The sequence below is a fragment of the Niveispirillum sp. FG148 genome (assembly GCF_057809655.1).
This window is the reverse complement of the sequence record NZ_JBMDKJ010000039.1, coordinates 1-51,459: the sequence shown is the minus strand read 5'-3', so window position 1 is coordinate 51,459 and position 51,459 is coordinate 1. Positions and strand designations below refer to the sequence as shown.

General features: G+C 64.8%; 49 protein-coding genes. 24 read left to right on the top strand and 25 right to left on the bottom strand.

Going from position 1 to position 51,459, the window contains the following annotated elements:
• Nucleotides 1-193 precede the first annotated feature (193 nt).
• A complete protein-coding gene (locus ACODTW_RS25695) occupies nt 194-1,411 on the bottom strand; it encodes an NADP-dependent isocitrate dehydrogenase (RefSeq protein WP_488948994.1) in 1,218 nt (405 codons plus the stop codon).
• Nucleotides 1,412-1,571: 160 nt separating this feature from the next.
• Complete coding sequence (locus tag ACODTW_RS25690; protein WP_488948993.1) at nt 1,572-2,171, bottom strand: LOG family protein; 600 nt, start codon at nt 2,169-2,171, stop codon at nt 1,572-1,574.
• 251 nt (nt 2,172-2,422) lie between these two features.
• Between ACODTW_RS25690 and ACODTW_RS25685 the strand changes: the two genes are divergently transcribed.
• The 3 genes from ACODTW_RS25685 (at nt 2,423) to ACODTW_RS25675 (ending at nt 4,633) form a co-directional block, all read left to right on the top strand.
• A complete protein-coding gene (locus ACODTW_RS25685) occupies nt 2,423-2,890 on the top strand; it encodes a c-type cytochrome (protein ID WP_488948996.1) in 468 nt (155 codons plus the stop codon).
• Nucleotides 2,891-2,955: 65 nt separating this feature from the next.
• Entirely contained in the window at nt 2,956-3,609 is a 654-nt protein-coding gene (locus ACODTW_RS25680) for a cytochrome b/b6 domain-containing protein (protein ID WP_488948992.1), read from the top strand.
• 43 nt (nt 3,610-3,652) lie between these two features.
• Complete coding sequence (locus ACODTW_RS25675; RefSeq protein WP_488948991.1) at nt 3,653-4,633, top strand: LysM peptidoglycan-binding domain-containing protein; 981 nt, start codon at nt 3,653-3,655, stop codon at nt 4,631-4,633.
• Between the two features lie 137 nt (nt 4,634-4,770).
• Here the strand turns inward: ACODTW_RS25675 and ACODTW_RS25670 are convergent, their stop codons facing one another.
• From ACODTW_RS25670 to ACODTW_RS25660, 3 genes are all read right to left on the bottom strand, one after another.
• Nucleotides 4,771-7,110, bottom strand: coding sequence for a TonB-dependent receptor (locus tag ACODTW_RS25670; RefSeq protein ID WP_488948990.1), 2,340 nt, complete (start codon nt 7,108-7,110; stop codon nt 4,771-4,773).
• A 398-nt stretch (nt 7,111-7,508) separates the two neighbouring features.
• Nucleotides 7,509-8,597, bottom strand: a complete 1,089-nt coding sequence (locus ACODTW_RS25665; RefSeq protein WP_488948989.1) for a LacI family DNA-binding transcriptional regulator — start codon at nt 8,595-8,597, stop codon at nt 7,509-7,511.
• A 42-nt stretch (nt 8,598-8,639) separates the two neighbouring features.
• Entirely contained in the window at nt 8,640-9,983 is a 1,344-nt protein-coding gene (locus ACODTW_RS25660) for a GH1 family beta-glucosidase (protein ID WP_488948988.1), read from the bottom strand.
• A 238-nt stretch (nt 9,984-10,221) separates the two neighbouring features.
• Between ACODTW_RS25660 and ACODTW_RS25655 the strand changes: the two genes are divergently transcribed.
• From ACODTW_RS25655 to ACODTW_RS25635, 5 genes are read left to right on the top strand one after another with little or no spacing between them, the layout of a single operon-like run.
• On the top strand, nt 10,222-11,469 hold the full coding sequence (locus ACODTW_RS25655; RefSeq protein ID WP_488948987.1) for an ABC transporter substrate-binding protein: 1,248 nt from the start codon (nt 10,222-10,224) through the stop codon (nt 11,467-11,469).
• Nucleotides 11,470-11,509: 40 nt separating this feature from the next.
• On the top strand, nt 11,510-12,379 hold the full coding sequence (locus tag ACODTW_RS25650) for a carbohydrate ABC transporter permease (protein ID WP_488948986.1): 870 nt from the start codon (nt 11,510-11,512) through the stop codon (nt 12,377-12,379).
• Between the two features lie 3 nt (nt 12,380-12,382).
• Entirely contained in the window at nt 12,383-13,222 is an 840-nt protein-coding gene (locus tag ACODTW_RS25645; RefSeq protein WP_488948985.1) for a carbohydrate ABC transporter permease, read from the top strand.
• A gap of 5 nt (nt 13,223-13,227) precedes the next feature.
• Complete coding sequence (locus ACODTW_RS25640) at nt 13,228-14,316, top strand: ABC transporter ATP-binding protein (protein WP_488948984.1); 1,089 nt, start codon at nt 13,228-13,230, stop codon at nt 14,314-14,316.
• 11 nt (nt 14,317-14,327) lie between these two features.
• On the top strand, nt 14,328-14,834 hold the full coding sequence (locus ACODTW_RS25635; protein WP_488948983.1) for a gluconokinase: 507 nt from the start codon (nt 14,328-14,330) through the stop codon (nt 14,832-14,834).
• Here the strand turns inward: ACODTW_RS25635 and ACODTW_RS25630 are convergent.
• From ACODTW_RS25630 to ACODTW_RS25595, 8 genes are all read right to left on the bottom strand, one after another.
• Nucleotides 14,824-15,675: an alpha/beta hydrolase gene (locus ACODTW_RS25630; protein ID WP_488948982.1), complete on the bottom strand. Its 852-nt coding sequence runs from the start codon at nt 15,673-15,675 to the stop codon at nt 14,824-14,826. The two genes, ACODTW_RS25635 and ACODTW_RS25630, sit on opposite strands and share 11 nt — an antisense overlap.
• Before the next feature lie 77 nt (nt 15,676-15,752).
• Nucleotides 15,753-16,232 carry a Dps family protein gene (locus ACODTW_RS25625; protein WP_488948981.1) on the bottom strand — a complete coding sequence of 160 codons (480 nt, stop codon included), beginning with the start codon at nt 16,230-16,232 and terminating at the stop codon, nt 15,753-15,755.
• 293 nt (nt 16,233-16,525) lie between these two features.
• A complete protein-coding gene (locus ACODTW_RS25620; protein ID WP_488948980.1) occupies nt 16,526-17,161 on the bottom strand; it encodes an EF-hand domain-containing protein in 636 nt (211 codons plus the stop codon).
• A gap of 84 nt (nt 17,162-17,245) precedes the next feature.
• On the bottom strand, nt 17,246-18,001 hold the full coding sequence (locus ACODTW_RS25615; RefSeq protein ID WP_488948979.1) for a 5'-methylthioadenosine/adenosylhomocysteine nucleosidase: 756 nt from the start codon (nt 17,999-18,001) through the stop codon (nt 17,246-17,248).
• A 20-nt stretch (nt 18,002-18,021) separates the two neighbouring features.
• On the bottom strand, nt 18,022-18,453 hold the full coding sequence (locus ACODTW_RS25610; RefSeq protein WP_488948978.1) for a response regulator: 432 nt from the start codon (nt 18,451-18,453) through the stop codon (nt 18,022-18,024).
• A complete protein-coding gene (locus ACODTW_RS25605; RefSeq protein WP_488948977.1) occupies nt 18,450-21,122 on the bottom strand; it encodes a PAS domain-containing hybrid sensor histidine kinase/response regulator in 2,673 nt (890 codons plus the stop codon). The genes ACODTW_RS25610 and ACODTW_RS25605 overlap by 4 nt, the downstream gene beginning before the upstream one ends.
• Before the next feature lie 77 nt (nt 21,123-21,199).
• Entirely contained in the window at nt 21,200-22,546 is a 1,347-nt protein-coding gene (locus tag ACODTW_RS25600; protein ID WP_488948976.1) for a tetratricopeptide repeat protein, read from the bottom strand.
• The gene (locus ACODTW_RS25595; protein WP_488948975.1) at nt 22,540-22,899 is read right to left on the bottom strand and encodes a hypothetical protein; all 360 of its coding nucleotides are present in this window, start codon (nt 22,897-22,899) and stop codon (nt 22,540-22,542) included. The genes ACODTW_RS25600 and ACODTW_RS25595 overlap by 7 nt, the downstream gene beginning before the upstream one ends.
• Before the next feature lie 226 nt (nt 22,900-23,125).
• Between ACODTW_RS25595 and recA the strand changes: the two genes are divergently transcribed.
• The 4 genes from recA (at nt 23,126) to ACODTW_RS25575 (ending at nt 27,896) form a co-directional block, all read left to right on the top strand.
• Complete coding sequence (gene recA, locus ACODTW_RS25590) at nt 23,126-24,202, top strand: recombinase RecA (RefSeq protein WP_488948974.1); 1,077 nt, start codon at nt 23,126-23,128, stop codon at nt 24,200-24,202.
• A 418-nt stretch (nt 24,203-24,620) separates the two neighbouring features.
• Nucleotides 24,621-27,296, top strand: coding sequence for an alanine--tRNA ligase (gene alaS / locus ACODTW_RS25585; protein WP_488948973.1), 2,676 nt, complete (start codon nt 24,621-24,623; stop codon nt 27,294-27,296).
• A 130-nt stretch (nt 27,297-27,426) separates the two neighbouring features.
• Nucleotides 27,427-27,615: a DUF5397 family protein gene (locus ACODTW_RS25580; RefSeq protein WP_488948972.1), complete on the top strand. Its 189-nt coding sequence runs from the start codon at nt 27,427-27,429 to the stop codon at nt 27,613-27,615.
• Nucleotides 27,615-27,896: a virulence factor gene (locus ACODTW_RS25575; RefSeq protein ID WP_488948971.1), complete on the top strand. Its 282-nt coding sequence runs from the start codon at nt 27,615-27,617 to the stop codon at nt 27,894-27,896. The genes ACODTW_RS25580 and ACODTW_RS25575 overlap by 1 nt, the downstream gene beginning before the upstream one ends.
• A gap of 11 nt (nt 27,897-27,907) precedes the next feature.
• On the opposite strand, the gene ACODTW_RS25570 is transcribed toward ACODTW_RS25575, so the two are convergent.
• Nucleotides 27,908-28,081 carry a hypothetical protein gene (locus ACODTW_RS25570; RefSeq protein ID WP_488948970.1) on the bottom strand — a complete coding sequence of 58 codons (174 nt, stop codon included), beginning with the start codon at nt 28,079-28,081 and terminating at the stop codon, nt 27,908-27,910.
• A gap of 94 nt (nt 28,082-28,175) precedes the next feature.
• On the opposite strand from ACODTW_RS25570, the gene ACODTW_RS25565 reads away from it, so the two are divergent.
• Nucleotides 28,176-29,027, top strand: a complete 852-nt coding sequence (locus tag ACODTW_RS25565; protein ID WP_488948969.1) for an AAA family ATPase — start codon at nt 28,176-28,178, stop codon at nt 29,025-29,027.
• Between the two features lie 23 nt (nt 29,028-29,050).
• Here ACODTW_RS25565 and fliP read toward each other — a convergent pair whose 3' ends face one another.
• The 4 genes from fliP to ACODTW_RS25545 are packed head-to-tail and all read right to left on the bottom strand — an operon-like array spanning nt 29,051 to nt 30,793.
• Nucleotides 29,051-29,812, bottom strand: coding sequence for a flagellar type III secretion system pore protein FliP (gene fliP / locus ACODTW_RS25560; RefSeq protein WP_488948968.1), 762 nt, complete (start codon nt 29,810-29,812; stop codon nt 29,051-29,053).
• Nucleotides 29,809-30,141: a flagellar biosynthetic protein FliO gene (locus ACODTW_RS25555; RefSeq protein ID WP_488948967.1), complete on the bottom strand. Its 333-nt coding sequence runs from the start codon at nt 30,139-30,141 to the stop codon at nt 29,809-29,811. The genes fliP and ACODTW_RS25555 overlap by 4 nt, the downstream gene beginning before the upstream one ends.
• Nucleotides 30,141-30,488, bottom strand: coding sequence for a hypothetical protein (locus tag ACODTW_RS25550; RefSeq protein ID WP_488948966.1), 348 nt, complete (start codon nt 30,486-30,488; stop codon nt 30,141-30,143). The genes ACODTW_RS25555 and ACODTW_RS25550 overlap by 1 nt, the downstream gene beginning before the upstream one ends.
• On the bottom strand, nt 30,485-30,793 hold the full coding sequence (locus tag ACODTW_RS25545; protein WP_488948995.1) for an EscU/YscU/HrcU family type III secretion system export apparatus switch protein: 309 nt from the start codon (nt 30,791-30,793) through the stop codon (nt 30,485-30,487). Before ACODTW_RS25545 ends, ACODTW_RS25550 begins: the two co-directional genes overlap by 4 nt.
• 355 nt (nt 30,794-31,148) lie before the next feature.
• Between ACODTW_RS25545 and flgB the strand changes: the two genes are divergently transcribed.
• From flgB to ACODTW_RS25510, 7 genes are all read left to right on the top strand, one after another.
• Complete coding sequence (gene flgB, locus ACODTW_RS25540; RefSeq protein ID WP_488948965.1) at nt 31,149-31,553, top strand: flagellar basal body rod protein FlgB; 405 nt, start codon at nt 31,149-31,151, stop codon at nt 31,551-31,553.
• 31 nt (nt 31,554-31,584) lie between these two features.
• Nucleotides 31,585-31,998: a flagellar basal body rod protein FlgC gene (gene flgC / locus ACODTW_RS25535; RefSeq protein WP_488948964.1), complete on the top strand. Its 414-nt coding sequence runs from the start codon at nt 31,585-31,587 to the stop codon at nt 31,996-31,998.
• Nucleotides 31,999-32,029: 31 nt separating this feature from the next.
• Nucleotides 32,030-32,344, top strand: a complete 315-nt coding sequence (gene fliE / locus ACODTW_RS25530; protein ID WP_488948963.1) for a flagellar hook-basal body complex protein FliE — start codon at nt 32,030-32,032, stop codon at nt 32,342-32,344.
• A gap of 16 nt (nt 32,345-32,360) precedes the next feature.
• The gene (gene fliQ / locus ACODTW_RS25525; RefSeq protein ID WP_488948962.1) at nt 32,361-32,651 is read left to right on the top strand and encodes a flagellar biosynthesis protein FliQ; all 291 of its coding nucleotides are present in this window, start codon (nt 32,361-32,363) and stop codon (nt 32,649-32,651) included.
• On the top strand, nt 32,651-33,415 hold the full coding sequence (gene fliR, locus ACODTW_RS25520) for a flagellar biosynthetic protein FliR (protein WP_488948961.1): 765 nt from the start codon (nt 32,651-32,653) through the stop codon (nt 33,413-33,415). The genes fliQ and fliR overlap by 1 nt, the downstream gene beginning before the upstream one ends.
• A gap of 15 nt (nt 33,416-33,430) precedes the next feature.
• A complete protein-coding gene (gene flhB, locus ACODTW_RS25515) occupies nt 33,431-34,510 on the top strand; it encodes a flagellar biosynthesis protein FlhB (RefSeq protein ID WP_488948960.1) in 1,080 nt (359 codons plus the stop codon).
• 69 nt (nt 34,511-34,579) lie between these two features.
• A complete protein-coding gene (locus tag ACODTW_RS25510) occupies nt 34,580-36,757 on the top strand; it encodes an ATP-binding protein (RefSeq protein WP_488948959.1) in 2,178 nt (725 codons plus the stop codon).
• Between the two features lie 25 nt (nt 36,758-36,782).
• Here ACODTW_RS25510 and ACODTW_RS25505 read toward each other — a convergent pair whose 3' ends face one another.
• Nucleotides 36,783-38,438 carry a pectate lyase gene (locus ACODTW_RS25505; RefSeq protein WP_488948958.1) on the bottom strand — a complete coding sequence of 552 codons (1,656 nt, stop codon included), beginning with the start codon at nt 38,436-38,438 and terminating at the stop codon, nt 36,783-36,785.
• A 343-nt stretch (nt 38,439-38,781) separates the two neighbouring features.
• On the opposite strand from ACODTW_RS25505, the gene ACODTW_RS25500 reads away from it, so the two are divergent.
• On the top strand, nt 38,782-40,191 hold the full coding sequence (locus ACODTW_RS25500; protein WP_488948957.1) for a GGDEF domain-containing protein: 1,410 nt from the start codon (nt 38,782-38,784) through the stop codon (nt 40,189-40,191).
• On the opposite strand, the gene ACODTW_RS25495 is transcribed toward ACODTW_RS25500, so the two are convergent.
• Both ACODTW_RS25495 and ACODTW_RS25490 read right to left on the bottom strand, forming a co-directional pair.
• Nucleotides 40,181-42,358, bottom strand: coding sequence for a TonB-dependent siderophore receptor (locus ACODTW_RS25495; RefSeq protein WP_488948956.1), 2,178 nt, complete (start codon nt 42,356-42,358; stop codon nt 40,181-40,183). The two genes, ACODTW_RS25500 and ACODTW_RS25495, sit on opposite strands and share 11 nt — an antisense overlap.
• A 111-nt stretch (nt 42,359-42,469) precedes the next feature.
• Nucleotides 42,470-42,805 (bottom strand): DUF1491 family protein, encoded by a 336-nt coding sequence (locus ACODTW_RS25490; protein WP_488948955.1) that lies wholly within the window; start codon nt 42,803-42,805, stop codon nt 42,470-42,472.
• An 88-nt stretch (nt 42,806-42,893) separates the two neighbouring features.
• On the opposite strand from ACODTW_RS25490, the gene surE reads away from it, so the two are divergent.
• A complete protein-coding gene (gene surE, locus ACODTW_RS25485; RefSeq protein ID WP_488948954.1) occupies nt 42,894-43,658 on the top strand; it encodes a 5'/3'-nucleotidase SurE in 765 nt (254 codons plus the stop codon).
• A gap of 68 nt (nt 43,659-43,726) precedes the next feature.
• On the opposite strand, the gene ACODTW_RS25480 is transcribed toward surE, so the two are convergent.
• The 4 genes from ACODTW_RS25480 to ACODTW_RS25465 all read right to left on the bottom strand — a co-directional run bounded on the left by ACODTW_RS25480 (nt 43,727) and on the right by ACODTW_RS25465 (nt 50,617).
• Nucleotides 43,727-45,316, bottom strand: coding sequence for a peptide MFS transporter (locus ACODTW_RS25480; protein ID WP_488948953.1), 1,590 nt, complete (start codon nt 45,314-45,316; stop codon nt 43,727-43,729).
• Nucleotides 45,317-45,427: 111 nt separating this feature from the next.
• A complete protein-coding gene (locus tag ACODTW_RS25475) occupies nt 45,428-46,477 on the bottom strand; it encodes a patatin-like phospholipase family protein (protein WP_488948952.1) in 1,050 nt (349 codons plus the stop codon).
• Nucleotides 46,478-46,567: 90 nt separating this feature from the next.
• Nucleotides 46,568-47,350, bottom strand: a complete 783-nt coding sequence (locus ACODTW_RS25470; protein WP_488948951.1) for a 3-hydroxybutyrate dehydrogenase — start codon at nt 47,348-47,350, stop codon at nt 46,568-46,570.
• A gap of 87 nt (nt 47,351-47,437) precedes the next feature.
• A complete protein-coding gene (locus tag ACODTW_RS25465; RefSeq protein WP_488948950.1) occupies nt 47,438-50,617 on the bottom strand; it encodes an AsmA family protein in 3,180 nt (1,059 codons plus the stop codon).
• Nucleotides 50,618-50,698: 81 nt separating this feature from the next.
• Here ACODTW_RS25465 and ACODTW_RS25460 point away from each other — a divergent pair, with 81 nt between their 5' ends.
• A complete protein-coding gene (locus ACODTW_RS25460) occupies nt 50,699-50,872 on the top strand; it encodes a DUF4169 family protein (protein ID WP_488948949.1) in 174 nt (57 codons plus the stop codon).
• 47 nt (nt 50,873-50,919) lie between these two features.
• The gene (locus ACODTW_RS25455) at nt 50,920-51,429 is read left to right on the top strand and encodes a hypothetical protein (RefSeq protein WP_488948948.1); all 510 of its coding nucleotides are present in this window, start codon (nt 50,920-50,922) and stop codon (nt 51,427-51,429) included.
• The last annotated feature ends 30 nt before the right edge of the window (nt 51,430-51,459 follow it).

Here is a 51,459-nt window from a genome sequence, read left to right as displayed (position 1 = left end):
GCTCTATAAGAGGCGGGAATTTGCAGCTCCGTGGTCATCATAATTCCCAGTTATCCTGTATCGCATTGGATATGTCTGCATTATTGATTGAAATTTGGCATTATATCAACCCCAGTTTCTTATAAAAAATCCCCGGCCGCGTCGCCACGGCCGGGGATCATCGTCCTGAACTTGTATGTCTTGGCAGGCAGCCTTACTTGGCGCGGGCGGCCTGCAGGTTCTCGTCCAGCTTGGCCAGGAAGTCCTGGGTGGTCAGCCAGGGCTGGTCCGGGCCGATCAGAGTGGCCAGGTCCTTGGTCATGAAGCCGCTTTCGACCGTTTCCACGCAGACGCGTTCCAGGGTCTTGGCGAATTCCACCACTTCCGGCGTCTCGTCGAACTTGCCGCGATAGGTCAGACCCTGCGTCCAGGCGAAGATGCTGGCGATCGGGTTGGTGGAGGTGGGCTTGCCCTTCTGATGGTCACGATAGTGACGGGTCACGGTGCCGTGGGCGGCTTCCGCTTCCACCGTCTTGCCATCGGGGGTCATCAGGACGGACGTCATCAGGCCCAGCGAGCCGAAGCCCTGCGCCACCAGATCCGACTGCACGTCGCCGTCATAGTTCTTGGCGGCCCACAGGAAATTGCCCGACCATTTCAGGGCGGACGCCACCATGTCGTCGATCAGACGATGTTCATAGGTGATGCCGGCTGCCTTGAACTTGTCGGCGAATTCCGCCTCGAACACTTCCTGGAACAGGTCCTTGAAGCGGCCGTCATAGGCCTTCAGGATCGTGTTCTTGGTCGACAGATAGACCGGGTAATTGCGCAGCAGGCCGTAATTCATGCAGGCCCGGGCGAAACCGCGGATCGACTCGTCCACGTTGTACATGCCCATGGCAACGCCCGGCCCGTCGAAATCGAACACGGTATGGCGGATGTTGCTGGTGCCGTCCTTCGACGTGAAGGTGATGGACAGACGGCCGGCGCCAGGAATGATGAAGTCCGTGGCCTTGTACTGGTCACCAAAGGCGTGGCGGCCGATGACGATGGGCTGGGTCCAGCCCGGCACCAGGCGCGGCACGTTCTTGCAGATGATCGGTTCACGGAACACCGTGCCGCCCAGGATGTTGCGGATGGTGCCGTTGGGCGACTTCCACATCTGCTTCAGGTTGAATTCCTTCACCCGCGCTTCGTCGGGGGTGATGGTGGCGCACTTCACGCCCACGCCATACTGCTTGATGGCTTCGGCGCTCTCGACGGTCACCTTGTCGTCCGTGGCGTCGCGGTTTTCGACACCCAGATCGTAGTATTTCAGGTCCACGTCCAGATAAGGAAGGATCAGGCGGTCCTTGATGAACTGCCAGATCACGCGGGTCATTTCGTCGCCGTCGAGTTCCACGATCGGATTGACGACTTTGATCTTCGTCATGGGGGCGCTCTCCCAGGGGTGAGGGGTGCCGGGGGCGATCCAGCGGCCGGTCCGGCGGTGTCAATAAAGCCCAATCGCGCCGCTGTCGCAACCTGGGCCTTTGGCGCAATTTTCGTTCAAGCTGCGGGGCTGGCCTGCGACAATGGCAATGCCGGCACCGTTACATGCGATCGGTTCGAACCTTGTGGTGGGCCTCCGTCAGCTCGGCAAGCAGGGGGGCGATCTCGTCCACGCTGCGGACGACATGATACAGTTGATCGGCGGCACCGGGCAGGTTGGGCTTGCGCATGAATCCGGTCTCCGTCATGTGGTCCAGCAGGGCCAGCAGCGGGTCCCAGAAACCGTTGATATTGACGATGATCACCGGCTTGCCGTGCAGACGCAACTGGCGCCAGGTGATGATCTCGAACATCTCGTCCAGGGTGCCGATTCCGCCGGGCAGGATGACGAACGCGTCGGAGCGCTCCACCATCATCTGTTTGCGGGTATGCATGCTCTCCACGACGACCAGTTCGGTCAGGCCGGTATGGTCGACTTCGTAGCGCTTGATATGCTCGGGGATGATGCCGACCACCTTGGCGCCGTTCTTCAGCCCGGCATCGGCCACGATGCCCATCAGGCCCACGCGGCCACCGCCATAGACAATGTCATAACCCTTTTCCGCCAGCGTCGCGCCCGTGCGTCGCGCCGCCTCCTTGTAGATGTCGGAAACGAAGTCGGAGGAGCCGCAATAGACGCAGACGTTACGGATGGAGGACATGATGGGTGTGCTTTCCTGAACAGCGATCAACCGGTACCCCATGGCACCGGCTTGCAAATGGACCCCGACAGCGGGCACTCTGTCCCTCGTTTGCGACATGGCTGCGCCGTCGATCCCTTCGGCCCTACACTATCTGCCGGCCGGATACAAGCGCACCTACGGTCGTTCTACGCGCCCGCCCGAACCGGATCGGGGGCCGCTTCACCGCCCGGGCGGCTTTCCGCCCGGCAGCAAGACGGAGGAGTTGAGTGATGAAGCATCGTTATGGCGCCCTGCTGGCGGGCATGGTCGCCGTTGCCGGTCTGACTGGGTTCGTCTTCACGGCCCAGGCCCAGCAGGACCCATTGGCCGTTGTCGACGCCCGCAAGACCGAGTTGAAAAAGGCCGGCGGCGCCATGAAGGCGATCGGCGGCTTCCTGAAGGATGGCACCGGCACGGTTGCCGATGTGCAGGCGGCCGCCGCCACCATCCAGGCCGTGTCGAAGGCCTTCCCCAACTGGTGGCCGGCCGGCACCGCCGTGGGCGTGGGCAAGAGCGAGGCCAAGCCCGAGATCTGGACCAAGATGGACGATTTCAAGGCCAAGACCGTTGCCTTCCAGACGGAGGCTGGTGGTCTGGTGACGGCTGCCGCCAGCGGTGACAAGGCTGCCATCGGTGCGGCCCTGGGCAAGGTCGGCGGCACCTGCAAGGGTTGCCACGAGGTCTATCGCGAGGATTGATCGGTTGCGGCTTCCCGGGCATGCGTCCGGGAAGCCGCCTCTGTTCTCGTATTGGGGATCGTCTGATGCGCAAGATACTGGTCTGGGACCTGCCAACCCGTCTGTTCCACTGGCTGCTGGTGGCCGCCGTCGCCGGCGCCTGGATCAGCGGAGAGAAGGAGGCATTCGACTGGCACATGCGCTTTGGCTATCTGGCCCTTGCCCTGATTCTGTTCCGCATCGTCTGGGGCCTGGTCGGCAGCGAGACGGCGCGGTTCAAAAGCTTTCTGCGTGGTCCGAAGGATATCGCCCATCATGTGGCGGAGCTGCGCGCACCCGGCCGTCTGGCCCCGCATGTCGGGCATAATCCGCTGGGTGCCCTGGCCGTGGTCGGGCTGCTGACCCTGGTGGGCGTGCAGGCCGGTTCGGGCCTGTTCACCAGCGACGGGATTTTGGTGGACGGACCGCTGGTACCCCATGTCAGCGGCAAGGTCGCGGCGCTGGCGCGGACCATCCATCTGAATAATTTCAACATCCTGCTGGCCATTGTCGCGCTGCATGTCCTGGCCATCTTCGCCTATGCGGGGCTGAAGCGGCTGGATCTGGTGCGCCCCATGGTGACGGGCCGGCTGGCCGTCGGCGACGATGTGAAGGCACCGCGGATCGTTTCGCTTGTCCGGGCGTTGATTGTGGCGGCAATATCCGTGGCCGCCATCTGGGGTATGGTCAGCTTCGCCTGACATTTGCCCCGGAATGTTTCCCCGAAGAGATAGGGCGAAAAAGGTGAAGACACCTGTGAACCGCGCCATTCTGATCCCGCTGGCCGTGCTGGGCGTTGCCGTGATCGGAACCATTGCCTGGCAGCTTCAGTCCCCGTCAGCGGGCCCCACGGGCAAGCCCGCTGCCCAGGCGCCCGCGGCCCAGAAGACCAGCCTGCCGGCCTTTGACGTGGTGCGGGTGGAAGCCAATGGGTCGACCGTTATTGCTGGCCGTGCCGTGCCCGGCACGACGGTCAATATCCTGGAAGGTGACAAGGTCCTGGGCAGCGTGGTCGCTGATGCGCGCGGGGAATGGGTATTCATGCCGTCCAGCCCGCTGTCCCCCGGCGCGCGTGAACTGCGGCTGGAACAGGTGGCGCCAGGCGGCGCGGTGACCAAGGGTGAAAGCACGGTGGTGCTGGCCGTGCCGGAGCGTGACCGCGATCTGGCCGGACGGCGCGGCGACGGGGATGCGCTGGCCGTGCTGTCGGGCAGCGATGGCAGCCGCGTCCTGCAGGCGCCCCGCACCCTGGACCAGGGCGGCGCCCCGCGTCCGGCGGGAGAGGTCACGATCGACACGGTCGATTATGACCGCGGCGGCAAGGTGACCGTTGGTGGCCAGGCCAAGCCGGGGACCGAGGTGATGCTCTATCTGCAAAACAACCTGATCGGCCGTGGCAAGGTGGGGGAGGATGGCCGCTGGACCATCACCCCCGGTCGCGGACTGGAGGATGGGCAATATAGCCTGCGCGTCGATCAGGTCAGTCCCGACAGCAAGGTGGTCAGCCGGGCAGAGGTGAATTTCGACAAGAAGCCGATTCCCGAACAGGCCCTGTCCAACCGCGCCGTCGTCGTGGTCCCCGGCAACAACCTGTGGGCCATCGCGCGCCGCACCTATGGCGAAGGTGTCCGCTACACGGTCATTTTCGAGGCCAACCAGGGCCAGATCCGTGATCCCGACCTGATCTATCCTGGGCAGATATTCCTGGTGCCGGAAGGAAAGTAATCTCGCCGCTTCCTGGCCTATCCCCCCCGCGGGGGGGCAGGACCCAGATGCCCAAAAAAGGCGCCCGCCGACAGAAGTTGCCGGCGGGCGGAGGGGGACGCGTTCGGGAGCTGGAACACGTCCCTGGAAGGAAACCGTCAGAAGCGATAGGCGGCGCGTACGCCCCAGGTGCGTGGCGCGTCATAGAAGGCGCGGGCGACGCCGGCAAAGCCCGGTATGGTGCCGGTGGAAGCCGGCTGCTGGCCACGGATGTCGATATTGTTCTTCACCGCCTTGTCCTCCAAGTTCTGGACGAAGGCTTCCAGTTGCCAATTGGCGGGCGATTCATAGCGCAGCGACAGGTCGGTGCGGGTATAGGCGCCCTGGCGGTCGGTCGCGCGGTTGAAGTCGGTCAGGTACATTTTCGACTGATACTTGCTCTGCACCCGCGGCACGATGACGCCGCCATTGGGCAGGTCGAAGAAATGCTCATAGACCAGGGTGATGGCCAGTTCCGGCGCAAAGGGCAGCTTGTTGCCCTTCAGGTTGATGGCGCCGTTGGGGTTGCCGGCCGTGAAGATGTTGGTGTCGACCGTCTTGAAATCATCATATTCGGCGCTCAGCAGGGCCGCCGACATCTGCAGCCGGTCATTGGCGCCGACACGCCAGCTGGCTTCCGATTCCAGGCCATAGATGCTGGCCTTGGTGGCATTCACGGTGACCAACTGCTGGATGCCGTTGGCGCCGATGACGGTGTTGGCGCGCAGGATGTCCTTGTAGTCGGAATAGAAGGCGACATTGTTCAAGGTCAGATCGCCGCCCAGCAGGGTGGATTTCAGGCCCAGCTCGTAATTGGTGACATTCTCCGGGTCGGCAGCCGTGCCGCCATCCTGGATCACGCCTGACTTGAAGCCGGTATTGACCATGGCATAGGCCAGCAGATCGTCCGACAGGTCATATTCGCCACGCGCCATCCAGGTCACTTTGGACCAATGCTTGTCGGCGTCATTGCGGGCCGTCACCACGCACAGGCTGGGGATCTGGGATGTGGGAATGCCGATGACATTGATGCCGCCCGTGGCCGGGGTGGAATTGTTGCGGTTGCAGACATAGTTGCGACCGCCGACATCCTTCTTGCTGTCGCGGGTATAGCGCAGGCCGCCCGTCAGCCGCGCATCCTCGGTCAGGTGATAGGTTTCCTGCGTGAACAAAGCCCAGGAGGACAGGTCGCGGCCCGGCTGGATGAAGGTCTGGGCGTCGCGCCGGTCATTGGGATCGAACTGGCCGGGGATGGTGCCGGTATCGTCGCGGAAGTCGATATCAAAGCGGATATCATTGTCCTCCTGGTAGTAGAAGGCGCCCAGCAGCCAGTCGAGCTTTTCCGCCCCCACCGATTTGATCTGCAATTCGTGCTGGCTGCTGTCAAAGACGCCGCGTTCGAACCGCCGCTCCTCGGCAAAGGCGGGAGACACGGGCGGGCGGGGCAGGGCGCGCAGCGCCGGGTCCAGGGCGTAGCCGACATCATTGTCGTTCACATTCTGCCGCGTCATATGGGCCCAGCCGAACAGGTAGCTGACCTCCACACTTTCCAGCGGCTGGTAATCGGCACGCAGGCGCACCGTGTCATTCACCTGCTTCAGCACGCCGGGGCTGTCGATGACGGCCGATCGCCGCCAGGTGCCGGGCAGCGGGGTGACATTGACCGGCACCGTGCCCGCCCCCTGGTCGGAGAAGCGCTCGCCCGACACGAACAGCTTGAAATTCTCCGTCGGGGTCCACAGCGCGCTGACGCGGCCGGAATAGCGATCGGCATTGTCATATTTGTCCGCTCCCGGCGGCACCTTGGAACCGGGGGCGAAATCGATGAAGCCCTCCCGGTTCTCCACATAGCCGGCGGCGCGGATGGCCAGCGTGTCGGTGATGGGCGTGTTCAGGTGGCCCTTGACGCGGAACAGGCTGTAATTGCCCGCCGTCAGATCGATGGAGCCGGATGCCTTTTCCGCGTCCGGCTTGGCGGTGATGATATTGACGACGCCGGCATTGGAATTGCGGCCGAACAACGTACCTTGCGGCCCGCGCAGCACCTCCACCCGCTCCACATCATACAGCAGCGCCGTGGCGCCCTGCGGGCGCGGCGAATAGATGCCGTCGACATGGAAGGCCACGGCGGGGTCGCCCACTTCCGTCCGGTTGGTGGAGACGATGCCGCGGATGGCCACGTCCACGGCGGCCTGGTTGCTGCTCTGCCCGATCTGCAGACCCGGCACCATGGACACGATGCTTTTCAGGTCCGACACCTGTAACTGGTCCAGGGCTGCCTGGCTCAGGGCTGTCACCGCCAAAGGCGTATCCTGTAACGACACGGCGCGCTTTTCGGCGGTGACGATGATCTCTTCCAGCATGGCACTGGATGTCTGGGCGACGGCTGGTGCGGCGATGGCACCGGCCGCGGTGGCGGTCAGCAGGATTTTCCGGATGTTCTTCATCGTGATGGACATGGTTTCTCTCCTCCCTGTTCTCGGCAAAATTCTCCCCTGACCGGGCGGCGGTGCTGCCCGGCTGGGTCTGTTTTGGGTAATAATCAACCCTCCCCGGCAGGCGGATGGCGTGCCGGGGGGCATGGGGTGCGGTGATGAAACAGGCTTCAGGCGCGGGAATGGGTTTGGGAAGCGCCGCTCACCGCCTCCCCCGCGAAAGCGGGGGGCCAGGAGCCAAGCGCCCGACCGTTCCAGAACCTTGTCAATGCTGCGGCGACCATGCGCCCCCTTGGCCCCTGGACCCCCGCTTTCGCGGGGGAGGCAGGAAACTGCTAAGCGCAGCCCGTTTCCAAAGCCCCTAAATCGTCAGCTCTTTTCTGCCTTCATCTGTCGTCCTCTCTCCCTTGTCACCGGGTCTTTCACGACCCTTGTTCGGTGATTTGCTGGCTTTCCCGGGCGGCGGCCTGGGCGCGCAGGTCCATGCGGAACTGTTGCAGATCGTCGATGCGCTGATAGGGCAACACCGTTTGCAGGCTCTCCGCCGGCTCACCGCCCAGCAGCGCCAGCATGTGGCGGGCCAGTTCCTCGCCGTCGCGGCGCTGCGGCTGGTAATAGTAGGTCACGCCCTGTTCGAACGGCATGCGGAAGGGCATGCCGCCGAAACCGACGATGCGCAGCCCGTCGCGGGCCGGGTCCATGCCCTGTTCCAGGGCTGCTTCCATGGCGCCGAACATGGAGAGCTGGTTGGCGCACAGGATGGCGGTGACGCCGGGATCGCGTTGCAGCAGGTCGCGCACCGCCCCCTGGCTGGCCCAGACGGACAGGTTGGACGTGACCAGCAACGACCTGTCCCAGGGAATGCCCAGTTCGGCCAGCGCCCGTTGATATCCCCGCAGGCGGAACCCGGCATAGGTCAGGCCGCCCGTGGGATTGAACAGCGCGATGCGCCGATGTCCCTCTGCCGCCAGCCGGACCACGGCGTCATAGATCCCGCCTTCGTCATCATGGTCGACAAAGGCGTGGGGGCTATGCAGTTCCGTGCGGCCGAAGCTGACAAAGGGGAACTTGAATTCCAGGCAGAAGCGCGCGCGTTCATCCATGGGCGTGGTGCGGGAAAAGATGATCCCGTCGGCCAGCCGCTGCTGGAACACGCGGCGCACGGTCTCCAGCGGCGACTGGCTGGCCGTCTGGGCCAGCACGATCAGGTTGTAGCTGTCGCTTTCCAACGTGCGCGACACGCCCTCCACCTGGGCCAGGAAGCCGGCATCGCCATAATCCGCCACCTCGGGCGCGAAGAAGACCGAACATATCTTCATCGTCCGCCCGGTGCGCAGATAGACGCCGCCGGCATCGGGCAGATAGCCCAGTGTGGCCGCCGCCTGCTTCACGCGCGCCACCGTGTCCGGCTTGACCTCCGGCCCGTCCTTCAGCGCCCGGGACACGGTCGTGATCGACAGGCCCAGATGCTCGGCAAGGGTTTTCAGGTTGGTGCGCTGGCTTGGCTGCATGGCGGTCGGCTCTTCGGGTTCACCTGTGGCGGTTGCGTGAGATTAAGGGTTCTCGGGCGGCGGCGGCACCTCATTCTCGTGCATCACCCGCCGCATGAAGTCGAAGGAGGCCTTGGGCGTGCGCTTCAGGGTGCGGTAATCGACATGCACCAGCCCGAAGCGCTTGGCATAGCCGTGCGCCCATTCGAAATTGTCCAGCAGCGACCAGGGCATATAGCCCTGGACATTGGCCCCGGCGGCGATGGCGCGGTGCATGCCGGCCAGATAATCGCGGTAATAGGCGATGCGGTCCTGGTCATCGATGCGCCCGTCGGGGCCGGGAATGTCCAGGAAGGCGGCCCCGTTCTCCGTCACGAAGACGGGCGGGTTGCCATAGTCGCGGCGCAACCCCTCCAGGATCTCCTGGAAGGCGTTGCCATCGATGCCCCAGTTCATCTCTGTCCGGCGCAGATATTTGGGCGGCTCCACGATGCGGAACGGCCAGGCCGTGCCCTCGGCCGGGGACAGATATGTCGGGAAATAATGGTTCACCCCCTGGTAATCCACGGGCTGATGGATCTCCGCCATGTCGCCCGCCTGGATATGCGGGGCAAACCTTTCCAGCATGCTGTCGGGATAGCGGCCCAGATGGACGGGGCCCAGGAAGACGCCGTTCCACTTATCCTCGAACAGCGGCACCAGATGCTGGTCGCGTTCGGCGTACTGGGGCAGGGGGCGGCCCTTGTGCACGGGCAGCACGAAGCCCACGGGCACGCCCGGCGCCAGGCTGCGCACCACGCTGACGGCCCGCCCATGGGCCAGGTTCAGATGGTGTGCCACGCGCACGGCGGCGCGCGGGTCGGTCAATCCGGGGGCATGGCGCCCCTCCTCATTCCCGACCCAGGCGCAGACGGATGGTTCGTTGAAGGTGACCCAGGTGCGGGCCCGGTCGCCCAGCCGCTGCACCATCAGGGCCGCATAATCGGCAAACCATGAGGCACTGTCGCGGTTGACCCAGCCGCCCCGGTCCTGCAACGACTGAGGCAGGTCCCAATGGTAAAGGCAGGGCCAGGGTTCCAGCCCCCGTTCCAGCATGCCATCCACCAGCCGGTCATAGAAATCCAGACCCTTCTGGTTGGTCGCTCCGGTCCCTTCCGGCAGCACCCGGCCCCACATGATGGAAAACCGGTACTGCTGCGCGCCCAAGGTGCGGATCAGGTCCAGGTCATCGGCCCAGCGATGGTAATGGTCGCAGGCCACGGTACCGGTGTCGCCATTGGCCACCTTACCTGGATTGGCGCAATAGCTGTCCCAGATGCTGGGCCCGCGCCCGTCATCGGGCGCCCCGCCTTCGATCTGATAGCTGGAGGTGGAGACACCCCACCTGAACCCGTCGGGAAAACGCATCGTCGCCGTCACTTGTTGCCTGTCGGAAAAAGGGCTCAGCCGGAAACTCCCTGCGACGCCATCGGTGCGCGCAGGGGAATTGTCCGGCATTGGTGGCCGTTCATGAGAAAAATCGTAACGTTTCGAAAAATACCTGTCCAGGGTGAATCTTGGCCTAAACGCATTTTTCCGCGTTTGACATTCCCTGGTTCCTGCCCATACTGCACACAAATCGAAACGTTTTGGATTGTGCGGCGCGATGAAGGTCACGCTCAAATCATGCTGCGCTGCGGCGGGGCTTCTGGCGGTTTCCTGGCTGGCCCTGGAAAGCGCTGCGGCAGAGGCGCCGGCGCTGGAGGTGATGCACTGGCTGACCTCCGGCGGGGAATCCGCATCGCTGGCCGTGGTGCGCGACGCCTACCGCGCCCAGGGCGGGGTCTGGCGTGATGCGCCGGTGCCGGGTGGGTCGTCGGCCCGCGCCGCTGCCGTCAATCGCATCCTGGGCGGCAACCCGCCGCCGGTCTTCCTTTTCTCCCTGGGCTCACAACTGACCGAACTGTCGGCGCATGGGCTGGTCGCGCCCGTGCCGGGGGCGGATGCCGAATGGGACCTTGTGCTGCCGCCCCTGCTGGCCCGCGCGGCGAAATATCAGGGCCGCTATCGGGCGGCACCGCTGAACATCCATGGCGAGAACTGGATGTTCTACAATGCGGCCCTGCTGCAACAGGCCGGGCTGTCCGTGCCGGCGACCTGGGCGGAATTCCTGGATGCGGCCAAGCGGCTGAAGGCGATGGGCAAGACCCCCATCGCGCTGGGCGGCCAGCCCTGGCAGGAACGCCTGCTGTTCAACGCCGTCCTACTGGGCGTCGGCGGGCGCGATTTCTACCGCCGCGTCTACGAGGCGATGGACCCAGCCGCGCTGGAGTCCGACACGATGCTGTCGGCCTTCCGCACCTATGCCAGTCTGCGCCCCTTCGTCGATGAAGGCAGCCCCGGTCGGCGTTGGAACCAGGCGACGGCCATGCTGATGCGCGGCGATGCGGCCTTTCAGTTCATGGGCGACTGGGCCAAGGGCGATATCAGGGCGGCGGGGATGGAGCCGGGGGTGCAGATCGGCTGCGCCCTGGCGCCGGCCCCGGACCCCGCCTACATCATGGTGGTGGACGCCTTCGCCTTCTCCCAGCCGCGCGACGCTGCCATCGCCGACGCGCAGACGCGCTTCGTGTCGGTGATGATGGACCGCGACGTGCAGGCTCGTCTGAACCAGGCCAAGGGCTCCATCCCTGTGCGCACCGACCTGCCCGATGACGGGTTCGATGTCTGCGCGAAACAGGCCATGGCCCTGATCCGCGACCCGCAAACCAACCTCGCCTCCACCGGTATGGGCCTGTCGGGCGGCATGGCGGGGGCGGTGGATGACGCCATTTCGCAATTCTGGAACGACCCGCGCCTGACCCCGGAAGAGGGACAGGCATTGCTGCGCAAATCCATCCTGGCCTTCCGCTGACCCGGACCGCCAGCAACAATAACGACAAAGGGAGGACGGGATGAAGCCATCGCAACGGGCACCCACCATCGCCCTGCTGCCAGCGGGGCTGATCACCTTCGTCTGCTTCTATCTGTTCATCGCCTGGACCTTCGCCATTTCCCTGACCGGCTCGCAATTGCTGCCCAACTGGGATTTCGTCGGGCTGCTTCAGTATGAACGGCTGTTCGCGTCGGCCCGATGGTGGACGGCGTTGGGCAATATGGCGATCTACGGCGCCCTGTTCATCACGGGCTGCCTGACCTTGGGCTATCTGCTGGCCATCCTGATCGACCGCGGCGTGCGGGCGGAGGGGTTGTACCGCACCATCTTCATGCTGCCGCTGTCCATGTCCTTTGTGGTCACGGGCATCATCTGGCAATGGATGCTGAATCCCGGCCTGGGCATTCAGCAGGCGGTGCGCGGCTTAGGCTGGGAGGAATTCGCCTTCAACTGGCTGGTCCGCGCCGACCGTTCCATCTACACCGTGGCGCTGGCCGGCATCTGGCAGCAATCGGGTCTGTGCATGGCCCTGTTCCTGGCTGGCCTGCGCGGCGTCGATCCCAATATCTGGAAGGCGGCGAAGGTCGATGGCATCCCCACCTGGCGGGTCTATGCTTCCATCGTCACGCCCATGCTGCGCCCGGTCTTCTTCACGGCCGGCATCCTGCTGTTCTCCCTGGTGGTGAAATCCTTCGATCTGGTGGTGGCGCTGACGGGCGGCGGTCCCGGCTTCTCGTCGGACCTGCCGGCGCGTTTCGTGATGGAGCATATTCTGAACCGGCAGGAACTGGGCCTGGGTGCTGCCGGCGCCTGCATGATGCTGGCCACCATCGCTTCCGTGGTCGGCCCCTATCTCTATGCCGAAATCCGGCAGAAGAAGGGGGGCTGAACCATGCGGCGTTTACCGCTTTACCTGATGCTGTCCATTGCGGCCCTGATGGTGCTGTTCCCGCTGCTGGTCATGCTGTCGACCTCCCTGAAGCCCCTAGCTGAGATCAACCAGGGCAGCCTGTTCGCGCTGCCGCAGGAACCGACGCTTGCCGCCTGGGCCCGGGCCTGGGGCGGGGCCTGCATCTCCGGGGATTGCCGGGGCCTGTCGGTCTGGTTCGGCAATTCCTTTGCCATCGTGCTGCCGGCTTTGTTCTGCTCCCTGGGTCTGGGGGCGCTGACGGGTTACGCGCTCAGCCTGCGTGCGGCCCGGTGGGTGGACATGCTGTTCGCAGCCCTGCTGATCGGCCTGTTCATCCCGCCACAGGTGACGCTTTACCCCATGATCGTGCTGGTGCGCGAACTGGGGCTGTTCGGCACGCTGGGCGGGCTGGTGTTTGCGCATACGGTCTGGGGCCTGGCCTTCGTCACGCTGCTGTTCCGCAATTTCTTCCTGTCGGTGCCGCGTGACCTGCTGAAGGCGGCGCGCATTGACGGGGCGGGGTTCCTGGCCACCTTCTGGTATGTGATGCTGCCCTTGTCGCTGCCGGTCTGCGCCGTCGCCCTGGTGCTGCAATTCACCTATATCTGGAACGATTTCATCCTGGGCCTGACCTTTGCGGGACCGGGGCGGCAGCCGGTGACCGTGGCGCTGAACGTGCTGGCCGGGTCGCAGTTCGGACCGCAGGAATACAATGTCAATATGGCGGCGACCATGATCGCCGCCCTGCCCACCATCCTGGTCTATCTCCTGTCCGGACGCCTGTTCGTGCGCGGGATCGCGGCCGGGGCCGTGAAGGGATGAACCCGATGCAACGCGTGCGCCTGCATGAAATCGCCAAGAGCTTCGGCTCCACCCTGATCCTGGAACAGATCGATCTGGATATCGAGCCGGGGGAATTCCTGGTCCTGCTGGGCCCGTCGGGCTGTGGCAAGTCCACGCTGCTGAACATCGTGGCCGGGCTGGAGGAACCGTCCGGCGGGCGCATCCATTTCGGCGACCGCGACGTGACGGCTTTGGAACCCGACGCGCGCGACATCGCCATGGTGTTCCAGTCCTATGCGCTGTACCCGACCATGTCGGTGCGCCGGAATATCGGTTTCGGGCTGAAGATGCGCGGCCTGGACCGCGCTGCGATCGAGGGCAAGGTGGCCGGCGTGGCCAAACTGCTGCAGATCGAACATCTGCTGGACCGCAAACCGTCGCAGCTTTCCGGCGGGCAGCAGCAGCGGGTGGCCATCGGCCGCGCCCTGGTGCGCGAACCGCAGGTCTTCCTGCTGGACGAGCCGCTGTCCAACCTGGATGCCAAGCTGCGCGCTGACATGCGCGTGGAACTGAAGCGTCTGCATGAACGGTCCCGCCGCACGACCCTGTATGTGACCCATGATCAGGTGGAGGCGATGACGCTGGCCAGCCGCATCGTGGTCATGAACAAGGGAAGGGTGCAGCAATGCGACCGGCCGGAAACGGTCTATGCCAGGCCGGCCAACCGCTTTGTAGCGGGCTTCGTCGGCGCGCCCACCATGAATTTCCTGGAAGGTGAACTGGCGCTGGTGGATGACCTGCCGGGGCTGCGGCTGGGGCAGATCGTCCTGCCGCTGCCGGGCCTGCCGGTGGGTGTCGGCCTGCGCGTGGGCATGTCGCTGGTCCTGGGCCTGCGGCCGGAACATCTGACCCTGGCCCCGGCGGGAGAGGCCGCGACCTGCCAGGGTCAGGTGCTGATGACGGAACCGACGGGCCCCGACACCTATGTGCTGATCCGGCTGGCGGGGCAGGAGGTGACGGCGCGCATGCCGCCCGGCGTGGCCCTGTCGGCCGGACAGACGGTCGGCCTGCGCCTGGATGGCGCATCGGCTAGCCTGTTTGAAACGGGTGAGGATGGAAGGCGGCTGAATTGACGGATGGAAAGATGGCAGGCGCCCCGCTGGTGCTGGTGATGGGCGTCAGCGGTTGCGGCAAATCCACCCTGGGGGCGGCGCTGGCCGATGCGCTGAGTGTCACCTTTCTGGAAGGGGACAGGCTGCATCCGCCGGACAATGTCGCCCGCATGCAGGCCGGCATTGCCCTGACCGATGCCGACCGCCAAGGCTGGCTGGCAGCCATCGCCGCCCTGATCCGGGATTCCGGCCGGACCGGGGCGGGGCTGGTGGTCGCCTGTTCCGCCCTGAAACGGCGCTACCGCGACATGCTGCGGGCGGACGGGGTGCCGTTGGTTGTCATCCATCTGCACGGGCCGCGTGCGCTTCTGGCCGACCGCATGGCGGCGCGGCCGGGCCATTTCATGCCGCTGTCGCTGCTGGACAGCCAGTTGGACACGCTGGAACCGCCGACGGGGGAACCGCTGACCCTGACGCTGGACCTGCAGCGGCCGATGCCGGACCTGCTGGCGGCCGCGCTGCGCTTCATCACGGCTTGACCATCAATGCCCGGCCGCCGGCCGGCTTCTGATCCAGCGTGGGCGCCGCCACCTCTCCCCCCAGGAAGCCCAGCAGGGCCCGGTCGCCTCCCGCCGCCACCAGCCTGTCTGCGGCCACGCCCTCGGGACGAAAACTGTGGGGAGCGGACGGCAGCAGCGCATCAATGCACCGTCCCAGGGCCACGGGCACGGCCCGGTCGGCCCCGGCATGCAGGATCAGGACGGGCGCCTGAATGTGCGGCAGAAACGATGTCAGCTCGAACCGGTGGCGCAGCAGACCGTGCAGCGGCAGCAGCGGAAAACGGGGGGACAGCAGGGCGGCCAGACTGGGGAAGGGCGCTTCCAGCACCAGCTTCGCCACCGACCGGTCCGCCGCCAGCCCGGCCGCCAGAAAGCAACCGGCCTCGGCCCCATACAGCACCAGCCTGCCGCCGGAAATCCCCCGCTGCACCAGGAAATCCGCCCAGGCACGGGCATCGGTCAGCAGACCGGCTTCCGTGGGCTGGCCCTGATTGCCGCCATAGCCGCGATAAAAGGCCAGCAGCACGCCATAGCCGGCATCGGCCAGCAGCCGGGCCCTGTCGCCCAGCATGCCGGGATGACCATTGCGGCCGGGCAGAATCAGAATGGTGGGCTTGGTCAGCCCATCTGCCGGCCGGAACCAGCCCTCCAGCGTCATCCCGTCGGGGGTGGCGGTCCAGACATTGGTGAAGTCGGACAATCCACAATCGGCCATCGCCACGGCCCCCCGGTGCGGGCGGAACACAAGCCTGTCCTGGTTCGAGCGGAACCAGAAAGCATAGGCCAGCCAGGCCAGGATCAGGGAGAACAGCGCGTACAAGGCGGGCCTTGGGTCCGGACATGGAAACGGGCCCGTATTGGGCCCGTTTCCGTCACGCTTGCCAAGGGGACGATCTACTATTCCAGCAACGACCGCAGCATCCAGGCGGTCTTTTCGTGGATCTGCATGCGCTGGGTCAACAGGTCGGCCGACGGCTCGTCGCTGGCTTCCTCCACGATGGGGAACACGCTGCGCGCCGTGCGGCATACGGTCTCGTGCCCTTCCACCAGCTGGCGGATCATGTCCTGGGCCTTGGGCACGCCGGTTTCCTCGGCCACGCTGGTCAGCTTGGCGAACTGGCTGTAGCTGCCGGGCGCGTGAAAGCCCAGGGCGCGGATACGTTCGGCGATGTCATCCACGGCCGTGTGCAGTTCGGTGTACTGCGCCATGAACATGGTGTGCAGCGTGTTGAACATCGGGCCCGTGACGTTCCAATGGAAATTGTGCGTCTTCAGGTACAGCGTGTAACTGTCGGCCAGAAGGCGCGACAGGCCCTCTGCGATACGGGCGCGGTTTTCGTCCGTGATACCGATATTGATGGCGGGTGCGCTGGCCATGTGTCGCCTCGTCTTTTCCGTGAAGTCTATTCGACAGATGGGCAGTGTGACGGGAAAGGCAAGGTGGGGCAAGCGGCCCATCAAGGGCGAAAGTGCTTGATCAGGCTTCGAAAAATTTGGGGTATTGCCATCCGGCGCAGTGACGCGCGGTGACAATACCCCCAAGTGTCGGGGGCGGGTGGCGCCCCCGCCGGTTCAGATGGAGGCATGCGAACGTTCCATCCAAACCAAGCTCTGTTCAGGACTGTGCCAGCCAGGCGGTGACCGGCGATGGTCACCGCCAACAGGAGAGATCAGGCCACGGCGGCGGTCGTGCTGGACGACGTGCCGGAGCTGTTCTTCTGGCTGTAATTGGCGATCGCCGTCTGCAGCTGGCTGATCAGCTGGGCGATGGGATCGTCTTCATCGCTGCTGCTGCTGTCGGTGCTGCTGCTCAGCAGGCTGGCAACATCGGTGCTGCTGTCCTCGCTGCTGCCGGATTCGCTGCCACCGGGCGGCGGACCACCCGGGGGCGGACCACCCGGGGGCGGACCACCCGGCGGCGGGCCACCGGCACCGCCGAAGGCTTCGGCGCTGGCCGTCGTGCTGCTGCTGTCGGTGGTACCGCTGGCTTCTTCCTGGGCCGACAGCAGGGCGCCGCGCGTCTTGCTATGCATGCGCTGGAAGGACGATTCCATTTCCGCCTGGGTGACGGAACCATCGCTGTCCGCGTCGATGGACTTGAACATGTCCTCGGCGCTGGGGCCGCCGGCCGGGCGATTGGCCGCATTGGCGTCCTTCGGGCCGGCGGCCTGGAATTCCTCCAGCGACAGGCCACCGGACTGGTCGGTGTCGGCGGTCTGGAACCGCTGCTGCGCTGCCTGCTGCCGGCTGACGCCGGACGAAGCATAGGCATTGCTGCTGATGCTGCTGATGCTGCTGATGCTCATGGGTTGCTCCTTTGGGTTTTGCCGGACCCATGCTTTCAACGGAGCAATCTTTGACTTCCTGTCGCCGTTTCTTTCGAAATCATTTCAGAATATTTGGATGATGCGCCGGATGATCAGGGCGGCGTTGCGCGCCGCGTTGCGGGCAAAGGTGGGAAAGTCCAGATGGCTTTCGGCCCCGGCCAGGTCCGACAGGGCCCGCACGACGATCAGCGGCACGCTGAATTTTTCCGCCACCTGGGCCAGGGCGGCGCCTTCCATTTCCACGGCCTGGGCCTGGAATCGGGCCGACAGGTCGGCGCGGGTGGTCGTACAGTTCAGGAAATGGTCGCCCGTCAGCACGGTGCCGAAGCACCAGACCGGCTGCCGCGTCGTCTCGGCCGGGGGAAACAGGTCCAGCCCCGCCAGCACCGACGTCACCTTCTCCCGCAGGTCCGGATCCAGCCCATAGCCGAAACTGTCGTCGAAACCGGGCAGGGGCGGCACGCCCGGCTGATAGGGCTTCAGCCGTCCATCGGCCAGGGCACCGTAATCATGCTGGACCAGGCGGTCGGCGATGACCACATCACCGACATGCAGGTCAGGATCGATGCCGCCCGCCACGCCGGAGAACAGCAGACCGCGCACGCCGAACCGGTGCAGCAGCAGCGTCGCCACGACCGCGGCATTGACCTTGCCGATACCCGCTTCCACCAGCACCGTGGCGCGGCCGTCCAGATGGCCGGTGATGAAACGGAAGCCTGCGATTTCTTCCCGCCTGCCTTCCGTGAAATGTCCGGCCAGCGCCGCCGTCTCCTCGGGAATGGCGCAGATCAGACCCAGGGGTTTTTCTTGAACGGACATCACGGCTCCGGAATGAAGGGTCAGGGGCGGGCGGGGCCGCGGGGACGGATATTCTTGGCGATGGTGCGGATCCGCACCTCCAGCTGGGCTGCGCTGTACGGCTTGACGATGAAGGCGTCAACACCCTGGGCGCGGGCGGCCAGGACATGATCCTTGGTGCCGTGCCCCGTTTCCATGATGAAGGGCAGGTCGGGACGGAGATTGCGCACGGCGGCCAGCAGGTCCATGCCGTTCATGCGCGGCATGGCCCAGTCGCAGATGACCAGATCGACGGCACCGGGATCGCGATGCACGATATCCAGCGCTTCGCTGCCATCATTGGCGGCCAGCGCCTCCCGCACCCCGATCTGTTTCAGCACGTCCAGGATCCAGACCCGGGTCTGCTGCTGATCCTCCACCACCAGAATGCGCAGCGACCGGATCGGGTCCTCGGGCACGTACATGCGGCTCATGTCTCTCTCCCGCGTGCCAGGGCCTCTGCTACCGCACGCCGTAAAGTGTCGGGGTCGATGGGTTTGTACAGCACGGGGATGTCAGAGGGCAGATCCTCCACCTCCGCATGCCCGCGTCCGGGATATCCCGTCATGAACAGGACAGCGACATGGCTGTCCAGTTCCATGATCAGATGGGCCAGCCGCACGCCCCCCAGGGCCGGCATCACCAGATCGGTCAGCAGCAGGTCAATGCCGCCTTCCTCGAACCGTTCCAGCGCCTCCACCCCGTCGGCGGCACCGCGCACAACATAGCCGTCATCCTCCAGGAAGCGGGTGACCAGCGTCAGCAGTTCCGGCTCATCCTCCGCGACCAGGATGGTGGCGGATCGGCTGGGGTCACTGCGCGGCGGGGGCAGGATATCCGGTATGCCTTCGCTGTCGGCGCCGGCCGGGCTGCCGGTCAGCGGCAGCCACAGGGTGAACCGGGTGCCGCGGCCGGGCTGGCTGTCGACCAGGATGGTGCCGCCCGCCTGCTTCACGGTGCCATAGACCATGGCAAGGCCCAGGCCCGTGCCCTGACCCGGCGGCTTGGTGGTGAAGAACGGGTCGAAGATGCGGTCCAGCAGTTCCGGCGGCATGCCGGTGCCGCGGTCGGTGACCGACAGCACAGCATAGCGCCCTTCAGGCAGGGCCACGGGTCGGGCCGTGCCATCTTCCACCGACAGCGCCACCGACAGGGGGCCACCGCCGGGCATGGCGTCGCGGGCGTTGATGGCCAGGTTCAGCAGCGCCTGGGCGGCCATGTCGGGATCGATGGCGACCCAGACGGGGGCGGGGGGCACCGACAGGGACAGGTCGATGGTGGCACCCAGCAGCGGCTTCAGCAGGAATTCCTGTCCACGCAGCACCGCACCCAGATCGATGACGCGCGATGGCGTCGCCCCCTTCTGGCGGGAGAAGGTCAGCAGCTCGCGCGTCAGGGCCGCTGCCCGTTCCACCCCTTGGCCGATCTTGCCCAGGTATGATGCCAGATTGCTGTCCTTGGGCACGCCCTGCTTGGCCATGCCGGCATAGCCGCCGATGACGGACAGGATATTGTTGAAATCATGGGCGATGCCGCCAGCCAGCTGCCCCAGTGCCTCCATCTTCTGGGCCTGGAGCAACTGGCTTTCCAGCTTCTTCTGCTCCGTCACATCGGTGAACAGCACGACGAATCCGCCACCCGACATGGGGAAATGCCGGACCTGCAGCCAGGTGCCATTGCGTCGCTGGCGTTCGTTGAAATAGACACCCTCATGCCGGATGCGGTCATAATCGGCCAGGCTCTCCTCGACCGTCTCGCCCGGATATTCGCCCTGTTCGGCCAGGATGCGGACCAGATCCCGGTCATGCAGGCCGGGGACCATCACGCCGGGCGGAATGTCCAGCAGTTCCGCCACCATGCGGTTGGCGACCAGCAACCGGCCATCGGCGCCGTAGACCTCGATGCCGATGCCGACATTGTCCATCATGCTGTCCAGGATACGGGTCTTCTCCCAGATCTCCCGTTCCGCCAGACGCCGTTCGGTGATGTCGCGCAGATAGGCCGTGTAGCGCTTGCCCGGTCCCAGCGGGACGGCCGTGATGGCCAGTTCGATGGGAAATACGGTGCCGTCGCGGCGCATGGCCTCGATCTCGATGCGCCGGCCCAGCACGGTGCCGGGGGCGCCGGATTTCAGCCGGGCCAGACCATTATCGTGTCCGGCGCGGTGATGGGGCGGCACGATCAGCTCGCTCATCGACCGTCCCACCGCCTCGGTCCGTGTCCAGCCGAAGGTGCGCTCCGCCGCCGGGTTGAACTCCAGGATCACCCCGTCCTCGTCGATGGAGACGATGCAGTCCAGGGCCGTTTCCAGGATGGAGCGGGCGCGGGCCTCGCTCTCGCGCAGGCGCAGCGACGCAGCTGCCTCATGCGTGACGTCGCGGAACAGGCAAAGGACCAGCCGTTCCCGGTCCGCCTGGAACGGCACGGCCGACAGTTCCACCAGCAGATGGCGCCCGTCATGGCTGGTCAGGTCCAGCCGCATCTGGATCACCGGTTCCCCGCCGGTGACGCGACGGAACAGCATCTCGGCCAGGGGCCGTGCATCCGCCGCCACGAAATCCATGATGTGGAAATTGGCCGGGTCGGCATTGCGCTCGACGCCCAGGATGGTGCGGCCGGCGGAATTGACGAAGCGGCCACGCCCCTGCGCGTCATGTACGGCGATGCCGTCCGGCGACAGGTCGACAAGCTGGCGGTAACGCTGCTCGCTTTCGCGCAGGTCCGCCTCACGCTGCTTCAGTTCAGTGATGTCGGAGCGCAGGCACAGGGTGCCGCCATCGGGCATGCGCCGGTCATGCACGCGGATCCAGCGCCCGTCGGTCAGCAGGAATTCGCCCGGCACGCCTGTAGGGTTGCGAAACAGGGCCATGCGTTCGGCGACATATTCCTCCACGTTGCGATCGCGCACATGCAGGTTGTCGCCCAGGCTGATGCCAGACCGCAGCAGCGTTTCGAACGTCACGCCCCGCACCATCAGCCAGGCCGTGGCCGGGAACAGGGCGCGGAAGGCCGGATTGGCATGGACCAGCTTTTCCTGCGCATCAAACAGCGCGACGCCGTCGGTCAGCATGTCGAAAGCGATGCTCAGGCTTTCCAGGTCCAAGATGCCTACCTTCGGATGCAACGGCGCCATGATCTCTGCCGATGGTGCCGTGCCGGCGGCCCCGGATCAAGGAGGGATCACAGCGGCAGGGCGGCATTGATCCGTTGAACCACCCCCGCCCAGTCGCCGCAGCGCTGCTGGCGGAACAGGCGCATGGACGGATACCAGGGGGTGCGGTTGCCGCCTTCCAGCCAGCGCCAGTCGGTGTCGGTGGCGATCAGGGTCCAGACGGGGCGGCCCATGGCGCCCGCCAGGTGGGCCAGGGCGCTGTCGGGCGCGATCAGCAGGTCCAGGTTGGCCAGGATGGCCGCACTGTCGGCCCATCCTCCGATGTCCGGCGCCAGATCGGTGACGGGGCCGGGCAGGGCAGCGGCGGCCAGCTGTTCATGGCCGGCGGCCACCTGCATCGCGTACCAGTCGGCGCCGGTGCGGGCCAGCAGCGGCAGCAGCGGGGGCAGGCCGGGGGAACGCCAGCGGTCGCCCGGATGGGCCGGATTGCCGGCCCAGCTGATGCCGATGCGCGGCCGGCCGGAACGCTTCGGCAGTCGTTCAGCCCAATGGGCGGTGCGTGCCGGCTCGGCCGACAGATAGGGGCCGGCCCAGGTGATGGTCTGCGGCGTCAGGTCCAGCAGGCCGGGCAGGTCCAGCAGCGGCACCTGGAAATCGGCTGGCGGCACGGGGTCCCCCGGCATCAGCACCTGTCCATGGCGTCCGTCCGCGAACAGCGGGGCCAGGGCCGCCGGCACCTCCAGCATCACCGCCGCCCCCGTCTTGATCAGGGCCTGGGTCAGCCGGGCACACATGATGGTGTCGCCGGCCCCTTGTTCATGCCAGACCAGGATGCGGCGTCCGTCGGGGTTCTGCCCTTGCCAGGGTGGCAGGGTCTGGTGGCGGGGCGGGCGGGTGGATACCGACCAGCGATGGTGATAGGCCGCGAATCCCTCTGCCCAGCGGCCCAGCCGCAGCAGCGCCAGCGACCGGCCCAGCAGGGCGGACGGGTCGCCGGGCGCCCGTTCCAGACAATGGTCGAATGCCGCCAATGCCCCGGCCGGATCGCCCGTGACGCGTCGATAAAGCCCGGCATCGCGCCAGACATAGGACTGGTCGGGCGCCAGTTCCAGCGCGGCCGCCAGATGCGGGCCCGCCGCCGCTTCGCGGCCTGTATGTAACAGCAGATTGGCCAGGGCGCAGCGCGCCGGCACCAGGCGCGGGGCTTTCTCCACGGCCCGCGACAGCATCGCCTCCGCTTCATCGGCCGCACCGCGCCGGCGGGCGTCGTCGCCCAGCATCAGCAGGGCGCCCGCATGATCCGGGGCAGCGGCCAGGACCTGCCGCCACAGCGACAGGGCCCCATCGGCATCCCCGCGTGCGCCGGCTGCCTGGGCGGCACGGACCAGATCGGCGGGCGGTGGGCTGCTCACCATTGTTTTTCCGTCAGGGTCGGCTTGCCCTGCACTGTGCTGCTGGTGGCCTCCGGCATGCGCACCAGCCGGTCGCTGCGGATCACCGGCAGGGGGTCGGGATCGTAAATGTCCTTCAGGCGGCGATATTCCTGGGTGTGAAATTCATTCTGTTCCTGGAAATCGGGTTCGCCATGCCGACCGGTGACGATGATTTCCTCCTCCATCGCCGGGGCGGGCTTGCTCTCTGTCTTCTTCGGGGTGTCGGACGGTGGCGCGGCGCTCTGCGCGCCGGCTGGAATCGATGCCAGCAGGCACAGGGCCGGCAATGCCGACAGCAGCGTGGAACGGACGCGATTCCCTCTGGAATTCAACATGCTGGAACCTTCACCGAGAACCCTTCGGGTCAGCATAGGCCATTTCCGGACCCGATGCCCCTGCTTTGCACGGCCATACCCCTTCTTACCCGCCGTCCGGCCTGTCAGGGGGTGGAACAAAGTGAACGGAATGAGAACATTTGCGCTTGGCGGGTGAGAACAAAGAAGGTACAACAGGTGCAGTTGAACGGGCATGCACATCCGTGCGAGAAGGTAGGGGACAGATATGTCGGCAGCTCCACTCCGTCTGGTTGAAACACCCATGGACAAACAAAAAGCTCTGGATGCGGCCCTAGGCCAGATCGAACGCGCGTTCGGCAAGGGCTCGATCATGAAGCTCGGCGCCAAGGAGGCATTGACGGAGACGGAGGTGGTTTCCACCGGTTCCCTCGGCCTCGACATCGCGCTGGGCATTGGCGGCTTCCCGCGGGGCCGTATCATTGAAATTTATGGGCCGGAAAGCTCGGGCAAGACCACCCTGGCCCTGCATGCCATCGCCCAGGCACAGAAGAATGGCGGTGTCTGCGCCTTCGTCGATGCCGAACATGCGCTCGACCCGTCCTATGCTCGCAAGCTGGGCGTGGATGTGGACGAACTGCTGATCTCTCAGCCCGACGCCGGTGAACAGGCGCTGGAAATCGCCGACACGCTGGTCCGCTCCGGTGCCATCGATGTGCTGGTGGTGGATTCGGTGGCGGCCCTGGTGCCGCGCGCCGAACTGGAAGGGGAGATGGGCGACAGCCATGTCGGCCTGCATGCCCGCCTGATGAGCCAGGCGCTGCGCAAGCTGACCAGCTCCATTTCCAAGTCGCGCTGTCTGGTGATCTTCATCAACCAGATCCGTCTGAAGATCGGCGTCATGTTCGGCAATCCGGAAACGACGACGGGCGGCAACGCGCTGAAATTCTACGCTTCCGTCCGCCTGGATATCCGCCGCATCGGCGCCATCAAGGACCGGGAGACGGTGACGGGCAACCAGACCCGCGTGAAGGTGGTGAAAAACAAGATGGCGCCGCCGTTCCGCGTTGTCGAATTCGACATCATGTATGGTGAAGGCGTGTCGAAGGTCGGCGAGTTGCTGGATCTGGGCATCCAGGCCGGCGTCGTCGACAAGTCGGGCTCCTGGTTCTCCTATGACGGGCAGCGTATCGGGCAGGGGCGTGAGAATGCCAAGACCTTCCTGCGCGCCAACCCGACCGTGGCCGACAGCATCGAACAGAAGATCCGCGCCAATGCCGGCATCGTGGCGGGCGCCATGATGGGCACGCCGGAAACCGATGGCGAGGCGTCCAGCCCGGAATGATACCAATCCGCCGAGGGCTTGACCCTTGGCGTATTGGAGGCCGCCGACCGGCGGCCCGCCGCACATGCGGCGTAAGCCAAGGGCGCGGATGCGCCCGCCCGGCGCCTGAGGGAACATGAAATCTCCCTTGATCGGTCACGAGCAAGGGAGATTGGAATAGGCAGTTCGATCCGTCCTGGATGGATCGAATGAAGGGGGAGTGCGGGGTGACCTGCATTCCCTCTTTCGCTTTCGGAGTGGCTGGGCATTCCACTCCGGGTTCAGGGGGGGCGTGATGTTGCATCCTGTTGCACATGCTTATCGGGGTGAAAAGCGGTCTGGCATGGCGCCTATAGGAAGCCGGGCATGGACAGGGTGCTGTCGGCCAAGGTAAAACCGCCATCCCCTTGTCGTGTCCATGCAATCAGGCCGTCATCCCATGTCCAAGAAGACCGTCAACGACATCCGCACCACCTTCCTCGACTATTTCGGGAAGCACGGCCACGCCATTGTCGACAGCTCGCCGTTGGTACCGCGCAACGATCCGACGCTGATGTTCACGAATGCCGGCATGGTGCAGTTCAAGAACGTCTTCACCGGTCAGGAACACCGGCCCTACAGCCGCGCTACCACCTCGCAGAAATGCGTGCGCGCTGGCGGCAAGCATAATGACCTGGATAATGTCGGTTTCACGGCCCGCCACCACACCTTCTTCGAAATGCTGGGCAATTTCTCCTTCGGCGACTATTTCAAGGCCGATGCGATCGAACTGGCCTGGAACCTGATCACCAAGGAATTCGGCATTCCGGCCGACAAGCTGACGACCACCGTCTTCCATAATGATGACGAGGCGTTCGATCTGTGGAAGAAGATCGCCGGCCTGCCGGACGAGCGCATCATCCGCATCCCGACCTCGGACAATTTCTGGATGATGGGCGATACGGGTCCCTGCGGCCCCTGCTCGGAAATCTTCTATGATCACGGCGACAAGATCGCCGGCGGCCCGCCGGGCAGCCCGGATCAGGATGGCGACCGCTTCATTGAGATCTGGAATCTCGTGTTCATGCAGTATGAACAGATGCCGTCCAAGGATGGCGGGTTCGAACGCGTGCCCCTGCCCAAGCCGTCGATCGATACCGGCATGGGCATGGAACGTCTGGCCGCCGTGATGCAGGGCGTGCATGACAATTATGACACTGACATCTTCAAGGCGCTGCTGGCTGCGTCGGCGGAAGTGACGGGCGCCAGCCTGAATGGTCCGCAGGTGACCTCGCACCGCGTCATCGCCGACCATCTGCGCTCCTGCTCCTTCCTGATCGCCGACGGCGTCATGCCGTCGAACGAAGGGCGCGGCTATGTCCTGCGCCGCATCATGCGCCGCGCCATGCGCCATGCCCATATGCTGGGCGCCAAGGATCCCGTGATGCACCGTCTGGTCCCCGCCCTGGTGCGGGAGATGGGCGGCCATTATGGCGAGCTGGTGCGCGCACAGGCGCTGATCACCGAAACGCTGCGCCTGGAAGAAACCCGCTTCAAGCAGACACTGGACCGCGGTCTGAAGCTGCTGGACGAGGCGGAAGGCGGCTTGGCCACCGGTGAAGCGCTGCCCGGCAATGTCGCCTTCACGCTCTATGACACCTATGGCTTCCCGCTGGACCTGACCCAGGACGTGCTGCGCACCCGCAACCGTCCCGTGGATGTGGACGGCTTCAACGCCGCCATGGAGGAACAGCGCAAGAAGGCCCGCGCCGCCTGGTCCGGCTCGGGCGAGGCCGCAACGGAACGTGTCTGGTTCGAAGTGAAGGACGAGCTGGGCGCCACGGAATTCCTGGGCTACGACACAGAACTGGCTGAAGGCGCCGTGACCGCCATCCTGGACAAGGAAGGCAACCGTCTGACCAGCGTTGGCGAAGGCCAGGAAGTGCTGATCGTCGTCAACCAGACGCCCTTCTATGGCGAAAGCGGCGGTCAGGTTGGCGATTGCGGTGCCATGGTCTCCGCCAAGGGCGCGGAAGTGACCGTGCGCGACGTGCAGAAGAAGCTGGGCGCCGTCTTCGCCCATATCGGCACGGTGACCAAGGGCACCCTGGCCGTGGGCGATGCCGTCGAACTGAAGGTCGATACGGTTCGCCGTGGTGCCATCCGCGCCAACCACAGCGCCACCCACCTGCTGCATGAGGCGCTGCGCCGCCGCCTGGGCGACCACGTCACCCAGAAGGGCTCACTGGTCAGCGCCGACCGGCTGCGCTTCGACATTTCCCAGCCCAGCCCGCTGGCCGCCAATGACATTGCCGACGTCGAGGCGACGGTGAATGCCCGCATCCGCGGCAACAGCGACGTCACCACCCGTCTGATGACCCCCGATGCCGCCATCGCCGTCGGCGCCATGGCCCTGTTCGGGGAAAAGTACGGTGAGGAAGTGCGCGTCGTCTCCATGGGTGGCGTGGATGCGGCCGGCAACAAGGAATTCTCCGTCGAACTGTGCGGCGGCACCCATGTCCGCCGCACGGGCGATATCGGCCTGTTCAAAATCGTGTCGGAAGGGGCGGTGTCTGCCGGTGTCCGCCGGATCGAGGCGCTGACGGGGGCTGGCGCGCTGGCCTATCTGGAACAGCAGGAAGGCCGTCTTCTGGATGCCGCCCAGGCGCTGAAGGTGCCGGCGGGTGAGGTGGTGGCCAAGGTCACCGGCCTGCTGGAAGAACGCCGCCGGATGGAAAAGGAACTGGCCGATCTGCGCCGTCAGGTGGCGCTGGGTGGCGGTGGTTCCGGCGGGGCGTCGGAAGTGAAGCAGATCAATGGTCTGGGCTTCATCGGCCGCGTCGTCGCCGACCTGCCGGCCAAGGATCTGAAGCCGTTCGCCGATGAGCTGAAGAAGCAGGTCGGCACCGGCGTCGTCGTCGCCATCGCCGTGGCTGACGGCAAGGCGTCGGTCGTGGTCGGCGTCACGGAAGATGCGGTGGTCAAGGCCAGTGCCGTCGATCTGGTCCGCGTGGCAGCAGCCGCCATGGGCGGCAAGGGCGGCGGCGGCCGTCCCGACATGGCCCAGGCCGGCGGTCCCGACGGCGACAAGGCCGCCGACGCCATCGCCGCGGTCGAGGCCGCCCTGGCGGGTTGATCGAAAGGGCAGGGGCCGGGACGACACTCCTGGCCCCGCCTGCGAAGGCTTCGTCTTCCTTCCAGGGGGCGCGTGGACTACACTGCTGAAGGTTTGCGCCATTAGAGGAAGGCTTCCAATGGATAGCCAGATGCCTACACCCCAGGCCCTGATTGGCACTTGGCGCCGGTTTGGTCCTTTGGGGCCAGTCTATGAGGTCGTTGCAGCCGGCAGCAGTTTGGAGGGGGGCGACCGTTCCATGCGCATCCGCGTGGTGGAAAGCGGGGAGGAGTTGGATTACCGGCTTTCGGAAATTCTCGATGATCCCCGGGATCGCTGATGTTTGCCATTGCCTTTGACCTTGTCGTTGCGGAAACGGCGCAGCGTCACCCCAGGGGTGTGTCCCAGGCCTATTCGGATATCGGTGCCTGTCTTGCCCGCTTCGGCTTCGACCGCGTCCAGGGCAGCTTATACATCACATCGCGCGATGATCTGGCGAACCTGTTCGCGGCTATCCAGGCGCTAAAACTACTGCCCTGGTTTCCGGCCTGCGTCCGCGATATCAGAGCGTTCAAGGTCGACCATTGGTCAGATTTCACGGGCATTGTGAAATCTCCCTGACCGCCCCCCCCTCAGGCATCCTCCAACGCCCAGTCGAAGGCGCGTTCCTCCTCGGCATCGGCGATCACCACATCCTCTTCCAGCGTCTCCACGGTGACGCGCAGGCGCTGTGCCGGCTCAATGCCCAGTCGGCGCAGGATGTCGGGCAGTTGTTCGGGGGTGACGTTGTCCAGAACCTGTCGCATGGTCGGTCCTCCGGCTTGCCGCAATTCAAGGGTAGCCATTCCGGGTCGTTCCGGCAATGATGCCGCGCGGACCCATTGAACAGCCCGGCAGACCATGACCCGTTTCCAAGGTACCCAGGATTACGTCGCCACCGATGATCTTCGCGTTGCCGTGAATGCGGCCATTACCTTGCAGCGACCGCTGCTGGTGAAGGGCGAACCGGGGACGGGCAAGACCGTGCTGGCGCAGGAGGTGGCGAAGGCCCTGGGCCGGCCGCTGCTGTCCTGGCATGTGAAATCCACGACCAAGGCGCAGCAGGGGCTGTATGAATATGACGCCGTCAGCCGCCTGCGCGACAGCCAGCTGGGCGACCCGCGCGTCAAGGACATCAAGAACTATATCCGCAAGGGCCCGCTCTGGAATGCGTTCGAGGCCGACGAACCGCCCGTCCTGCTGATCGACGAGATCGACAAGGCCGATATCGAGTTCCCCAACGATCTGTTGCAGGAACTCGACCGCATGGAATTCTTCGTCTACGAGACGGGGGAGACCATCAAGGCCGTCAAGCGGCCCGTCGTCATCATCACATCGAATAATGAGAAGGAACTGCCCGACGCCTTCCTGCGCCGCTGCTTCTTCCATTACATCCGCTTCCCCGATGCCGACACCATGGCCCGCATCGTGGAGGTGCATTTCCCCGACCTGAAGGCCGAGCTGCTGCGCGACGCGCTGACCCTGTTCTATGAGGTGCGCGACGTGCCGGGGCTGAAGAAGAAGCCCAGCACGTCGGAACTGCTGGACTGGATCCGGCTGCTGCTGGTGGAGGATGTGTCGCCGGAAACGCTGCGCCAGCGCGACCCGAAGAAGCTGATCCCGCCGCTGCATGGCGCCTTGCTGAAGAACGAACAGGACGTTCACCTGTTCGAACGCCTGGCCTTCCTGGCACGGCGCAACAACCAGGGCTGAGCGGGCGCCGGGCGGTGGGGAGCCTAAAGCTCCCCGAAGCTCTGCACCAGACTGCCGACGATCAGATACCAGCCGTCGATCAGCACGAAGAAGATCAGCTTGAACGGCAGCGAGATCATGGCTGGCGGCAGCATCATCATGCCCATGGCCATCAGCACCGACGACACGACCATGTCGATGACCAGGAAGGGCACGAAGACCAGGAAGCCGATCTCGAACGACCGCTTCAGTTCCGACAGCATGAAGGCGGGGATGACGACCTGCAGCGGTACATCCTTCGGTTCCGCCACGGGTGGGGTCTTCGACATGTCCATGAACAATTGCAGGTCGCGTTCCCGCACATGCCGCATCATGAAGGTATGGAAGGGCGCCACCGCCCGCTTGAAGGCCGTGATCTCGTCCACCTCCTCATTGATCAGGGGGCGGATGCCCTGCTCGTAGGAGGTCTGGAGCGTGGGCGCCATGATGAAGAAGGTCAGGAACAGCGCCAGACTGACCAGCACCTGGTTGGGCGGCACCTGCATCGTGCCCATGGCGGAACGCAGAAAGCTCAGCACGATGGTGATGCGCACGAAGCAGGTCATCATGATCAGGATGCTGGGCGCCAGAGACAGCACCGTCAGCAGGGCGATGAACTGCACCATGCGGCCCGTGCCGCTGGGGCCCTGGTCGCCCAGGTCCAGCGACAGGCTCTGCGCCATGGCAGGCCCCGCCGCCAGCGCCAGCAACAGGCCCAGCGGCAGTCCGAAGCGGGCCAGAAGGGAGAGAAGCGGCTTGCCCGTCATGCCGGTGGGTCCATCCTGTCCTGGCGGTCCAGCACCGCCTTGAATTCATTCGTGCTGCCACCCGGGGGGGTGATGCCCGTTTCCACGACCCGGTCGTCACTCTGGCCCAGCAGCAACAGATGCTCCACCCCGTCACGCTTGACCAGCACCAACCGGCGCCGCGCGTCCAGGGCCAGCACCTCCACGATGCTGAGGCGTCGGTCGCCCTTGCGCCGCATGGGCAGGCCGGCCGCCGGGCCGAACCGCCGCAGCAACAGGGCAAAGCCCCCGATCAACCCCAGGACCAGGGCCAGGGCCAGGACCAGGCGCAGATAATTGCTGGCGTCCATCAGATATCCTTGCCGGCCCGGTAGGCCTGGGTGGCCCGCATGCGGGTGGCGTGGGTCTCGCTGCCGCCAAGCTTGGCGCCATGCACCCGCTCCATGGTGCTGGTCACCCGGTCCAGCAGGCCCAGAACGGCATCCAACTGCGGCAGCAGACCGCGCGCCTCTTCGGGGGGAAGGGCGACGGCGGCCTCCAGGATGGGCTGCACCTCACGCTCCAGCCCCGCCAGATCCACCATCTTGCCCGCGGCCAGTGCCTCCTCCCCGCGGGTCAGCAGGTCCAGAAGACTGTCCAGCGTCTGGGCAATGTCGGCGGCAGCGGGCTGACCGGGGATGGCGGGGGGCTGGCTCATGGTGCGGATGCGGGCTCTTCACTGTTCGGGCCGGCGGAACGCGGTTCGTTCCAGGTGCCGTTGGCACGATAGACATAGGCAAGGATTTCCGCCACGGCGGCAATCGCTTCAATGGGAATTTCGCTTTCCACGTCGACGGCGGCAAGTATTTCCGCAAGGTCGGCATCGGTGCGGACCTTCACCCCATGGGCAAAGGCCAGTTCAAGGATCTGTTCGGCCACCGCGCCATGGCCGGTGGCGACGACACGGGGCAGGCTGGCATCGCCGCGGTCGTTGCGCAGCGCCACCGCCACGGGGCGGCGCATCGGCGGTCTGGCATCTGTCTCCGGTCCCTGGTTCACGGCCCCTGATTCCCTGGTCGAACAGCTGTTCCGGCGGCGAAACCACCTATATGGCTGCACGCAGCATAGCAGAATGCAATTCGGGCCGCAGCCGGTGTTGCGCGATGCGATTTCATGTTTATCCATCCCGCCGATGCGTTATGGTGGATATTGGAATGGCGCGTGGACAGCGCCGCCGTTCGCATGCTCCGCAAAATGCGGGCCAGTCCGGGGCGTGATGCCGTCGGAAAGAGCGCCGATGGCGTGGAAATTGCATTGTGCTGGTCATGTCAATGGTGCTGCGGTGGCGCCAGAACGTGGAAGGATGGGAGCGTTCGCCATGGATCTGAAGGATAGCGGTCTGTTCCGCCTGATGTCGGACAAGATGGCCTGGCACAACCAGCGGCAGGAGCTGTTGTCGAAGAACATCTCCAACGCTGATACGCCCCATTACCGTCCGCATGACCTGGTCGAGTTTGATTTCAAGAAGCAGCTGCGCAATTCCGCGCGCATGCAGCTTGCCGGATCGCAGTCCGGTCATCTGTCCGGCACCATCCCTGAAAAGGGAGCCTTTACCGACGCTGCTGAACGGACGCCCTATGAGACGTCGCCCGACGGCAACTCCGTGGTGCTGGAGGAGCAGATGATGAAGGTTGGCCAGAACAACATGGAATATCAGACCGTGACCAACCTGTACCGCAAGCAGGTCGGCATGCTGAAAACCGCCATGACGCCGCCGCGTTGATGATGGGCTGCGCGCCTGAGGGAGGTTTGAGATGGATCTGATGAATTCGATGGCGGCATCGGCCGCCGGCATGAAGGTGCAGGGCACGCGCCTGCGCATCATTGCTGAAAACCTGGCCAACGCCAATTCCACCGCCCCGTCGCCGGGCGATCTGCCCTACCGGCGCAAGGTGATCCTGTTCCAGAACGCGCTGGACAAGGAATTGGGGACCAATCTGGTCCAGGTGAAGAAGATCGACGTGGACCGCAGCGACTTCCAGCGCCGCTACGATCCGGGTCATCCCAGCGCCGACAAGGACGGCTACGTCCTGATGCCCAATGTGAACTCCCTTTATGAAAGCATGGACATGCGCGAGGCGCAGCGTTCATACGAGGCGAACCTGAACACGCTGGATGCCACGCGGCAGATGGTGATGCGCACGGTCGACCTGCTGCGTTCCAACTGATCCTTCTCCGCCCTTCTGAGAGAGACACGCCATGGCCATTCCCTTCAGCAATGCCGCTTCCGCCTATGCCAGTGCTGCCATGCGCGGGCTGTCCGCCCCTGCCGGCAAGGCCGCGGCGCCGTCTGACGGCCCGTCCTTTGGCGACATGCTGGAAGGTGCTGTCACCCAGTCCCTGGATACGATGCACAAGGGAGAGGAGATGACGGCCAAGGGCGTCGTGGGCAAGGCCGATCTGGCTGATGTGGTCAATGCCGTGACCAATGCGGAAGTGACCTTGCAGGCGGTGGTGAATGTCCGCGACAAGGTGATCTCCGCCTATCAGGAAATCCTGCGCATGCCGATGTGACGGACAGGTCCCCGTCATGACCGAGGCAGAGGCCATCGAAGTCGTCCGCGACGCGTTGTTCACCACCATCATCGTCAGCCTGCCGCTGATGCTGATTGCTTTGGTTGTTGGCCTGGCCATCTCCCTGTTCCAGGCGCTGACGCAGTTGCAGGAACAGACGCTGACCTTCGTGCCGAAGATCCTGCTGATGTTCACGGCCATGGTCTTTCTGCTGCCCTTCATGAACAGCCATCTGAAGACCTTCACTGAACGCATCATGGATCGGATTGTGGCCGTGGGCACGGCGCAGGATGGGGATGGCGGCTGATGGCGCTGGATGCGATCCTGGGCGGGTCGGTCTATGTGTTCCTGATGGTTTTCGTGCGTCTCGGCTCGGCCTTGCTGATCATGCCCGGCTTTGGCGAACAGTATGTATCGCCGCGCATCCGTCTGCTGTTTGCGCTGGCCGTGTCCTTCCTGTTGCTGCCTGTGCTGTTGCCTATGATGCCCAAGGCCCCGGCCAGCCCGGCCGATCTCGCCCTGCTGATCGTGGCGGAGGCGCTGATCGGCATTTTCCTGGGGACCGTCGCCCGCATGCTGATGTCGGCGCTGGAGGTGGCGGGTTTCATGATCGCCAATCAGATGGGCCTGTCGGCCGCACAGGCATTCAACCCCGCCATGTCGCAGCCGGGCAACCCGGTTTCCGCCGTCCTTGGCGTCCTGGCGCTGATCGTCATCTTTGCCACCGACCTGCATCACCTGCTGCTGATGGCGGTCGTAGACAGCTACAGCCTGTTCGTGCCCGGACAATGGCTGCCGCTGGGCGATGTGTCGCAGCATCTGGCGCGCCTGCTGGGCGACAGTTTCATTATCGGCCTGCAGCTGTCGGCGCCGTTCACCGTGATCGGCCTGCTGTTTTATCTTGGGCTCGGACTGATCTCGCGACTGGTGCCGCAGATCCAGGTCTTCTTTGTCGGCGCACCCATCCAGATCATCCTGGGGATGGCGTTGCTGGCGTTCAGCCTGACGGCCCTGATCACCTTCTGGCTGGCCCGGTTCGAAGGGCAACTTGTCAACATTCTGCAGCTGTGACGGGGGAGGGACCGAATGGCTGAAGACCAGGATGACGACAGCAAAACAGAAGATCCTTCCAGTAAACGCTTACAGGATGCGCGCGAGAAGGGTCAGGTCCCGAAATCACAGGAATTCAGCCACCTGTTTGTGCTGGGGGCTTCGCTGATCCTGATCATGATGGTGCTGCCCTGGTCGTTCGGGCGTATCAACCTGACCATAACCCCCTTCATCGAACAGCCCCACGCCATCCAGATGGATGGCGGCGCGCTTGGCGTGATTTTCACCGATCTGATCACCAGCGTCACCATCTCCATGGCCGTGCCGCTGATCATCCTGATGGTGGCGGCTGTGGTCGCGTCGGTGGTGCAGGTGGGCTTCCTGATCACGACGGAAAAGGTTTTCCAGTTCGATCTGTCGCGCCTCAATCCCCTGTCGGCGCTGGCCCACAAGTTCTCGATGAAGAACCTGGTCGAATTCCTGAAATCCCTGTCCAAGCTGCTGATTGTCGGGTTCGTCGTCTACACGATGCTGCGTCCGCTGTGGAATTCGGTCGACCATTTCATCGCCATGGCCCTGCTGGATGTGGTGAAGGAAACGCAGCATCTGGCGGCCAAGATCATCATGGCCGTGCTGCTGGTGCTGCTGGTCCTGGCCGGCGCCGATTACATGTATCAGCGCTTCAGCTTCATGAAGCAGATGCGCATGACCAAGCAGGAGATGAAGGAGGAATTCAAGCAGGCGGAAGGTGATCCGCTGATCAAGGGCAAGATCCGCCAACTGCGTATCGAACGCGCCCGTAACCGGATGATGGCGAATATCCCGACCGCCGACGTCGTGGTGACGAACCCGACCCATTATGCGGTCGCCTTGAAATATGATCCGTCCGTCATGAATGCGCCGACGGTCGTGGCCATGGGCGTTGACCATCTGGCCCAGCGCATCCGGGAAATCGCGGAAGAACATGGCGTGCCCCTGATTGCCAATCCGGCCCTGGCCCGCGCGCTTTACGCGACGGCCGAGGTCAACCAGGAAATCCCCACCGACCATTACAAGGCGGTGGCCGAGGTCATCTCCTATGTGTTCAAGATGAAGCGCAAACCCATTCCCCGTTGATCGCCGCTTCCTTCCACCGTCAAAACCCGGCCAGACATGCGCAGACGAGAACCAGCCTCCCTTCCCGGCATGAATGCGACGGCCCGCGCCGCGGCCCTGGGGCTGGCCGGCATGGTGGTGATCGCCCTGCTGGCCCTGGTCTTTCTTGCCCGCCTGGACGGGCCGCCCCCGGCCGAGTGGACGGGTGGATTGCGCGGCGGCCTGATCGTCTGGGCGGCAGGGGCGGCGCTGGCCATCTGCGCCCTGCTGCTGATCCGGATCATCGGGGCCCGCAGTGCGCAGACGGAATGGCGGCGCCACCTGCTGGCCCGCGCACTGGAAGCATCGCCGGTGCCGACGGTGCTGATTGGACCCGACGGGCGTGCCGTCCTTTATAACCCCGCCTTTCGTGATCTGGCTTCGCCGGGGCGGCAGCCACCGCTTGATGCCTTGGCGCGCGCGGCGGGCACTTCCCTGGCGCCATTGGAAATCAAACGGTTGCTGGCCGCTGTTGAACGTGGGGTTGAAGGCGACACCATCCTGGGATTTGCCGATGGCCGGGAATTGCGCCTGTCGGTGCGTGTTCTGGACGGCTGCCCCGGCCATTCGCTGTGGCAGATGGAGACGGTGCCACCCGCTGCGTCCGATAATGCGGCTCCGCCGGTTGCGGAACCGCCGGCACCCATGGTTCTGGCCGGAGAGGATATGGCGCAGGTCTGCGACGACATGCTGTCGCCGCCGGTCGAACTGCGTTTCCAGCGCTTTTTCGCGTATGCGCCCATCGGCATCGCCCTGGTCGATGCGGATTTCCGGTTGGTGGAATGCAACGGCGCTGTGCTGATGCTGGCCGGCCTGCCGGGGGATGAGGCGCAGGGGCGGCCTTTCGTCAATCTGTTCCGGCGGGACCAGCGCAGCAACCTGCAGCAGCACCTGACGGCCATTCGCGACGGCGCTGACGGTGGCACACCCTACGAGGTGCAGCTGCGTGGCTCCCCTGGACCCATAGTCCATCTGTTCGTGCGTCGCCTGGACGGCCGCGGGGCGCCGGAACTGATCCTCTATCTGGTGGATATGACCAACCAGAAGAACCTGGAGGCGCAGTTCGTCCAGTCCCAGAAGATGCAGGCCATCGGTCAGCTTGCCGGTGGCGTCGCGCATGATTTCAACAATCTGCTGACGGCCATGATCGGCTTCTGTGACCTGCTGCTGTTGCGGCACAAGCCGGGAGACCATTCCTTCACCGACATCATGCAGATCAAGCAGAATGCCAATCGGGCCGCCAACCTGGTGCGGCAGCTGCTGGCCTTCTCCCGCCAGCAGACGTTGCAGCCCCGTGTTCTGTCGGTTACCGACGTTCTTGCCGAACTGTCCAATCTGCTGCGCCGTCTGATCGGTGAGAATATTGAACTGCGGATGATGCATGGCCGCGACCTGGGGCTGGTCAAGGTGGATCAGGGGCAGTTGGAGCAGGTGATCATTAATCTCTGCGTCAATGCCCGCGACGCCATGGCCGGCACGGGCGGGCGGCTGACCATTCTGACCTCCAATGTCCATGTGGCAGAGCCGGTGCAGCGGGCAACGGAAACGATGCCGCCGGGAGATTATGTGCTGGTGGAGGTCATCGATACCGGCGTCGGTATTCCGCCTGAAAATCTGCAGCGCATTTTTGAGCCGTTCTTTTCTACCAAGGAGGTGGGGTCGGGTACCGGGCTGGGCCTGTCCACGGTCTATGGCATCGTGCGGCAGACGGGCGGCTTCATCTTTGTCGACAGCGCGCCTGGGGATGGCGCCAAATTCTCCATCTATCTGCCGCGCTTCCAGGAGGATGGCGCCACCGCCGCTGCGGTCGAGCGGGCGGAGAAGGGGGCAGCCGATCTGACCGGCGTCGGTCGCATCCTGTTGGTGGAGGATGAAGACGCCGTGCGCGTCTTCTCCGCCCGCGCCCTGCGCAACAAGGGGTATGAGGTGGTGGAAGCCAAGAGCGGAGAGGCGGCCCTGGACCTGCTGCGCGGGCCGGAAAGGCCGCCGGTCGATCTGATTGTCACCGATGTCGTGATGCCGCAGATGGACGGGCCGGCCATGATCCGCGCTGTGCGTGAATTCATGCCCGACGTGAAGGTGATCTTCATTTCCGGCTATGCGGAGGAACGTTTCCGCAGTTCCGTCGGCGGCGGGGAGGTCGTCGAATTCCTGCCCAAGCCTTTCAGCCTGAAACAGCTTGCCACTAAGGTGAAGGAAGTCATGGGGCAGGATCAGGCCGGTCGGTGAGGTTGCCGACCGGCCGTCCGGCCGCTCACTGACCCAGCGCCTGGATCAAACTCCCCATATTCTTCACAAAGGCGTCGGTGGAGATGCCCTCTACCGGGAAATCCGTGGTGTAGGGGGAGGTGTCGCTGGTGTCACCGACCCGCGTCGTACGGTATTCCCCCCCTACGGGCTGGCGGGGACCGTCGCCGCCATAGGGGTTGGACGTCGTCGTCAGCTTGACCGGCCAGTATCCCCGCGGATTGAGATCAGCCACCAGTGCCGTCAGCTTATCGGCCGGCTGCGGCTTCTCCGACTTGTCGGGGTGCATCATGTCGAACACATCGACATCCCGTAAAGTGAAGTAGCGGGGCAGGGAATAGGTGCCCGGCTTGGCCAGCAGCGGCGAACCCTTGGCCACGTCCGATCCCGGAATGGCCGCCAATTTCTGATATTCGCCACGCAAGGCGTCGGTCCGGATGGCGCGGAACGATCCATAGTGCCCGATGACGTCGGTGGGATTGCCATCGACATAATATTCGCCATTCACCACGTTCGATCCGCGGCGATGCAGATAGAGAGGCTTATCGGTCCCGATCTCCAGGAAAGTCGGATGCGTACGACCATTGCTGCGCAGGTTGGCGGGTGACTGTACCTTGTCCAGCCAGTCCAGGGCCTCCGGCACACGGGTCAGAAATCTGGGATCGCCCGTCAAGCGGTAGAAATTCAGCAGTTGCTTGATATTGTTGGCTGTCGTGTGGGTGGCAAAGGCTTCCGGCTCATAAGTGCGGGCACCGGCCGGTTTCAGATCGTCCACCCGATGCTGCAATCCCCAGGCCGGCTGTGGCTGGGGCTGCTGGGTCGCGATGAAGATGTCCATGCCGCGCCGGATCGGTTCCAGCAGCTTCTTGTTGCCAAGGGTCTGGTAGGCGAAAATCAGCACCTCCAGATTCTCGCCCGCCACGTCATCGTTGAAGGTGATATAGCCGGTATAGTCCGGCCGACCATGCAGGCCGCCATCCTTCACCAGGGGAAAACGCTGCGGCCAGCCGCCATTGGGATATTGCGCATCCAGAATGAAACCCAGCGCCTTATCCAGGGCCTGCTTGATGCGCTTGTCCTTCTTCTTCGCAAGATGAAGGCGGAGCAGGAACTGGGTGGCCTCGGCAGTGCCGGCATCGTCAAACGTTCCGTTGCCGTAATAATGATGGAATTCCTCCATGCGCCAGGCATTCCTGCCATAGGTGCCGTACCAGCGCCGGAGCGATTCCTCCCCGGCCGTATCGATGACATAGTTCCAGCCGCCGCTGGGCAATTGCCCCTTGATCAGGGCGTCGGCCGTCTTCATGGCCGCATCCAGGTACCAGACGTCACCCGTTGCGTGCCAGGCGTCCAGGAACAGGTGCCCCATGGTCGGCGTTCCGGGCGGCTGTACCCAGATCATGGTCGGTGCCGCTTCCAGTTCGCCCCAGCGTCGGGAAAAGTCCGGCAGATACTGCCAGACATAGCCACCGCCCACCGCGGCCTCTTCCACCATGAAGCGTGCCGCCCGTTTCATGGTGGCCAGGATGGTCTCCCGGTCCGGTGTCTGGGTGCTTTCATGGATCGCCGCTGGTGCCGGCCTGTCCGCGGCCATGGCAGGGCCGGTCAGAAACAGGGCGGTGCAGGCGCAAAGCAGGGCACGCCTGAAGGCGGCTATCGACATCACGAAATTCTCCGGGCTTCTCTCCGACAGGCAGCTATTTTGCTGCCTTTGAGCATAGTAAAGCATACATGACACCGGTTTCCTAGACGGATCATGCCTCCCTTTGCCGATGGCAAAGCTAGCGATGACTTGCACTCCGCCCTGAATGGACATTGTTCCACCCGTGGTGCCCTCCTATAGTGGCAGTAGCGGAGACCGTTTCGCGGGGGGCGAATTGACCGCTTGGTGGCCCAACAGTGGGCGTGGATGGATGGTGGCAGCGGGGGGAATCCTGCTGGTTCACCTTGGTTTGTCCCTGACGGTTCCGGACCAGGGGTGGGTGACATCGTTGGGGGTTGGCGCCATGCTTCTGCTGGCCGCCGGCCTCAGCTTTGCGGAGTGCACGCGCGCCCATCCGCAGTTACGCTGGCGCTGGATGATGCTGACCGGGGGGTTCCTGTTGTGGGCGGCCGGTTACGCCGCCATCGCCTGGCTGCAAAGTGTGGTGCAGGCGGATCATTCCGTGGCCCGGATTGACACGCTGCTGTTCCTCTTACGCGGCGTGCCCTGGTTTCTGCTGGTCAGCCGATCCAGCGATATCGAAACCGGTCCCTATATGCGCCGGGTGGAAGTGGCCCAGGCGCTGCTGTTCAGCCTGCTGGCGGCCCTGCTGCTGTTCCCGCGGCTGGTGGCCGGGGATCAGATCGCCGTCCCCGTCGTGTCCGCCCATACGGCCCTGTCGTTCCACGATTTGGAGAATTTCGGGCTTGCGGCCCTGGCCGTGATATCCCTGCTGGTGCAGCCGACAGATGCGGAGCGGCGCATGGCGGGGCTTACGGCACTGCTGCTGGGCACCTACGCTGTCGAAGCCTTCCTGATCAACCATTTCGTTCTGGCACGTTTGAACACGCCACCCGGATCACCGGTCATGCTGATCGCGTCCGTGCCGGCGCTGTTGTTCATCATCGTCGTGCTGAGGCACCGGGCGCAGGAGCCGGCCCGATTCGTACCCGATCCTCCGCGTCTTTTCGCTGATGCGATCCGGCTGCTCAGTCCCGCCTTTCTGGCGGTCGTGCTGCTGGACATGGCTTTCGCCCTGTCGCAGATCCATTTCAAGGCCGGGCTGGTGGCGGGATTGGCGGGTATGCTGCTGTTTGCGATCCGGTCCACCTTGTCCCAGTTGGCCTTTCAGGAAGCGCGGCGAGCGCTGACGGATGCCCGCGACCGCATGGAGGAACTGGCACAGATTGATGCGTTGACGGACCTGCCCAACCGCCGGCGCTTCGATCACGCGTTGGCATCCGAATGGCGGCGTGCGGCGCGGGCGCGTCAGCCGTTGGGCGTGCTGATGGCCGATGTGGATGAGTTCAAGCTCTATAATGACAGCGAAGGACACCTGGCGGGGGACGAGTGTCTGCGCCTGGTGGCGCAGGCGATGCGCGGGGTGCTGCACCGGGAAGGCGATCTTCTGGCCCGCTATGGTGGGGAGGAATTCGTGCTGATCGCGCCCGGCGCCGATATCCAGGGTGCGCTGACCCTGGCGGATCGGATCAGGCGTGCGGTTGAGGCGCTGCGCCTGCCGCACCTGTCAGGAACCCATGGGATCGTGACAATCAGCGTCGGTGCGGCCTGTGGATGGCCCGGAACGTTCCCGGCCGTGCCCAGCGATCTGGTCCAGGCAGCCGATAAGGCGATGTATCGGGCCAAGCTGGCGGGCCGCAACTGCGTTGAAGCAGATGTGGCCTCACCAGTCCTGGTTCCGTTCAGAAGCTGACCGACCCGGTCAGCATCCATTGCCGCGGTGCCTGGGGGAAATAGGCATAGGGGCCATCATTGTTCGACAGGATGTTGTTCACCTCCCGGTCGAACAGGTTCCGCACCGTCAGCGTCAGGTCCAGATTGTCTGCCGCTGCCCAGGTGGCTGCGGCATTGATCAGGGCATAGCCGCCGGCCTGGCGGCTGTTGGCCCCGTCATAGGCGTAGTCACCGGAAATGTCGGCCCAGCCGCGCAGCGTCAGGGCCGGCCCCTCCAGCACCTGGACCAGTTCCACCCGCCCGGCATGGCGCGGTACGCCCGCCACATCCTTGCCTGTGAAGTCGAACGGGCGGTTGGTGTCGGGTTCCAGGAAGGCATTCTCCGTCCAGATGGCCTGGGTATAGCCATAGGACAGGTTCAGGGACCGGCCGCCGCCCAGATCGGCCGCCGCCTCCAGTTCCACCCCGCGCGACCGCTGCCGGCCGCTGTTGATGGTGCGGGCCGATCCGCCCACGGGCAGCAGCTGCAACAGGTCGCTGCGGCGCAGCTGATAGGCGGTCAGGGTGGCCGTGAAGCGGCCATCGGGCGACTGGCCCTTCACCCCGGCTTCGATATTGCGGGCGATTTCCGGGTTCAGGTCCGGGTTGCGGTTGCGGAAGGACCAGATGGGACCGAAACCGGGGCTGAACCCTTCGCCGAACGCGGCATAGGCCGTCAGCAGATCATCGATACGCCAGCGCAGCGAGGCCTTGGGGCTGACATGGTCGTCCGTGTCCTTCACGGTCACGACGGGATCGGGGCCATAGCCGCTGCCCGACGGGCCATAATGCACCTTGCGCTGGAACCGGTCATAGCGGGCGCCGACGCTGGCGGCGACAGCGCCCCAATCGGCATCGATCTGGGCGAAACCGGCCTGGGTGCGGTTGCGGGCCTTGCCGTCCAGCAGCCGGTCCGACTGCCACAAGTTGGCATCGACAGGCGTGCCCGTCGCGATGTCGCGGCGCTGGGTATAGAAGCGGGGGCCGAAATCGAACTCGCCTGTCCAGGTCTCGATATGGTGGGCATTGACCTCTTCGGCGCTGGCCCCGGCCAGAACGCGCCAGGTGTCATCCAGGCGCAGATCGACCTGCTGTTCGGCGAAATAGGTGTCAGTCTCCCCATCGACGCGGAAGCCGGTGAAATTCACCGTGCCTGCCGTTGGATCGAAGACATTGGCGAAACCCTGCTTGCCGGCCGTGTGCGCGTGGCGCGCATGCAGGCGGGTGGTGCTGGTCAGGCTGTCCGTGATCTCGCTGGTCAGCACAGCCGTGCCTGTCCACATGCGCTTGTCGAAGCCGGCCCCATCCTCGTTCCAGTTGCCCTTGCGGCCGCGGGGCAGGGCGATGGGGGTGCCGTGGATGTCGGTCGGCAATTCGCCGGCCAGACCCTGTTCGGTGTTCACATAGGTGCCGGTCAGGTTTAGCACCGTGCCTTCGGTCAGGTCCAGGCGCTGCTTGACGAACAGGGTCTGTTCGTCCCGGTCGGTGCGGTCGCGCCAGCCATCGGCCGTCTGCACCTGGGCAGAGATCAGCAGGGCGCCGATATCGCCCGTGGGGCGCTGGATCATGGCCGCGGCATTCCGCCAGCCGTTGGAGCCGATGCCGGCCTGGGCCTTGGCCAAAGGCTCGTCGGTGACATCGCGGGTGATGTAATTGATGGTGCCGGCGATGGCGCCGCGACCGTACAGCGCGCTGGTCGGCCCGCGCACGACATCGACCTGGCTGATGACGCCGAAGGGCAGTTGTTCCAGGTCCACCTCGTCATCGCCGGTGACGAAGGGAACACCGTCCATCAGCACGGTGATCGTGTCGTTATGGACGCGGTTGGGCACGCCGCGGATGGTGATATCGGTATAGGTGCCCTGGTCATTGGTCTTCACGACCAGACCGGGCAGGCCGCGCAGTTCTTCCCCGATGAAACGGGTGGCCTTGTTTTCGAAATCCGCGCGGTCGACGCGGGAAACGCTGGCTGGAACATCGCGGATGGCGGTGGCGCGGCGGGTGGCGGTGACGACGATCTCGTCCAGGGCCGTGCCGTCGGCGGGGACGGCCGCTGTGGCCCGTCCGGTTTGGGGAAGCAGCGCCAGGGTCAGCAGGGCGGACGTGGCGGACAGAATACGGGCGTGAAAGCTAAAAGGTTTGTGCATGGGTTGCGGAACCAATGTCTGGGGTTCGATCGGGGTTCCGCGCCTGAATTCACGAATTCATCCGCCGCTGCAAGGAAAAGCGGGCGGGGGTCTGGGTTGCGTGGGGAGTGCTCAGTCCTTCTCGATGATGAACGGGTTGGACCCGTCGCGCGTCTCCACCTCAATCACCCACAGGTCGGGATCGCGCTTCACATGCCGGTCGATGAAGGCCTGGGCCTCGCCTTCATCCACCATCGCGCCATTGGCGCCGGGCACCCAGCCCATCTTGCCGTTGATGTCGCGACCCTGGCTGAACAGGCGGCTGCCCTGGAAAGGCACGGTGACTTTCAACAGCACCAGCCCGCTTTCCCGCTCCCCCTTGCGCAGGACATAGGCAGGCACGGCGGCTGCCGATAGGCGCCAGAGATGGCTCTGCACAAACAGATGGGTGGGAAGGCGTTCTTCCATGGTCTGGCTGGCCTTGTTCCGCTCGACTTGAAACGCTTGTTCGATTTGAATGGGACTGAGTGAGGAAACACCATATCCGGGAACCAAGATGCAAGCCACGCCCATGCCCCTGTTCAAGCGCGCCCTGCTGACCAATGATGATGGCATCGACGCGCCGGGCATGGCGGCCCTACTGGAGGCGGTGACGCCGCTGGCGCGGGAAGTGTGGATCGTGGCGCCCGAACATGACCAGTCGGGCGTGTCGCGCGCGCTCAGCCTGCATGCCCCCTTGCGCATCCAGGAACGCGGTCCCCGCCGCTTCGCCGTCAGCGGCACGCCCAGTGACTGCGTCATCGTCGCCCTGCGCCATGTGCTGCGCGACAATCCGCCGGACATCGTCTTCTCTGGTATCAATCGGGGTGCAAATATGGGGGAGGAGGTGGGCTATTCCGGCACGGTCAGTGCCGCCCTGATGGCGAAACTCTGCGGCGTGCCCGCCTATGCCGTCAGCCAGGCTTGGCGGGATCGCGATAATATCCGCTGGCACACGGCCATCAGCGGGCTGGCCGGCATCGTGCAGCGCTTCGGCACCACGCCGGATAACGTGCTGAACGTGAATTTTCCGGATGTGGAGCCGGACGAGGTGACGGGCGTGACCGTTACGCGGCAGGCGGCCGCGGGCAGCATGAAGCTGGATATCGACACGCGGGAGGATACGCGCGGCTTTGCCTATCACTGGCTGTCGATCCGCCGCCATCCGGGGCAGGGGGCACCGGGCAGCGACATCGACGCGCTGCGCAACCGACAGATCAGCGTGACGCCCCTGGGCTTCGACCATACGGATCTGGCAGCCCTGGCGGCGCTGGGCGGCTGATCTGCTGCAAATAAAAAAGGCCGCCCGGGTTTTGCCCCGGACGGCCTTTCCTGACCATCACACCTGGATCAGGCCGACTTGCGCTTGGCCTGCGGCTTGACTTCCGTGTGCATGTCGGCGGCATCCATGTGCATCAGCTTCTTCATCAGCGGAGACAGGATGCAGACGACAACGCCGATGCCACCGGCCCAGATCAGCAGGTCGTAGAACACGCCCGAATAGACCTGCAGGCTTTCCTGCGGCGACAGCACGGCCCCGCCTTCGGCGCTGGCACTTGCCATCTCGGCGATGAAGCCGGCCAGGTAATGCGCACCGGAGGAGGACAGGTACCACACGCCCATCATCATGGCGGCGATGCGGGCTACCGACAGGCGGTTGATCATCGACAGGCCGACAGGCGACAGGCACAGCTCACCGGTCGTGTGCAGCAGATAGGCCAGCACCAGCCAGATCAGGCCAGTCTGGGCATCTTCACCGGCTGCCGACGCACCGACGACCAGCGCCCCGAAGCCCAGGGCCACCTGAATGATGGCCAGACCGAACTTCAGCGGGGTGGACGGTTCCTTGCCACGCTTGGCCAGCCATACCCACAGCCAGCTGAACACCGGGCCCAGCAGCACGATGAACATGGGGTTGAAGACCTGCACCGTGGAGGCCGGAATGACCAGACCGAACAAGGAGCGGTCCGAATTGCGATCGGCGAACAGGGTCAGCGACGTGCCGGCCTGTTCGAACAGGGTCCAGAACACCACCGACAGCGTGATCATCATCAGCATGACCAGCAGCCGGTCACGCTCCACCTTCGTGCACTGGGAAAGACCGAACCAGCCCAGGAACACAGCCACCAGGGCCACGATGGTCAGCAGCAGGCTGCCGACAATGTGGTGGTTCTGCACCAGCTGCCAGTTGATCAGTACGCCGACGACGGCGGCGGCATAGATCATCCATTCCTGCGACAGGCCGATGGCCGTCCGCGCCTTCAGCTTTTCCGGGTTCGGCGGTTCACAATTGCGATACCACTGGGTACCGCGGGCGAACATGATCAGGCCGAACACCATGCCGATCCCGGCCAGACCGAAGCCGTATTTCCAGCCATAGGTCTCCCCCAGCCAGCCGCACAGGATGGTGGAGAAGAAGGAACCCAGGTTCACGCCCATGTAGAAAATGGTGTAGCCGGGGTCGCGGCGCGGGTCGTCCTTGCTGTTATACAGCTTGCCGACCATGGTCGCGATGTTCGACTTCAGGAAGCCGACGCCGACGATGATGAAGGCCAGCGACAGGAACATGATCTGGTCAAACGGCGACTGACGCACGACGACGCCGTCGATCACCTGGGCCGGCGCCCCTTCGAAGGCCATGCCGATATGGCCGCAGACCAGGAGGATCGCTCCCAGCATCACGGCCTTGCGGTTGCCCAGATACCGGTCGGCGATGACGCCGCCGATCACGGGCATGGCATAGTTCAGCGATGTGTAGGAGGCGTAGATGAAGCCGGCGGCACCATCGCTATAGAGGAAATGCTTGACCAGATAGAGGGTCAAGAGGGCGCGCATGCCGTAGAAGGAGAAACGTTCCCACATCTCGGCGAAGAAAAGCGGCGCCAAACCTCGCGGATGTCCGAAGAAACCCCGTTCGGGGTCGTTTGATATCCAAGCCATTGCAGCCTTGTTGTGTTTGGATGCTGAGGATGGGCCGCTATAACATGTTTGCCCCCGCCGACATAGGGGGCAACTGTATCGGACTGTGACGTCGGTCACACCATTTGCTGATCAGACGAACAGCGGCCCCGTCTCGAAGCTGCTGTAGCGGCCCAGGGCCTTCCCATGGGCCGACAGCCACTGATCGGCCGCCGCCCTGCCCATGTCGCGCAGTTCCTGCAGGAACCCCCAATCGGCGTTCAGCTTGCTGGACACACCCAGATGGGTCATGTGCTCTTCCGCCTCGATCCGGTGCAGATGGATCAGGCGCATGCCCGACCCTTCCGGCGTCATGGCGCCATTGGTCAGCAGCCGGTTCACCAGCTCGATCGACCGCAACTCGCGCAGGAAGATGGAATTGAAGCTGATTTCATTGATGCGGTCGACGATGGCCGTCGGCGCCTTGGGCACTTCCGGCCGGTGCAGCGGCGTGACCTGCACGATGATGATGTCGTTGGTGGTACATTGCTTGATCAGCGGGTCCATCACCGGATTGCCCATATAGCCGCCGTCCCAGTAATGCTCCCCGTCGATGGCGACGGCCTGGAACAGGAAGGGCAGGCAGGCTGACGCCAGCAGCGCCTCCACCGACAGGTCCTTGCCCTGGAACAGGCGCATCTTGCCCTGGGTGACGTTGGTGGCGCTGACGAACAGCCGGTGTTCGGTGGCTTCGCGCAGGACCTTGAAATCGATCAGGTCGCCCAGCACCTCCACCAGCGGGTTCAGGCCCAGCGGGTTGAACTGATAGGGCGACATCATGCGGATCATCAGGTCAAACCCGGCATAGACCGGGTGCGCCTCCACATTCGGGTTGCCCGTCAGTTGCGTCAGGAAGGAGGGCGACAGCGGGCCGAAGGCATTGGCTTTGGCCACGCGCCGCCAGAACCGGGAGAGCAGGTCGCGCGCCCCCTGCGACCCGCCCGTCAGCCAGCCATAGGACAGCAGCGCGCCATTCAGCGCCCCGGCCGAGGTGCCGGAAATGGCCTCCACATCCAGCCGGTCCAGCTCCAGCAGCCGGTCAAGGACGCCCCAGGTAAAGGCACCATGGGAGCCGCCGCCTTGCAGGGCGAGCCCCACGCGCGGACGGGCGGGGGGCAGACTGTCAGTGCGGCGGCGGGTCATAATGATTCGTTAACCGATCTATTTTGTGATCACGCGGGAACACCGGTCGAACGAAACGGAACCGGTGGTTCCCGCCAGGGGTTTGGGGATTTACTGCGCCGTCCAGCCGCCATCCACGGTCAGCGAGGCGCCTTTGATATTGGATGCTGCATCGCTGCACAGGAACACGGCCAGATCGCCCAGCTGCTCCGGCGTGGTGAACTGCTTGGATGGCTGCTTTTCGGACAGAAGCTTCACCTGCGCCTCCTGAGCGCTGATGCCCTCGCGGGCGGCCAGCGCATCGATCTGCTTCTGCACCAGCGGCGTCAGAACCCAGCCGGGGCAGATGGCATTGCAGGTGATGGCACTTTCGGCGTTTTCCAGCGCCACCACCTTGGTCAGGCCGATGACACCATGCTTGGCGGCCACATAGGCAGCCTTGTTCACCGATGCGACCAGCCCGTGGACGGAGGCGATGTTGACGATGCGGCCCCAACCTTTGGCCTGCATATGGGGCAGGGCTGCCTGGATGCCGTGGAACACGGCCGACAGGTTGATGGCGATGATGCTGTCCCAACGTTCGGCCGGGAAATCCGTGACCGACGCCGTATGCTGGATGCCGGCATTGTTGACCAGCACATCGACACCGCCGAAGCGGGATACGCAGAGATCCACCATGCCCTTGATCTGGTCGGGCTTGGTCATGTCGGCGGCGGAATAGACGGCCTGCACGCCGAAATCCGCCTCGATGGCAGCGCGGGTAGCCTCGATCTCGACGGTATCGCCGAAGCCGTTCAGCACGACATTGGCGCCGGCGGCGGCCAGCTTGCGCGCTACGCCCAGCCCGATGCCACTGGTGGAGCCGGTGATGATGGCAGCCTTACCCTTCAACATGATGGCACTCACTCCCTGCTTCTCCCGCCGTGCTTCCGGTTGCGGGCTGATGGATGGATGAAGATGAATACCTATTCGACTTCCAGATCAAGGATTCCTTTTCAGCTTGTCCAGAATGCCCTGAACCGCGTCGCGCGTCGGTTTTGCCGGTTCCGCCGGGGGTGGTGCCGCTGGCCGTGTTGCGGGGGGGCTGGGCGTGGGTGTCGGCGCGGCCGGGGAGGGGGCGGGCGGCTCCTTCGCCAGCCTTTGCATCTCCCGTTCGGCCATCCACCGGTCGGCCTGGCCCAGATCCAGCGTGCGTACCGCCCCCTGGTCGGGGCCGGCCAACCGCAGGCCCATGGCGGGCGCGCCCTTGGGGGCGGACGGCTGGACCGCCAGGGTCAGATCAACCGTGCGGTCGCGCCAGGACCAGCGGCCGGCACCGCTCAGGCTGCCCTGCGGGCCCTGCCCAGACAGGCCGCTCAGGCCCACGACCTTATCGGCCATGTCGAAATCGACAGACAGGCTGTCGAACGGGATATCGCCGCCCTTGCGCAGGGCTGCGCGCAGGATGGCGGCCCCCTTGGGGCCACCATCCGACAGGGCCCGGGTCACACCTGCCAGATCCAGTCCCGTCAGGATGGTGCCCCGCAGGGACAGGTTGCCGCGTCCATTCATGGCGGCAAGGGCTGCGCGTGGCGTGGCGCCGGCGGCTGTGCCCGTGAAGGACAGATCGAACCGTCCCGCCGGCTTGACGCCCAGGGATTTTCCCGACAGCAGTGCCGGCACGACCGCATCTTTCACCCCCAGGGTCAGGCTGGCGGCCAGGGGGGCGGGACCGGGCGTTTGCGCCAGCTTGTCGGCCTGCGTCTGTTCCAGGGCACCTGTGACCGCCACCCTGCCGCCCTGCCACGTCGCCTCTGCCCCTTCCAGGCGGATCAGGCCGGGTGCCGTGGACAGCGGCAGGACGGCCGCCTCCAGCTTCTCCCCACCCAGGGTCAGGGCCGGTGTCTCCAAGCGCAGGTGGATCGCCGTGCCGCGCGTCCAGTCCAGGTTCCAGGCTTCGCCGTCGCGGGCCAGCAGGGGCGCCATCAGGTCAGCATCCAACGCCCCGACGGTCAGGCCGCCATCCAGTTGCGGCGGTGCCGTACCATCGGCCGCAGCCCCTTTCCAGGTCAGCGCCCCTTTCACTGTCTGCCCGGCGAAGGTTCCTTGAATGTCGTAGATCGACAGGGGGCCGTCCGTCGTACCGCTGACGGCGGCGAAGGCGTCGACGGGCCCCAGCGGCCCCGCCGGCTGCCAGTCGCGCACGAACAGGCGCAGCAGATGGCTCGTCTCCGGCAGAGTGGACCGTATTTTCAGGTCCAGATGCTGTCCCGTCTCCGCCTTGGCGAAGGGATTGTCGACCATGCCGCCAATATGGGTTTCCCCACCCAGCGCCTTGGCCCGGATATCGGCGGTCAGCCGTTCCGCGTCACCGACCAGTCTTGCGTCCAGGCCGACGGGGCCTAGACGTTCGGCCAGCACCGGGTCCGGCCGACCCAGGGTGCGCAGCAGCGGTGCCAGACTGGCGCCCTCGGCCGTCAGGGTCAGGTGGCTGTTGCTGCCTTCCTGATTGGTCAGGTGGCCGCTGGCCTTCACCTCCAGCCCTGCCAGCGACGCCGTGGACGCGTCCCGCAGGATCAGGGCATTGCCGGTCCATTCGGCATCGATCGATAGTTTTTCCGCCGGCAGATGCTGCTGGGTCAGCAGGTCGGCCTTGGCTTGCACACTGATATCAACCCCGTCCAGAAGCGGCGCCAGCGTCTGCCACCAGGGTGCGGCGTCAGCCGGACGGTAGGCATCCAGGTCCAGCCGGTCCAGCGTCAGGCGCAGGCCGATGCCCAGGCGGTCGCGGCGCGTCACCGTCAATGCGCCCGACAGGGCCGTCGTGTCGACCGACCCGCTGGCGTCGGTCAGGGCGAAGTCGATGGGCTTCCCGGTGAGGCGGCCCGTCAATCCCGCCTTGCGCAGCCGTTCCAGGGGCACCTTGTCCACTGGTACGCCGGCCCAGGCCAGCGTGTCGCGCAGGCTGTCGCTGTTCAGGGTCAGGGCGGCGTCCAGCGTCGGCTGCTCACCGGTGAAATCCAGCGCGCCTTTCAGGCCGATGTCCGTGCCGCCCGGCAGGGTGGCTGAAAGATCGGCGTCCTTCAGGGTATTGGCATCGATACGGCCCACCAGCCGCAGGTCACGCAGGCTGTCACCGCGCCAACGCGCCTGATCGGCCAGCAGGTCCAGCGACAGCGGCTCTACGGTCTCCCAGGGCATCGATCCCGGTGTGCCGGCCAGAAGTCCGTCAATATCCAGGTTGGTGAAGGACAGCACGACGGCACTGTCCTTACCGCCCTGGCGTTGGAATTCGACGCTGCCCGTGGCCCGGCTGCCGCCCCATTGCAGGTCGATCCCATCCATGGCGATGGTCGCCGGGGATATGGCCAGCCGCCCGCGCAGCACCAGCATCGGTCCCGTTTCCGGAGGGGTAAGGCCATTCAGACCCGGCAGATGCCGCAGCAGATGCAGCAGGCTGGCCGCGTCCGGGGCCTGGGCCAACAGATCGCCTTCGGCCCTGTCGTCGGTGCCGGCCGGAATGGTGCCGGTGAAGCGCACTTCGGCCTTGGCATCGGGCAGGGACAGCAATGTCCGCACCGGCATGGTGCCGTTCGCGGCGCGGCGCGCGGCGTTGAGGGTAAGGCGCAAGGGCTTGTTGTCCATCGCCGCCGCCGCCGTCAGCTGGAACGGTCCATCCGGCCCGCCGGCCGACAGGTCACCCGACAGATCGTCCAGCCGGACCGGGGGAGAGCCGGGATGTTCCAGCAGCAAGGTGCCGTCGTTCAGCGTGACACTTTCCACGCCGGCGGCATTGCCCAGCGCCGTGATGGTTACGGGCCAGCGTGCCGGCTGATCGGGGGCCAGCAGGCCCCGAAGTTCGGCGCCGGTCAGCCCCAGCTTCTCCATCCGCAACTCACCCCGCAGCAGCGCCAGGGGGCGTATATGCAGATCAACCCTTTCCACGGTGGCCAGCGCATCGCCCTGGTCGACGATGCGCACATCACGGGCCGTCAGGGTAGGGGTGGGCAGGAAGGCGACGCCCAGGTCGCCATCGATGATCACCTGCCGCCCGGTCAACGTCGACAGACTGTCGGCAACACGGGACCGCATCTCGTTCCACGGGATCAGGGCCGGCCCCGCCAGCAAGACCAGGAGCAGCAGGGCCAGCAGAAGACCCGTGATGTAAGCCAACCGCTTCACGCCAACTCCAATTCCCTTGCCAATCCAGACCGGTCGGGCCTTAACCTATCGCGTCCGGCCGGCCGCAGCATAGGGAATGAAATGGGCGAAATCGTGAATCTCAACCGCGCCCGCAAGGCGAAGGCAAAGACCGAGCGTGAAAAGCAGGCGGCGGAGAATCGCGTGAAGTTCGGTCAGACCAAGGCGGAGAAGCAGAAGCGACAGGCGGAGGCGGATGCGGCCAAGCGGCTGTTGGATGGACATAAAGTCGACTGATGGCGTAGAAGATTCGATGCGGATGCCTGAGCATTGTTGGATACCCCATGACTGATCTCTTGCAGATGAGTGATCAATCGGCGTTGCCGGCTGCACCGTCAGGCTGGTCTGACCATGTTTATTGTCTGCTGATCGATGGCTGTTTGGGGATTGTTCGAACGCATAGGGCTCAGGATTCTGTGTTCCAACTTTCCGTTTTCGATGGAAAGAGAGAGACGGGCACGGTTCTTGTGCCGTCGTGCGAATTTGCACTTTTTGACCGAATGTCCGACGGACGCTGGCTTGTGGTGTCATCTCGAACGTCGGGGAACGATAAGAACGGAATTCTCTATTCAGCCAATGGTGAGGAGGAGCGGCGGCTGTTCCTGGGAGACGGTATTCAAAATCTGATCTGCTCGCCGGATGGAACGCTGTGGGTCGCCTATTTCGATGAAGGCATTTTTGCCTGCCGAATGGCCGACGGAACCCAAGCGGTGTCGGCGGGTGGCATTGCACAATTCAGCGACAGCGGCGAGGTTCTGTGGTCGTTCAAGATCACGTCCCCGTGCGTGGTGTAGGAGCGGCGTTGTCATCGCGCTCTCCGGCTT

Bases quoted from the DNA above. Each gene is read 5' to 3' on its own strand.
- ACODTW_RS25695 (WP_488948994.1), bottom strand. From the start codon at position 1,411: ATGACGAAGATCAAAGTCGTCAATCCGATCGTGGAACTCGACGGCGAC.
- ACODTW_RS25690 (WP_488948993.1), bottom strand. From the start codon at position 2,171: ATGTCCTCCATCCGTAACGTCTGCGTCTATTGCGGCTCCTCCGACTTC.
- ACODTW_RS25685 (WP_488948996.1), top strand. From the start codon at position 2,423: ATGAAGCATCGTTATGGCGCCCTGCTGGCGGGCATGGTCGCCGTTGCC.
- ACODTW_RS25680 (WP_488948992.1), top strand. From the start codon at position 2,956: ATGCGCAAGATACTGGTCTGGGACCTGCCAACCCGTCTGTTCCACTGG.
- ACODTW_RS25670 (WP_488948990.1), bottom strand. From the start codon at position 7,110: ATGTCCATCACGATGAAGAACATCCGGAAAATCCTGCTGACCGCCACC.
- ACODTW_RS25665 (WP_488948989.1), bottom strand. From the start codon at position 8,597: ATGCAGCCAAGCCAGCGCACCAACCTGAAAACCCTTGCCGAGCATCTG.
- ACODTW_RS25660 (WP_488948988.1), bottom strand. From the start codon at position 9,983: ATGCGTTTTCCCGACGGGTTCAGGTGGGGTGTCTCCACCTCCAGCTAT.
- ACODTW_RS25655 (WP_488948987.1), top strand. From the start codon at position 10,222: ATGAAGGTCACGCTCAAATCATGCTGCGCTGCGGCGGGGCTTCTGGCG.
- ACODTW_RS25650 (WP_488948986.1), top strand. From the start codon at position 11,510: ATGAAGCCATCGCAACGGGCACCCACCATCGCCCTGCTGCCAGCGGGG.
- ACODTW_RS25645 (WP_488948985.1), top strand. From the start codon at position 12,383: ATGCGGCGTTTACCGCTTTACCTGATGCTGTCCATTGCGGCCCTGATG.
- ACODTW_RS25640 (WP_488948984.1), top strand. From the start codon at position 13,228: ATGCAACGCGTGCGCCTGCATGAAATCGCCAAGAGCTTCGGCTCCACC.
- ACODTW_RS25635 (WP_488948983.1), top strand. From the start codon at position 14,328: ATGGCAGGCGCCCCGCTGGTGCTGGTGATGGGCGTCAGCGGTTGCGGC.
- ACODTW_RS25625 (WP_488948981.1), bottom strand. From the start codon at position 16,232: ATGGCCAGCGCACCCGCCATCAATATCGGTATCACGGACGAAAACCGC.
- ACODTW_RS25620 (WP_488948980.1), bottom strand. From the start codon at position 17,161: ATGAGCATCAGCAGCATCAGCAGCATCAGCAGCAATGCCTATGCTTCG.
- ACODTW_RS25615 (WP_488948979.1), bottom strand. From the start codon at position 18,001: ATGTCCGTTCAAGAAAAACCCCTGGGTCTGATCTGCGCCATTCCCGAG.
- ACODTW_RS25610 (WP_488948978.1), bottom strand. From the start codon at position 18,453: ATGAGCCGCATGTACGTGCCCGAGGACCCGATCCGGTCGCTGCGCATT.
- ACODTW_RS25600 (WP_488948976.1), bottom strand. From the start codon at position 22,546: ATGGTGAGCAGCCCACCGCCCGCCGATCTGGTCCGTGCCGCCCAGGCA.
- ACODTW_RS25595 (WP_488948975.1), bottom strand. From the start codon at position 22,899: ATGTTGAATTCCAGAGGGAATCGCGTCCGTTCCACGCTGCTGTCGGCA.
- recA (WP_488948974.1), top strand. From the start codon at position 23,126: ATGTCGGCAGCTCCACTCCGTCTGGTTGAAACACCCATGGACAAACAA.
- alaS (WP_488948973.1), top strand. From the start codon at position 24,621: ATGTCCAAGAAGACCGTCAACGACATCCGCACCACCTTCCTCGACTAT.
- ACODTW_RS25580 (WP_488948972.1), top strand. From the start codon at position 27,427: ATGCCTACACCCCAGGCCCTGATTGGCACTTGGCGCCGGTTTGGTCCT.
- ACODTW_RS25575 (WP_488948971.1), top strand. From the start codon at position 27,615: ATGTTTGCCATTGCCTTTGACCTTGTCGTTGCGGAAACGGCGCAGCGT.
- ACODTW_RS25570 (WP_488948970.1), bottom strand. From the start codon at position 28,081: ATGCGACAGGTTCTGGACAACGTCACCCCCGAACAACTGCCCGACATC.
- ACODTW_RS25565 (WP_488948969.1), top strand. From the start codon at position 28,176: ATGACCCGTTTCCAAGGTACCCAGGATTACGTCGCCACCGATGATCTT.
- fliP (WP_488948968.1), bottom strand. From the start codon at position 29,812: ATGACGGGCAAGCCGCTTCTCTCCCTTCTGGCCCGCTTCGGACTGCCG.
- ACODTW_RS25555 (WP_488948967.1), bottom strand. From the start codon at position 30,141: ATGGACGCCAGCAATTATCTGCGCCTGGTCCTGGCCCTGGCCCTGGTC.
- ACODTW_RS25550 (WP_488948966.1), bottom strand. From the start codon at position 30,488: ATGAGCCAGCCCCCCGCCATCCCCGGTCAGCCCGCTGCCGCCGACATT.
- ACODTW_RS25545 (WP_488948995.1), bottom strand. From the start codon at position 30,793: ATGCGCCGCCCCGTGGCGGTGGCGCTGCGCAACGACCGCGGCGATGCC.
- flgB (WP_488948965.1), top strand. From the start codon at position 31,149: ATGGATCTGAAGGATAGCGGTCTGTTCCGCCTGATGTCGGACAAGATG.
- flgC (WP_488948964.1), top strand. From the start codon at position 31,585: ATGGATCTGATGAATTCGATGGCGGCATCGGCCGCCGGCATGAAGGTG.
- fliE (WP_488948963.1), top strand. From the start codon at position 32,030: ATGGCCATTCCCTTCAGCAATGCCGCTTCCGCCTATGCCAGTGCTGCC.
- fliQ (WP_488948962.1), top strand. From the start codon at position 32,361: ATGACCGAGGCAGAGGCCATCGAAGTCGTCCGCGACGCGTTGTTCACC.
- fliR (WP_488948961.1), top strand. From the start codon at position 32,651: ATGGCGCTGGATGCGATCCTGGGCGGGTCGGTCTATGTGTTCCTGATG.
- flhB (WP_488948960.1), top strand. From the start codon at position 33,431: ATGGCTGAAGACCAGGATGACGACAGCAAAACAGAAGATCCTTCCAGT.
- ACODTW_RS25510 (WP_488948959.1), top strand. From the start codon at position 34,580: ATGAATGCGACGGCCCGCGCCGCGGCCCTGGGGCTGGCCGGCATGGTG.
- ACODTW_RS25505 (WP_488948958.1), bottom strand. From the start codon at position 38,438: ATGTCGATAGCCGCCTTCAGGCGTGCCCTGCTTTGCGCCTGCACCGCC.
- ACODTW_RS25500 (WP_488948957.1), top strand. From the start codon at position 38,782: ATGCTTCTGCTGGCCGCCGGCCTCAGCTTTGCGGAGTGCACGCGCGCC.
- ACODTW_RS25495 (WP_488948956.1), bottom strand. From the start codon at position 42,358: ATGCACAAACCTTTTAGCTTTCACGCCCGTATTCTGTCCGCCACGTCC.
- ACODTW_RS25490 (WP_488948955.1), bottom strand. From the start codon at position 42,805: ATGGAAGAACGCCTTCCCACCCATCTGTTTGTGCAGAGCCATCTCTGG.
- surE (WP_488948954.1), top strand. From the start codon at position 42,894: ATGCAAGCCACGCCCATGCCCCTGTTCAAGCGCGCCCTGCTGACCAAT.
- ACODTW_RS25480 (WP_488948953.1), bottom strand. From the start codon at position 45,316: ATGGCTTGGATATCAAACGACCCCGAACGGGGTTTCTTCGGACATCCG.
- ACODTW_RS25475 (WP_488948952.1), bottom strand. From the start codon at position 46,477: ATGACCCGCCGCCGCACTGACAGTCTGCCCCCCGCCCGTCCGCGCGTG.
- ACODTW_RS25470 (WP_488948951.1), bottom strand. From the start codon at position 47,350: ATGTTGAAGGGTAAGGCTGCCATCATCACCGGCTCCACCAGTGGCATC.
- ACODTW_RS25460 (WP_488948949.1), top strand. From the start codon at position 50,699: ATGGGCGAAATCGTGAATCTCAACCGCGCCCGCAAGGCGAAGGCAAAG.
- ACODTW_RS25455 (WP_488948948.1), top strand. From the start codon at position 50,920: ATGACTGATCTCTTGCAGATGAGTGATCAATCGGCGTTGCCGGCTGCA.